The organism is Mucilaginibacter sp. NFR10, assembly GCF_900100445.1.
GTDB lineage: Bacteria > Bacteroidota > Bacteroidia > Sphingobacteriales > Sphingobacteriaceae > Mucilaginibacter > Mucilaginibacter rubeus.
This window is the reverse complement of sequence record NZ_FMTV01000002.1, coordinates 669908-727578: the sequence shown is the minus strand read 5'-3', so window position 1 is coordinate 727578 and position 57671 is coordinate 669908. Positions and strand designations below refer to the sequence as shown.

Annotated in this window: 41 protein-coding genes (1 of these 41 cut by a window edge); 14 read left to right on the top strand and 27 right to left on the bottom strand. The window is 43.6% G+C overall.

Features of this window, described 5'->3' with window-relative positions; all coding sequences use genetic code 11:
- Window positions 1–116 precede the first annotated feature (116 nt).
- The gene (locus BLP33_RS10865; RefSeq protein ID WP_090527498.1) at window positions 117–455 is read left to right on the top strand and encodes a zinc ribbon domain-containing protein YjdM; all 339 of its coding nucleotides are present in this window, start codon (window positions 117–119) and stop codon (window positions 453–455) included.
- A gap of 36 nt (window positions 456–491) precedes the next feature.
- Here BLP33_RS10865 and BLP33_RS10860 read toward each other — a convergent pair whose 3' ends face one another.
- Window positions 492–1400, bottom strand: coding sequence for an AraC family transcriptional regulator (locus BLP33_RS10860; protein WP_090527495.1), 909 nt, complete (start codon window positions 1398–1400; stop codon window positions 492–494).
- Between the two features lie 846 nt (window positions 1401–2246).
- Here BLP33_RS10860 and BLP33_RS10855 point away from each other — a divergent pair.
- The 4 genes from BLP33_RS10855 to BLP33_RS10840 are packed head-to-tail and all read left to right on the top strand — an operon-like array spanning window position 2247 to window position 11367.
- Window positions 2247–5363 (top strand): SusC/RagA family TonB-linked outer membrane protein, encoded by a 3117-nt coding sequence (locus BLP33_RS10855; RefSeq protein WP_090527492.1) that lies wholly within the window; start codon window positions 2247–2249, stop codon window positions 5361–5363.
- A 19-nt stretch (window positions 5364–5382) separates the two neighbouring features.
- Window positions 5383–6948 (top strand): RagB/SusD family nutrient uptake outer membrane protein, encoded by a 1566-nt coding sequence (locus tag BLP33_RS10850; protein ID WP_090527489.1) that lies wholly within the window; start codon window positions 5383–5385, stop codon window positions 6946–6948.
- Between the two features lie 40 nt (window positions 6949–6988).
- On the top strand, window positions 6989–8635 hold the full coding sequence (locus BLP33_RS10845; protein ID WP_254780101.1) for a glycoside hydrolase: 1647 nt from the start codon (window positions 6989–6991) through the stop codon (window positions 8633–8635).
- The gene (locus BLP33_RS10840) at window positions 8632–11367 is read left to right on the top strand and encodes a glycoside hydrolase family 2 TIM barrel-domain containing protein (protein WP_254780100.1); all 2736 of its coding nucleotides are present in this window, start codon (window positions 8632–8634) and stop codon (window positions 11365–11367) included. The genes BLP33_RS10845 and BLP33_RS10840 overlap by 4 nt, the downstream gene beginning before the upstream one ends.
- 75 nt (window positions 11368–11442) lie before the next feature.
- Here BLP33_RS10840 and BLP33_RS10835 read toward each other — a convergent pair whose 3' ends face one another.
- Both BLP33_RS10835 and BLP33_RS10830 read right to left on the bottom strand, forming a co-directional pair.
- Window positions 11443–13881 carry an outer membrane beta-barrel family protein gene (locus BLP33_RS10835; protein ID WP_090527700.1) on the bottom strand — a complete coding sequence of 813 codons (2439 nt, stop codon included), beginning with the start codon at window positions 13879–13881 and terminating at the stop codon, window positions 11443–11445.
- 489 nt (window positions 13882–14370) lie between these two features.
- Window positions 14371–16737, bottom strand: coding sequence for an ABC transporter permease (locus BLP33_RS10830; RefSeq protein ID WP_090527486.1), 2367 nt, complete (start codon window positions 16735–16737; stop codon window positions 14371–14373).
- Between the two features lie 297 nt (window positions 16738–17034).
- On the opposite strand from BLP33_RS10830, the gene BLP33_RS10825 reads away from it, so the two are divergent.
- Window positions 17035–17322 (top strand): hypothetical protein, encoded by a 288-nt coding sequence (locus BLP33_RS10825; RefSeq protein WP_090527483.1) that lies wholly within the window; start codon window positions 17035–17037, stop codon window positions 17320–17322.
- Between the two features lie 97 nt (window positions 17323–17419).
- Here BLP33_RS10825 and BLP33_RS10820 read toward each other — a convergent pair whose 3' ends face one another.
- Genes BLP33_RS10820 through BLP33_RS10810 form a run of 3 tightly spaced genes read right to left on the bottom strand, consistent with a single transcriptional unit; the run spans window position 17420 to window position 22848 of the window.
- Entirely contained in the window at window positions 17420–20611 is a 3192-nt protein-coding gene (locus tag BLP33_RS10820) for an error-prone DNA polymerase (RefSeq protein WP_371328318.1), read from the bottom strand.
- Window positions 20611–22095, bottom strand: coding sequence for a Y-family DNA polymerase (locus BLP33_RS10815; protein WP_254780099.1), 1485 nt, complete (start codon window positions 22093–22095; stop codon window positions 20611–20613). The genes BLP33_RS10820 and BLP33_RS10815 overlap by 1 nt, the downstream gene beginning before the upstream one ends.
- A gap of 18 nt (window positions 22096–22113) precedes the next feature.
- The gene (locus BLP33_RS10810) at window positions 22114–22848 is read right to left on the bottom strand and encodes an ImuA family protein (RefSeq protein ID WP_090527476.1); all 735 of its coding nucleotides are present in this window, start codon (window positions 22846–22848) and stop codon (window positions 22114–22116) included.
- Between the two features lie 79 nt (window positions 22849–22927).
- Here BLP33_RS10810 and BLP33_RS10805 point away from each other — a divergent pair, with 79 nt between their 5' ends.
- Window positions 22928–23209 (top strand): hypothetical protein, encoded by a 282-nt coding sequence (locus tag BLP33_RS10805; protein ID WP_139159971.1) that lies wholly within the window; start codon window positions 22928–22930, stop codon window positions 23207–23209.
- A 2-nt stretch (window positions 23210–23211) separates the two neighbouring features.
- Window positions 23212–23799 carry an alpha-ketoglutarate-dependent dioxygenase AlkB family protein gene (locus BLP33_RS10800; protein ID WP_090527469.1) on the top strand — a complete coding sequence of 196 codons (588 nt, stop codon included), beginning with the start codon at window positions 23212–23214 and terminating at the stop codon, window positions 23797–23799.
- Here the strand turns inward: BLP33_RS10800 and BLP33_RS27850 are convergent.
- Window positions 23796–23915 (bottom strand): KTSC domain-containing protein, encoded by a 120-nt coding sequence (locus tag BLP33_RS27850; protein WP_371328319.1) that lies wholly within the window; start codon window positions 23913–23915, stop codon window positions 23796–23798. The genes BLP33_RS10800 and BLP33_RS27850 overlap by 4 nt on opposite strands.
- Before the next feature lie 153 nt (window positions 23916–24068).
- Here BLP33_RS27850 and BLP33_RS10790 point away from each other — a divergent pair, with 153 nt between their 5' ends.
- Complete coding sequence (locus BLP33_RS10790) at window positions 24069–24647, top strand: Crp/Fnr family transcriptional regulator (RefSeq protein ID WP_090527466.1); 579 nt, start codon at window positions 24069–24071, stop codon at window positions 24645–24647.
- Window positions 24648–24739: 92 nt separating this feature from the next.
- Window positions 24740–25144 carry a VOC family protein gene (locus BLP33_RS10785; RefSeq protein WP_090527463.1) on the top strand — a complete coding sequence of 135 codons (405 nt, stop codon included), beginning with the start codon at window positions 24740–24742 and terminating at the stop codon, window positions 25142–25144.
- 90 nt (window positions 25145–25234) lie between these two features.
- Here BLP33_RS10785 and BLP33_RS10780 read toward each other — a convergent pair whose 3' ends face one another.
- From BLP33_RS10780 to BLP33_RS10720, 13 genes are all read right to left on the bottom strand, one after another.
- Window positions 25235–25933, bottom strand: coding sequence for a LytR/AlgR family response regulator transcription factor (locus BLP33_RS10780; RefSeq protein WP_090527460.1), 699 nt, complete (start codon window positions 25931–25933; stop codon window positions 25235–25237).
- The gene (locus BLP33_RS10775) at window positions 25930–27033 is read right to left on the bottom strand and encodes a sensor histidine kinase (protein WP_090527456.1); all 1104 of its coding nucleotides are present in this window, start codon (window positions 27031–27033) and stop codon (window positions 25930–25932) included. Before BLP33_RS10775 ends, BLP33_RS10780 begins: the two co-directional genes overlap by 4 nt.
- Window positions 27034–27142: 109 nt before the next feature.
- Window positions 27143–27913, bottom strand: coding sequence for a CPBP family intramembrane glutamic endopeptidase (locus BLP33_RS10770; RefSeq protein WP_090527454.1), 771 nt, complete (start codon window positions 27911–27913; stop codon window positions 27143–27145).
- A 4-nt stretch (window positions 27914–27917) separates the two neighbouring features.
- Complete coding sequence (locus BLP33_RS10765; protein WP_090527451.1) at window positions 27918–28736, bottom strand: CPBP family intramembrane glutamic endopeptidase; 819 nt, start codon at window positions 28734–28736, stop codon at window positions 27918–27920.
- A gap of 345 nt (window positions 28737–29081) precedes the next feature.
- Complete coding sequence (locus tag BLP33_RS10760) at window positions 29082–29894, bottom strand: PKD domain-containing protein (RefSeq protein ID WP_175489990.1); 813 nt, start codon at window positions 29892–29894, stop codon at window positions 29082–29084.
- Between the two features lie 27 nt (window positions 29895–29921).
- Window positions 29922–31355 (bottom strand): PA14 domain-containing protein, encoded by a 1434-nt coding sequence (locus BLP33_RS10755; protein ID WP_175489989.1) that lies wholly within the window; start codon window positions 31353–31355, stop codon window positions 29922–29924.
- Window positions 31356–31388: 33 nt separating this feature from the next.
- A complete protein-coding gene (locus tag BLP33_RS10750) occupies window positions 31389–33089 on the bottom strand; it encodes an alkaline phosphatase family protein (protein WP_090527442.1) in 1701 nt (566 codons plus the stop codon).
- A gap of 30 nt (window positions 33090–33119) precedes the next feature.
- Window positions 33120–34730 carry a DUF5008 domain-containing protein gene (locus tag BLP33_RS10745; protein WP_090527440.1) on the bottom strand — a complete coding sequence of 537 codons (1611 nt, stop codon included), beginning with the start codon at window positions 34728–34730 and terminating at the stop codon, window positions 33120–33122.
- A gap of 41 nt (window positions 34731–34771) precedes the next feature.
- Complete coding sequence (locus tag BLP33_RS10740) at window positions 34772–35494, bottom strand: fasciclin domain-containing protein (RefSeq protein ID WP_175489988.1); 723 nt, start codon at window positions 35492–35494, stop codon at window positions 34772–34774.
- A gap of 29 nt (window positions 35495–35523) precedes the next feature.
- Window positions 35524–37047 carry a RagB/SusD family nutrient uptake outer membrane protein gene (locus tag BLP33_RS10735; protein WP_090527432.1) on the bottom strand — a complete coding sequence of 508 codons (1524 nt, stop codon included), beginning with the start codon at window positions 37045–37047 and terminating at the stop codon, window positions 35524–35526.
- 11 nt (window positions 37048–37058) lie between these two features.
- Window positions 37059–40205 carry a SusC/RagA family TonB-linked outer membrane protein gene (locus BLP33_RS10730; protein ID WP_090527429.1) on the bottom strand — a complete coding sequence of 1049 codons (3147 nt, stop codon included), beginning with the start codon at window positions 40203–40205 and terminating at the stop codon, window positions 37059–37061.
- A gap of 20 nt (window positions 40206–40225) precedes the next feature.
- The gene (locus tag BLP33_RS10725) at window positions 40226–41314 is read right to left on the bottom strand and encodes a DUF5007 domain-containing protein (protein ID WP_254780098.1); all 1089 of its coding nucleotides are present in this window, start codon (window positions 41312–41314) and stop codon (window positions 40226–40228) included.
- Window positions 41315–41359: 45 nt separating this feature from the next.
- Entirely contained in the window at window positions 41360–42295 is a 936-nt protein-coding gene (locus tag BLP33_RS10720) for a fasciclin domain-containing protein (RefSeq protein WP_354437217.1), read from the bottom strand.
- A gap of 81 nt (window positions 42296–42376) precedes the next feature.
- Between BLP33_RS10720 and BLP33_RS27845 the strand changes: the two genes are divergently transcribed.
- The gene (locus tag BLP33_RS27845) at window positions 42377–42439 is read left to right on the top strand and encodes a hypothetical protein (protein ID WP_354437216.1); all 63 of its coding nucleotides are present in this window, start codon (window positions 42377–42379) and stop codon (window positions 42437–42439) included.
- 41 nt (window positions 42440–42480) lie between these two features.
- Here the strand turns inward: BLP33_RS27845 and BLP33_RS10715 are convergent, their stop codons facing one another.
- The 7 genes from BLP33_RS10715 to BLP33_RS10685 form a co-directional block, all read right to left on the bottom strand.
- Window positions 42481–43989 carry a RagB/SusD family nutrient uptake outer membrane protein gene (locus tag BLP33_RS10715; protein WP_090527689.1) on the bottom strand — a complete coding sequence of 503 codons (1509 nt, stop codon included), beginning with the start codon at window positions 43987–43989 and terminating at the stop codon, window positions 42481–42483.
- 34 nt (window positions 43990–44023) lie between these two features.
- Window positions 44024–47032, bottom strand: a complete 3009-nt coding sequence (locus tag BLP33_RS10710; RefSeq protein ID WP_090527422.1) for a SusC/RagA family TonB-linked outer membrane protein — start codon at window positions 47030–47032, stop codon at window positions 44024–44026.
- A 1041-nt stretch (window positions 47033–48073) separates the two neighbouring features.
- Window positions 48074–48322: a DUF6755 family protein gene (locus tag BLP33_RS10705; protein ID WP_090527418.1), complete on the bottom strand. Its 249-nt coding sequence runs from the start codon at window positions 48320–48322 to the stop codon at window positions 48074–48076.
- Between the two features lie 34 nt (window positions 48323–48356).
- Window positions 48357–48893 carry a Rieske (2Fe-2S) protein gene (locus BLP33_RS10700; RefSeq protein ID WP_090527415.1) on the bottom strand — a complete coding sequence of 179 codons (537 nt, stop codon included), beginning with the start codon at window positions 48891–48893 and terminating at the stop codon, window positions 48357–48359.
- Between the two features lie 8 nt (window positions 48894–48901).
- A complete protein-coding gene (locus BLP33_RS10695; protein ID WP_090527412.1) occupies window positions 48902–49471 on the bottom strand; it encodes a 4Fe-4S dicluster domain-containing protein in 570 nt (189 codons plus the stop codon).
- Between the two features lie 26 nt (window positions 49472–49497).
- On the bottom strand, window positions 49498–51714 hold the full coding sequence (locus tag BLP33_RS10690) for a molybdopterin oxidoreductase family protein (protein WP_090527409.1): 2217 nt from the start codon (window positions 51712–51714) through the stop codon (window positions 49498–49500).
- A gap of 36 nt (window positions 51715–51750) precedes the next feature.
- The gene (locus BLP33_RS10685) at window positions 51751–52455 is read right to left on the bottom strand and encodes a hypothetical protein (RefSeq protein WP_254780097.1); all 705 of its coding nucleotides are present in this window, start codon (window positions 52453–52455) and stop codon (window positions 51751–51753) included.
- Window positions 52456–53082: 627 nt separating this feature from the next.
- On the opposite strand from BLP33_RS10685, the gene BLP33_RS10680 reads away from it, so the two are divergent.
- The 3 genes from BLP33_RS10680 to BLP33_RS10670 form a co-directional block, all read left to right on the top strand.
- Window positions 53083–54159 (top strand): tellurite resistance/C4-dicarboxylate transporter family protein, encoded by a 1077-nt coding sequence (locus BLP33_RS10680; RefSeq protein ID WP_090527403.1) that lies wholly within the window; start codon window positions 53083–53085, stop codon window positions 54157–54159.
- A gap of 376 nt (window positions 54160–54535) precedes the next feature.
- Entirely contained in the window at window positions 54536–56209 is a 1674-nt protein-coding gene (locus BLP33_RS10675; protein ID WP_090527400.1) for a capsule assembly Wzi family protein, read from the top strand.
- 161 nt (window positions 56210–56370) lie between these two features.
- On the top strand, window positions 56371–57671 hold the 5' portion of the coding sequence (locus tag BLP33_RS10670) for an SLBB domain-containing protein (protein ID WP_090527397.1). It continues 1183 nt past the right edge of the window; only the first 1301 of its 2484 coding nucleotides appear in the window; the start codon lies at window positions 56371–56373; its stop codon lies off the right edge, out of view.

Below are 57671 nucleotides of genomic sequence, written 5' to 3'. Positions count from 1 at the left end.
GTCTGTCTTCCGATTCCTTATTTCAATTGTTTTGCCTGGAAAAAATGTATACAACATGGCCGAATGCAAATCTTTTAAAATTTTATCTTTGCCGATGAAATCAAATACTACAAAAGATGAGTGAACTTGCCCCCTGCCCAATATGTAAATCTCCCTATGCTTATGAAATGGATAACCTGCTCATATGTCCGGAATGCGGACACGAGTGGAACCCGCAAGATAATCCTGTAAGTTCAGATCTGTTTGTGGTGAAGGATAGCAATGGAAATATTCTCCAGAACGGGGATACGGTTGTTACCATAAAGAACCTGCCGGTACGTGGTTCTTCTCAAAGTATAAAAGCCGGGACCAAGGTTAAAAACATCCGTTTGGTTGACAGCGATCATAACATTGATTGTAAGATAGATGGGTTTGGCGCTATGGCATTAAAATCAGAGTTTGTTAAGAAAGCATAATTTTTAAAAAATACAGCCCAAAGCGGGTAAACGTACTTATTTAATGGAAGGAGATCGGCTTTTACGGTATTCTTTTGGGCCGTATCCCATAGTTCTGTTAAACAATCTTGAAAAATAAAGAGGGTCGTCGATGCCAATGCGAAAAGCTATTTCACGTATCCTCAATTCCGTGAACTGCAAGTACTGACAGGCTTTTTGTATTTTAAGATGATTAAAATAATCTATAGGAGAAAATCCTGTGGTTTTCTTAAATAATGCAGAATAATGACTCACCGATAGGTTTACCGAGGCCGCGAGCTCAGCTAAACTTAGGGTCTTATCCAGATTCTTCTGCATAAATAAAATAGATCTGTCCTGCGGCTGGGAGTGTGTGTTTAAATTCGTTTTATAATATTTGTCCCTAAACAAAAAAGAACTTAAATATTGCAGCAACAGTAAATTGACGTAAGTAAGATTTTCTGTACTGTACCCCTGTTCTAAAAATACGTAAAGCTTGTCAAAAAGGGCGATCCGATCACCGTCAAATTCGATGCTGTACCGGAAACTCTGATCCCTTACATAAATTTGCTCTGTTATAGCATCCGCTTGCGGGCCTTTAAAGTGGCACCAGTAAATTGTCCAGGGGCTGGTTTCATTTGTTTCATAAAAGTGCTTAACACCATGAGGAATAACAAAAAAGTCGCCGGGCTTGATCTCATAAGTATGAGTGCCTATCTTAACCATCCCTTTTCCGTCAACGCAGTAAATCAGGATATTTTGCCCCGCACCTGTATATCGCTCCCTGCGATGAAATTTTGCCTTGGGATAGTATCCAATATCCGTTATAAATGCTCCTTGTATAGCCGCATTTCCCTCACAAAACCGCTGTAATATAGTTTTGGGTATCACGATCGCTCGCTGACCTTCAAAACCATCTTTTTTGTAACTTGCTGAATATGTGTTCATTTGATTTATTTAAATCCTATCGCGGGTTACACATGTTTGCGAATGCAGACATGCTGTGTTAAAAGGCGAATAGATACTGTTTTGCCACAGCCGTTATCAATGCCGGATACTGACATTAAAAGTAAAATTTCTGAACGGTTGAATTTCATAAATCCATTAAATTATTATCTTTTAAAATACTGCCCTACCCCATTTTTTTGGATATGGACAGGATTTGATATTCATTGATTTCAATCTGTAATTGTTAGTCGGTCAACATTGGTATTCACAAAAATATTTAATAACAGGGCATTCTATATAGATGAAAAAATTAAAAACATGGACTATATCACTATCGCCGGAACGTTAAAACACTTTACGTTCATTGCGAAAATAAGGTCAGGCTTTTATAAGAAACAAGCCTGATGAGTACCCCTGATTCGGCTATTTATGGCAAACTTTTGTGCTTTTTATCAAACAGGACGAACTGAAATCATTTAACATTTGTTTCATTCCCTTCAATTTTCTCCTTCCTATAATTTAATGCGCCACTACGCATTCATTTTAATCAGCAATGTCACATTCGAAAGGCTCTGACATACCCTATAATTAAATAGTAAAATTATCCATATAGAATAACCAAACTCATGAATGCCCGCCTTCCGTTTTTAACTAAAAGAATAAAATAACGCCATATGGCTCCAAATGGCAGAAAAAAGGCATAGGTTTTTATTATCCAATAAGGAGCAAAACAGCTTAATGCAATAACAATCAGAATATTATCCATGTATTACATCATATCGTCTATACTCAACGATCCGATTGCCATTAGATTTGTCATCCTTAATAACCCAAAATAACCCAATTATGAGAACAAAATTTACACTAACATTAGTGTTATTGTTACCACTTTGCAGCCTGGTTTTCGCCCAAACCAAAGCCTTAAAAGGACGTGTAACAGATAACACGCATCAAACGCTTATTGGCGTAAGCATTTTGCTTAAGGGCACAAAAACCGGTTCTGTAACCGACGCAGCCGGTCAGTTCCAGATCAGAGCAAGCAAAGGTGACATACTGGTATTCTCCTACCTTGGTTTCCAGGCCAAAGAGGTTCCGGTGGATGACAGAGAAACTTATGAGGTAACACTTAACCCTGCCGACAATCAGCTTAATGAGGCCGTGGTAATTGGATACCAAACCATTACCCGCAAAAGCGTAACTACAGCGGTGTCCTCTGTCGGGACTAAAGACATTGCCCCTACCACCACCAGTAATGTTGCAGATGCTATTCAAGGTAAAGTACCCGGCCTGCAGGTATTTCAGGGGGGCGGCAATCCCGGCGCGCAACCGAAGCTGCTGATCAGGGGCTTCTCCACAATCACAGGGTCCAGCGATCCGCTCATTGTTGTTGACGGCGTGATCACCTCATTCGGCGGCCTTAATGACATCAACCCGTCAGATATTGATAAGATCGACGTGCTGAAAGATGCGGCAGCTACTGCTATTTATGGTTCCCGTGGCGGAGCCGGTGTTTTGCTGGTTACCACAAAAAGAGGGAAAGAGAAAACGCAGATCAATTTTAACGGAACTTCGGGCATGAACTATTGGGTGAACCCGAAACTTGCACAGACAGACGAGTTTGTAAGCCATTACCGCCAGATCTATGCTAATAACAACCAGACCCTTCCGGCCAATGGAACGGTGACAGGTGTTAATACTGATTGGTGGAATGAGGCAACCAAAAAAGCTTACACACATAACTATAATGTCAGCGCATCCGGATCAAAAAACGGGCTCACCTTTTACGGAAGCGCCGGGTATTTTGATCAAACCAGCAACTTTGCCGCACAGCGTGGTACTGCTGACTATCAAAAAATCACCACCAGGTTTAACATCGATTACGAAATTTCAAAAGTATTTAAATTTGGTGTTAGCCTTGCACCGCGTATGGAGCGATATGGCGACGGTGGCGGCACAAGCCTGTTCAACATCATGTCTATTGCACCCAACGTAGCGGCAACCAGATCTGCTGCCGAGACGCAAACGGCTGTTAACGCTTATGCAGCAACCAATCCGAGCTGGAGCTTCACTGCCTATAACCCGGTTTACAGCCAGTTTACGCGTTCCAATTTTAATAATATCAATAATCCATTAGCTGCCATGGCCCGTGATTTTAACCAATCACGATTATTCGGCACACAGGGTTCCTCCTATCTTGAAATCAAACCAATTAAAGGCCTGACATTAAGAAGCAGTATTTCCGGCTTTTATAACTCGATAAACCAGACTAATTACCAACCTAAATATTACATCGATCCGCAAGACCGCAGTGATATATCAGGCGCATCCCAAAACTCGGTGATCAACTACCGCTGGCAATTGGATAATACGATCAATTATATTGGTAGTATCAACAAACATCATTACAACGTTTTGATAGGCCAGTCTGCCGATAATTACACGTATAATAACACTTACGTGTACCGCCAGGATATTCCTTATGATGCGGAGCCTTATCACTACATTTCTGCCGGCGCAACGCTTGCCGACGGATCCGGCTCTCATCAACCCGGCGCGGGGCCCTTCGGTAAAATGAGCTCTTACTTTGCCCGCGTATCTTATGATTTTAATGAAACCTATTTCATTGCCGGCTCTTTCCGGGCAGATGGTTCATCAATGTTATCACCCGCCAACCGCTGGGGTTATTTTCCAACCGTTTCAGGTGCTTATGTGATTTCAAACGAGTCATTTATGAAGAACATCAAATGGCTGAACTACCTCAAATTGCGCGGATCATTTGGCCGTGTGGGAGGCAATTTGCCAGGCTCGCCAGGCGCATACGAAAGTACTCTGGGCTTATCAGATTATATCAATGGCGCAAACAGCCGGGTTTATGGTTATGTTCCCTCTAATGTACCAGACCCAAATATCAAATGGGAAACAACACAGGACGTGACCATCGGCTTTGATGCGGACTTCTTCAATAATAAATTATCCATAACTGCTGATAAATACTGGCGCTCGCCTAAAGATATGTTGCTTTACCTCCCGGTACAACCCTCGCTGGGCTATCCGCAGGGATATATCCCAACAGTTTATACTAACGTGGGTACCATGCGTACCAGCGGTTGGGAAGCAGCCATCAATTATAAAGACAAAATCGGTGGTGTTTCTTTCGGTATCGGTCTTACAGTACAGCATTTCATTTCCAAAGCGGTTGACCTGAAGGGACAGATCCTGTATGACGAAATATCCAATGACGTATTTCAGTCTACCCGGAGGACCAAAACCGCTGCAGGTGATATTTTAGGCGGTTATTACGGTTATAAGGTACTCGGTGTTTTCCAAACAGCCCAGGACGTACAGAACTATAAAAGCCCTAACGGCACTGTATTGCAGCCTAATGCGAGGCCCGGCGATTTTATGTACGCGAACGTTAACGGCGATAATACCATTGATTTGAACGACCGGACATCGATCGGAAATCCATATCCTAAATTATCATCGGGCTTAAACCTTCAGGCTTCTTACCATGGCTTTGATTTCCGTATGGAATTTTATGGGTCCTTTGGCAATAAGGTAGCTGATGATTACCTGGTAAGGATGAACCCCATCTACGGGTATAACTTCATCAGCGGTAAAGAAAATAAATTTTGGACAGGTCCGGGCAGCACGAACAGTTATCCTGTGTTGAGTTTGAGTGATCCAAACGGCAATTTCTCTAAAAACTCCAGTTTCTTTATCAAAGATGGCACCTATGTACGCAATAAGTTATTGCAACTGGGTTACACCGTGCCTGAAAAAGCGTTGGGCGGCCGGGCAAAAGTGCGGATTTACGTATCTGCTCAAAACCTCTTCACCATTACCAAATATGACGGATTAAACCCTGAAGTACCATTTGCGGGTGTACTGAGGTATGGCATTGACAACGGACAGAACCCGATCCCCAAATTCTTCAATATCGGATTTAACGCGAATTTTTAAGACTTAGCAGTAAACAACAATGAAACACTTGAAATATATATTGCTCGTACTGGTTATTGCCGGCATGAGCGCTTGCAAAAAGACTTTCCTGGATCAGGAACCTTATGGTAACGCTATACAGGCCAATACTTTTTATAATACAGTTGATGAAGCCAGTGGCGCAACGATTGCTTGCTACAAATACATTGACTTTGACGACTGGTGGCAGACGCAATGGTGGAAGCAAGTAGGCGGCGAGGCCGCCTCCGACAATGAGTGGATCGGTATTAACGGTGGGCAAGGCACGGCGGTACAGGCCGCGCATTACACATTAAATGCCGAAAATGATCGTATTGAGGCACATTGGATCGAAATCTACAAAAGCATTTATATTTTTAATGCTACCATTGAAGGCATTCAGAAATCGCAGATTGACGACCCTACCAAACAGAAGCTTATCGCCGAGATCAAGTTTCTGCGGGCTTTCCAATATTTTGAGCTGGTAAGAAACTGGGGCGGGATTCCGCTGATCTCTAAGACACTGGGCCCTCAGGAAAATACCTACAGCAGGACCAGCGCCGCCGATGTGTACAATTTCATTAAACAAGATCTTAATAGTGCTATTGGCATTTTACCAAATAAATCCCAGTATAGCGCCACAGATAAGTTCCGCGTATCAAAGGGAGCAGCGCAAGCACTGCTGGCCAAGATCGACCTGTATACCGAAGATTGGGCAGGAGCTCAAAATCTGACCAGCCAGATCATCAGCTCTGGTGAATACAACCTGGAAACGTTTTTTGGTAATATATGGCAAACAACTAATCATAACGGACCTGAGTCTATTTTTGAAATACAGTACCAGTATTCTACCCAATATCCAAACCTGGGCAACATTTTTCCTACAACCTCCATGCCTGGGACCGAAGGCGGATGGGGATATTTTACGCCAACCAGCGATCTTGAAAATGCCTTTAAATCTCAGGCAGACAGTGTAAGGTTAAACTGGACGATCATGCGCCAGGGCTTCCCGGTTGCCGGCGATCCGGCCAATACCTCATTCAATGCCAATCCGGCACAATGTAAATCTGCCAGGTACAACCGAAAAGTTTATGTACCTCGCGGTGAAAGAACACCGAACGGCCGCTTTTCAAAAGATCATATTTACCTGAGGCTGGCAGATGTTTACCTGATGAATGCTGAAGCTGCCGCTATGCAGCAGCAGTCGGCCCAGGCTTTACAGTCAATGCGTGCGGTTAGGAACCGCGTTGGCCTCACTACCGATATGACACTTACCGGCTGGAACCTCATCAACGCTGTGCGATTGGAGCGCAGGCTCGAAATGGCCCTGGAAGGAGATCGTTTGTATGACATCAGGCGATGGAAAGATCAAAGCGGACAACCGGTGATCAACAGCATTTTAGGACCGAACGGAAGTTTTGTTAAATACAATACGCAACAAAGCAAAGACCCATATGAAACTAAGAACCTGAACGAACCTCAAAATAAGGGTGCTAATTTTATTGCAGGAACACATAATCTATGGCCTATCCCATCAAAGGAAATTATTGCCTCGAACGGAAAGATTACACAAAACCCGGGATATTAGCAAATAGCCGCCGGCATGCCGGCGGCTTTAAATAACTATTATGAAAATAAATTTGCGATCAGCACTGCTGTTCATGGTAATGCTGGGTGTATCAAACTCATTCAGCTGCGCTAAAAAAACAGGAATTAAAAAAGGAGACGACGGTTGCATCGTTAATGGCGTTAATATATGCAATACCGGCCCGGCCCGCATCACTATCAATTTGGGAAATGAGCAGCAAACGATGCAAAGCTTTGGTGCCTCTGATTGCTGGACAACCAAATTCATCGGAAAGTGGAATGATGTTACCAAAAAGAATCAGATTGCTGATTACCTGTTCAGCATGGAAGCCGACCAGCAGGGCAATCCCAAAGGCATTGGCCTTACGCTTTGGCGCTTCAACATCGGCGCCGGGAGCTATGAACAAGGTTCGGATAGCGGAATACCGGATGAGTTTCGCCGGGAAGAATGCTTTCTGGATGCAAATAATAATTATAACTGGAACAAACAAGCAGGCCAGCAATGGTTCCTGTCGGCAGCGAAAGCACGCGGTGTAAAAGACTTCCTGGCATTTTCTGTTTCGCCACCGGTACAGTTCACGCAAAATAATAAAGCTTATGGTTTGGCTAACAGTCATCTGAACCTGACAGAAAGCAAAAAAAATGCTTTTGCAGATTTTCTGGTTAGCGTTTTAAAGCATTTTAAATCAAGCAGTACCCCTTTTAATTATCTCAGCCCCTTTAATGAACCCCAGTGGAATTGGGGAGAAAATCCATCGCAGGAAGGCACTGGTGCTACCAATGCTGAAATTGCAGACTTTATACGCCTGTTGGGCCCGAAGATGAAAGCTGCCGGCTTAGCTACCACGATCTGTCTTGGTGAAGCCAATCAATGGAATTCGCTGGATGCTAACAACAGCGATGGTCGCGGCGATCAGCTCAATCAGTTCTTTAACAAAAGCTCCGCTAATTATATAGGCGATGTCCCTTCGATGGAGCACTTACTATCAGCACACAGTTATTTTACTACCTGTCCGGGCACCGATTTGATCAGTTACCGGCAACACGCAGCAGATAAGCAAAAGACTATTGACCCAAGTCTCCATCTTTGGCAGTCAGAGTTTGGTATATTAGGCGATATTTGTGGTCAATTGAATGGGTACCCGAAAAATACCGGTATTGATTACGGCTTGTATGTGGCCAAAGTTATTCATCATGACCTTACGGTGGCCAATGTAACTTCATGGCAGTGGTGGCTTGCCGTTGATACTTATAATTATAGTGACGGGCTTGTATACATTAACGACCCATCTGGTGGATATGACCTGAACAGCATGAAAACCAATGGCCTGGTTAGTGATTCAAAACAATTGTGGTGTTTGGGAAATTATTCGCGGTTTATCAGGCCGGGGATGATCCGCATAAATGCAGCATTAAGCGATGTTACCGATCCCGTGCTGGCAACAGGAACACAAATGGTTTCCGCATACAAAGATCCCGCTTCAAAACAATTGGTTATTGTGCTGATAAATATGAGTACCGAAAGCAAACAATACACGGTTGATCCGGGTGGTTCACAATTGGCCGGAAATACATTTGATGTGTACACTACAACAGTTCTCAAAAATCTCAAAAAATCAACAACACCAATAGGCACAATAACACTTGAGCCCCGCTCTGTTACTACTTTAACCGCTCACTATCAATGATGCAGTATTCTTTAAAAAAAACATTTTTCTTGCTCGCGGCACTGGTAGCAAGTTCCACCATTTCGGCGCAGGTTAAACCAATCCCGGTTGCCGGCAAATGGCTGTACAGACTCGATTCGCTTGACAATGGTTTGGATCAGAAATGGCAGCAACAGCAATTTACTAACAGCATATGGCTGCCTGGCACCTTAGATGACGCCGGTATCGGGGCGCCTGTAAAGGTGGATACAACTGTGCTGAGCAAGGACATCATGCTGCATCTGTCCAGAAAACACAGGTATATCGGTGCTGTTTGGTACCAGCGCAGCATTAATTTAACCAGCCGGATGGCCAACGCCCTGCTGTCGCTTGAACGGGTGATCTGGAAAACCGATTGTTGGATAGATGGCAAACCAGCCGGCACACAGGAAAGCCTGATTGCACCACAAGTTTTCAAATTAGGTCCTCTGGCAGCAGGTAAACATGTGATCACCATTCGCGTAGACAATCGCAAACAGCATGATATCAGCGTAAATGACTTTGCCCATGCCTACACCGACGGTACACAGATCATTTGGAACGGCGTTATCGGAAAGATGCAGCTGATCGACATAGGCAAACAAGTTATTAACCAGGTACAGGTATACTCCTCGCTGGCCAATCACAGCGTAAAGGCAGCTATCAGCCTGGGCGGTTCCCATCGTGGCGATACTTATCTGCGGGCTTCCCTCCTTTCCGGAAAAAAGGTCGTTAAACAAACCAGCCCAACCGTTATTCAGCATGATCAGCAGGAAATTAACCTCCAGGTTCCGGCGGTGCAATCATGGGACGAATTTCATCCGCGGCTATACAACCTTCGCACGGAAGTAATTGACAGCAAGGGACGAGTTTTGGATGCCAGGACTCAAAGTTTTGGCTTCAGGGATATTAACGCGACCGGGAACGAACTTCGTATCAATGGTCGTCCGCTTTTTCTGCGCGGTACACTTGAATGCAATATTTTTCCGCTGGAAGGCCATCCACCAATGAATACAGCCGGCTGGCTGAAGGTGTTTAAGACCGCTAAAGCTTACGGGCTGAACCATCTTCGCTTTCATTCATGGTGCCCGCCTGAAGCAGCATTTCAGGTAGCCGACTCGCTGGGTTTTTACCTGCATGTTGAGCTGCCGCTATGGGCACTAACCGTGGGCAAAGACCCAAAAACATTGATTTACCTGGAACAGGAAGCCGAAAATATTATCCGGAATTATGGCAACCATCCTTCATTTTGTTTTTGGAGCATGGGCAATGAACTGGAGGGCGATTTTGGATGGCTGGAGAAGCTGGTGCGTAAGTTAAAGCAGGAAGACAACCGGCATTTATACACCACAACCACCTTCAGCTTTCAAAAAGGGCATGGCAAAAATCCGGATCCTGCCGATGATTATTTTATTACCCAGTACACGGAAAAAGGATGGGTACGGGGACAGGGTATTTTTAACACCAACCCGCCCGATTTTAAGACAGATTACAGTAAAGCGCTGGAAGGGACAACAGTTCCCCTTATTATTCACGAGGTGGGCCAGTATTCTGTTTATCCGGATCTTGAAGAAATAAAAAAATATACTGGGGTTTTGCGGCCAGCTAACTTTGAGGCAGTACGGAACAACCTCCGCAAAAAAGGGATGCTTGGATTGGCTCCTGATTACCTTAAAGCAAGCGGAACACTCGCTGTTCAGCTTTACAAAGAAGAAATTGAACGCGCATTGAAAACCAAGGGTGTTAGCGGGTTTCAATTGCTTGACCTTCATGACTTTCCGGGACAGGGAACAGCACTTGTTGGGATTTTAAATGCTTTCTGGGATAGTAAAAGCTTGATTTCGCCGGCTGATTTTAGCAAATTCTGTGGCCCGGTGGTGCCATTGATCCGTTTTGAAAAGGCGGCTTACAGCAATCGTGAGCGTTTTGCTGCGGCTGCCGAAATTGCCAACTATAGCGACCGGCAAATAAATGGCGAAATTCTTTGGTCGGCAATTTCAGCAGATAAGCACTTTAATCTTCGTGGTTCGCTTGGCCGGCAGTCTATTGCTATTGGCAACGCTTCTGCGGGAAGTTTCTCGATAGATCTCAGCAAAATCGACCGGGCTTGTGAATTACTGATCACTGTAAGCATAGCCAATACCGGTTATACTAATCACTGGAAAATTTGGGTTTACCCAAATAAAAATCCGGAATCTTTTAATAACGTGATCTTTACTACATCCATCGACAGTGCCCTTAGTTATCTGCAAGCGGGGCGAAAAGTGTTGCTTAATCCGGATACTGCCAACGTTAAAGGTATCGACGGCCGTTTCGCTCCTGTTTTCTGGAGCCCGGTCCATTTCCCCGACCAACCAGGCAGTATGGGCCTGCTCATTGACAAGAAAAATAACGCGCTGGCTGATTTCCCTACTGACTTTTATACGGATTGGCAATGGTGGGACCTGGTGACCCGTTCCCGGTCGCTGATACTTGATAAATTGAGAGCTCCTGCAACGCCGATAGTCCGGGTGATCGATAACTTTTTCAGGAACCGTAACCTGGCAACGCTTGTTGAGTTCAAGGTTGGTTCCGGGAGCTTAATTCTTTGTACAATGGATCTTCATAGCCAATCAACGGAACGGGCAGCGGCAAGACAGCTCCGATACAGCTTGTTACATTATGCAGCCGGGAATACATTCCAGCCGGTACAGGAGATCAGTGCGGGCGATCTGCGCAGGTTATTAGATAACTAAAACCGAACCTGGAATATGGAAAGGTTATCAACAAACAGGCGGCCCCTCCGCCTGTTTGTTATTTGTTAAATGCTCTTAGTTCCCCGAAGGCGCTCCCTGAACATCGTCATTACTGATACCCCGTTTGTTTTTCTTAACCGCTTCCTTCAGTTTGCCGAAACGGTAATTAAGGCTGACGGTAAAGCCCCGGAAATAGGCGCGGTTAATATTTGTTTGGGTAAAATCGGGCCCGAATGAACTCCTGATATTATTCCTGTATTTACTGAAAGGGTTATTCACCGTGGCCGAGAACGAAAGTTTATCCTTCACTACATCTTTATTAACTGTAAAGGATACACTGGCGTAAGGATTCGATGTACCCTGGATAGAAAGGTTAGGCCCATTCAGAAACACGTTGGTACTAACCCGCCAGCCCTTCTCTAAATTATAACCGCTGTTTAGTGATGCGCCATACATAAAGCCCTGATTTTTCACCAGTTGGCCATTCACTATGCCCTGCACACGGCCATGCGCAATCCTACCGTTGAATGATGAGCTCCATTTTTTGGTGATGGGGTAATTGATATTGGCGTTAAAGGTGAACAGGCGGGCTTTGCCGGTGTTATCAAAAGTGCTGCGGGTAATATTCGTAGCCGGATCGAAAATCACAACGGGCATGATCAGGTCGTTAAAATAATTATAGCCAAGCATCAGGTTTAAGGATGCCTTTTTCGTTCTGCTATAACCCAACTGGATACTATTGGAAACCGCGGGCCTGAGGTTGGGGTTTCCCGACGATTCGAAGTTTGGGTTCGAGCGATCTACAAAGGGGTTTAGCTGATATATACCCGGACGCTGTATCCTTTGCGAAAACCCGAAGTTCAGCGTACTGGAGTTTTTAAACCGCTTATTAATACTTACCGAAGGCACTATATTAAAGAAATTTTTGTTCAGCTGCGATGAGGTAGAAATAAAATCAGCATCAATCAGCGTCTCCTCTACCCTGGCGCCTGCCTTAAAGCTCCAGTTTTGCAGGGTATAGGTATAGCTGTTGTATGCACCCAGTACATTTTGGTTATTATCGAATTTATTGCTTCGCGATGGGTCGGCCTCGAAATTACCGGTTGACGCATTAAATCCGAGATATTGAAAGTCACTTTTGTTATCACGAATAATTGCTTTCACCCCCATTTCAATATTCAACTTCTTTACAGGCTGAACGTAATCTACCTGGACAGTCTGTTCGGAAGATTCACCTTCATTGTGTTGCAGGTAATCGGGCGTCGTATAGTTCACGCGATTAGATGCCGTCAGCGACGCATCTTGCCTGTTGTTGAATGTATAGTACTGGTACGAAAAGGTGAGCAGCCTTTGCTTATTGCTTTTAAAACCCAGCTGGTAATTTAAACCGACATTCAGGCCCCTGCCGCCTGCCGTATTGTTATTGTACAGGTCGTACCCTTCAACCATGTTGCCGGCTTCGTTCAAAACAGAACTTTGCGTGTTGATGCCGTCCTGGTTATTTCCGTTAATATTGAATTGTCCCGAAATAAGGTTAAGACTGTCAATTTCGTAACTGATGCCAACTTCCGTATAGCCATTTTTGCCATCCCATTTCGCGGTGTTATTCTGGTTAAGGCTCGTAGGGTTGCTCCCGGTGGTAAGCCTCGAAATGGAACTGAGCACTTCGGGCGAATTGGAGATATTCCCGCCAAAATAGCCTGATAGTTCCAGCTTGCCTTGTTTAGACGAAAATGACCCGCCCAATCGTGGGCCGCCTACCGGGAATACATGGCTAAGGTTTAGCGTGCCATTGTACCCGTTACTTATTTTTTTATTGGTCACTATATTAATAATCCCCGCCATTCCCTCGGCATCATACTTCGACGAAGGGTTGGTAATTACCTCGATGCTTTGAATGGTTGACGCAGGCATACTTTTGAGGATATTCTTCGGATCGCGCTCCATCATACTTGATGGTTTACCGTTAACAAATATCCGGTAGCCGCTATTTCCCTTTAAAAGGATGTTATCGTCACCGTCTACTGTTAACAAAGGCACTTTGCGCATCATCTCCAGTACACTGCTGCTTTTACTGTCAGGGTCAGCCTTTAAGTCGTAGATGAGTTTATCAACCTCCTGCTTAATGATAGGCCTGTCGGCCGTAATAGCCACCGTTTTAAGCTGTGTAGTTTGTGTGCCCAGGGCAATGCTCCCCAGATTTATAGAGGGTTTATTATTATCTAAAAAATCAACAGGAAGTGTTTTCGTCTTAAAACCGACACTAACCATCGAGAGAAGATATTGTCCTGATGGCAGCTTTTCAAACCGGAACGTGCCGTCGGTTTTAGTCACCGTGGTGCGGACTAACTGCTTTGCTTCGTTGCGCAGGTTTACGGTTACATAGGCAAGCGGTTGTTTCGATAGTGAATCCGTTGCGATGCCGTTTACCGCGAATAACGCCTGCCCCGCCTGCCCGAAGGCCGGGGCCATAACGATTGAAAATAAGATGAGGAGTAAGAGCTTTAGTTTCATGCTGATGTGATAGGTGAACTGTTTGACCATTAATCTTTTTGAGCCAATCTTAACCAGGCTACAAATCCTATAATACCATGCAATACATAGTACTATAACCATAGGACTACCCCCCGAACGAATTTGTTACACCTATTTGAAATAAAAAATTTTAATAATGCTGTCGGGCTGACGTACCGGCATATATATGCCTGCCTTAAAACGGGTGCATTAGCCAAGTTTTATTAAAAAAAACCAGTAACCTAAGCCCATATTATTCACCGTACCGGCTTAATCGTGGAGATTTCGTTATTGATTGGGATTGCTTATGAAGTTCAGGATCCAACTAACGTTTTGGGCGTAACAGAAGCGATCACTTCTGTTTTATGCATAAAATGCCCCCAAATAGTGTCTAACTTTTTGGGGGCAGTAAATTTAAAACGGGCCCTTCACCGGGCTGTTACTTTGCCTTTTATGGTAATGAGAATGCAACACCCTGTAATGAGGGTGTTATTCTCCTTTCAAACTTTTTACCGGATTTGTTAATGCAGCCTTGATTGCCTGGTAGCTTACTGTCAAAACAGAGATCAGCAATGTCAGCGCGGCGGCGATTACAAATACCCAGATATTAATAGAGATCCGGTAACTATATCCTTTCAACCATTGGAACATTAAATACCAGGCTATTGGCGCCGCAATGCAAAATGAGATTGCGACCAGCTTCAGAAAATCCCTGGAAAGCAGTGTGGTCACACTGGCAACTGATGCGCCAAGCACTTTTCTGATGCCAATTTCTTTGATACGGTTCTGCGCCATGTAAGCCGCCAGGCCAAAAAGTCCGAGACAGGATATAACGATTGTCAATCCGGCAAACAGGCTGGCCAAAGTCCCGATACGCTGCTCATCGCCAAACTTCTTGGCGTACTCCTGGTCAACAAAACTATATTCAAACGGGTAATCCGGGTTGTATTTCTTAAATACAGCTTCGGCGCGGCGCAGGTTTTCTTTTGTCGAATTAGCGTTATTAAGCTTGTAGTGAATGATATTGAACCAGGAACTGGGGCCTTCAATCAGCATATGTTGTACAGGTTCATAAGGCGAACTGATGATAAAGTCTTTGATAACTCCAACAATATGCCATGTTTTGATGTCTTTACCTTCGCCCTGGGTAACTAATTTACCAACAGGATCTTTCAGGTTCATGACCTTCACCGAAGCTTCATTCACCAGCATGGCTGTTGAATCCGTCGGATAGTTTACCGGGTCGATATCCCTGCCTGCAACAAGCTTAAGGCCCATGGTTTTAATAAGGCTTCCGTCCGAAGTGTAAATAATAAAATCAACCTTGTTCTTGGGCTGTGAACCTGGCCAGTTAAAACCCCAGCTATCGCTGTATCGCTGGGTTATAGGCGAATTTGTTCTGGACACCGAAGTCGCGGCGCCACTGGAAAGCAATTCATTTCTGATGGATTGATAGTGCTTCGCGATTTCGCCGGACATAAATGTGTAAACAAGGTTATCTTTTTTATACCCCGTATCCCTGTCCTGGGCGTATTGTAATTGCTGGCGGATAATGATGGTACAAATGATCAATACCACCGCAAAAGTAAACTGAATAACCACCAGCAATTTACGTGGTGTAACCAAAGCATTTGCCGCCTTAAAAGTACCTTTCAGTACAGCTACGGGCTTGAATGAAGACAGGTACAATGCAGGATAGCTTCCCGAAATAACACCGGTAACCAGTATAAATCCAATTGCGGTGAGCCAAAAATAGGGATTGCTATATGGTACATATAGTTGCTTTTGGGTAAGCTGGTTGAAACCCGACATACTGATTTGTACGATGACGATGGCAAAAATACCGGCAATAAGTGCAATCAAAACAGATTCACCTAAAAACTGCCAGATTAACGAGCCCCTTAATGCGCCTACAGTTTTACGGATGCCTACCTCCCTTGCACGCGTCTCGCTCCTGGCCGTACTTAAATTCATGAAATTTATACAAGCAATAACGAGGATCAGTACAGCGATCAGTGAAAATACCCTGACCCGTTCAATTCTCCCACCAACTATCACCCCATCTTTAAACTGCGAATACAGATGCCATTTGGCTGCGGGGTGCAAAAACTGCTGAATATCTTTGGTATCGGAATGGTTCCTGGTAAAGTTCAGCACAGCGGCATCAGCATGAGCTTCCGTTACGCCGGGTTTTAAAAGAACAAACGTTTGAATGGAGTTATTGCCCCAGTATTCATCATCCTGCCCTATCTTTTTTAGATACGACCAGGGAATCAGGTATTCAAAATCAAACCGGGTATTATTCGGGAGGTCTTTCATCACACCCGTCACTTTAAAATAAGCGTTACTATCTATTTTAACTGTTTTGCCGAGCGCATTTTCCTCTCCGAAAAGTTTCTTTGAAAATTTTTCAGTGATAACTATGCTATGAAGGTCATTCAAAGCGGTTTTGGGGTCTCCATTGATTAATGGAAAACTGAACATGGAAAGAAAATCCGGATCAGTAAAATCGCCTGTTGCAGTTAAACGTTTGTCGCCAATGCTAAACAAAAAACTGGCATCAGTTACCCTGGCCACTTTTTCCAGTTGCGGCAACTCCGCTTTCATCACCCTACCCATGATTTTAGGCGTGGTTTCCCAGCTCCATAATTTACCGTCAAATTTAGAGCGGTTATATACAGAGTAAAGACGTTCCCGCTTTTCATGGAACTGATCATAGCTAACCTCATTCTGGATCCACAACAAAATCAGCGCTGCGCTGGCCATGCCTATGGTCAATCCGAGGATATTGATCAGGGAGAATGTTTTTTGGCGTAAGAGGTTGCGCCAGGTAATCTTTAAGTAGTTTTTTAACATATGATCAGGCTTTAATAACCATAAGACGCCGGCATTAAGGTTTTAGTTGCACTGCTTTTCTTTTTTCTGCTAAAGCAAAAATCGCGGTATTGCACAACACCGTAATACATTGTTTATAATGTTTACATCAGAAATTATAAACCGGCCTATGTTTGATTAAATAATACATCCCCTTTAATTTTCCGATTAATTTAGGATATTTACTACTACGCAATAATTAATGCCGGTAAGGAGTTGAACTATGTTTTTATAAAAGTTCTATGTACCAATTACGTTTATTGTAAAAAACTAATACCAATGACAACTTTAACAGAATTTAAAGCATCATTAAATTTAGAACAACCTGTTAACGGACTTTCTGCACAGCTAAAAAGCCTTTGGTTTGATGGTAAAGGCGACTGGCATCAGGCTCATGCACAGGTTGATCATCTGACAGATCAGGCATCGGCCTGGGTCCATGCCTATTTGCACCGTAAAGAAGGTGATATTGGAAATGCTGACTACTGGTATAGCAAAGCGCGGCAGGTGCGCCCCAACCTTTCTTTGGAAGAGGAATGGGAGCAATTGGTATTGCAATTCCTTTGATCGGATAAACCTTACCATATCCCTTTTACAGGCATAGCAAGACAATTATAACTGCCTTTTGAGTTTATTAAAAGCCTTATTAATGATAAGCTCTTCATCAATGAAAATTCCTGCCCTTATGAAAGGCGCTCTTATTGGGGATATTTCGCGGATCAGATGAAGGCATTGAGGTTTCATCCCCCCTGGACAGGCTCAGCAAAGAAGGCTGTTCATCAGATACAGCCGTCAGTTTACCCAATAAAGAATTGAGATTATAACAGCGGCGTACCACCACATGGATCACTTCGCCCTCAACCTGTAAATGCCCATCTACCAGGAGCAGTTGCGACTGAACGATCTCTTTACGGTACTTATCAAAAAACTTACCCCAAACCACAAGATTGGCAAAGCCGGTTTCATCTTTGATAGTTACGAATACCACGCCTTTGGCCGTCCCCGGCCGCTGCCGCACGGTGATCATCCCGGCAACACGAATTTTTTCGCCATTTTTTAACGATTGGATCCGATTGAGCGGTATAACCTGCAGCCGGTTCAAATCTTCCCGCACAAAACTTACCGGGTGCGCTTTAATGGATAAGCCGGTAGAAGCGAAATCCTGTACCACGTGCTCACCCGCGGTTATTAGCGGTAATTCAATTTGCTCACCTGCGCTGGCCGAAGGCAAACTTTCCAGCAATGCCACGGGGCGGTCACCTAAAGCGGCAACTTCCCAAAGCGCCTGCCTGCGGTCGAGGCCGATAGAGCGGAATGCATCCGCATCAGCCAGTTTCTCCAAAGCTGCCTGCGAAATCCCAACATTTGACAAATCGATAATATGTTGATAAGGTGCATTCTCAACCAGGATATTCATTTCTTCTTCTTTTAGCCCTTTCACCAACCGGAAACCCAAGCGTAATATCTTATATTTTCCGGCCTGTTCTTCCAGCGAATGATCCCAGGCCGAATAATTAATATCCACGCCACGAACAAAAACACCATGCCCGCGTGCATCGTCCACGATCTCAGCGGGCTGATAAAAACCCATGGGCTGGCTATTGAGCAAAGCGGCGGCAAAAGCATCCGGATAATAATATTTCAGCCAGGAAGATATATAAACCAGCAGCGCAAAAGAAGCGGCATGACTTTCGGGGAAACCATAACCCTCAAAACCTTGTAACTGCTTAAACACCCGCCTCGAAAAATCTTCCTCATAACCACGCGCCACCATACCCTCCACCATTTTCTTTTCGTACAGGTATAACTTGCCATTCGCTTTAAAAGTCGCCATGCTCCGGCGCAGTTCATCAGCCTCGGCCGGTGTAAAGCCTGCTGCAACAATAGCGATCTCCATCGCTTGTTCCTGAAAAAGCGGAACACCTAACGTCCGGCCTAAAATATCTTCCAGTTCCGTTGATGGATATACTACCTGCTCTTCGCCATTACGCCTGCGCAGGTAAGGATGCACCATATCACCCTGTATGGGACCGGGCCGCACGATAGCCACCTCTATCACGAGGTCATAAAAACATTGGGGCCTCAGCCTTGGCAGCATAGACATTTGCGCCCGGCTCTCAATCTGGAATACCCCAAGTGTATCCGCATGGCCAATCATTTCATAAACTTTGGGATCATCCTGCGGAATATTGGCTAAGGTAAGCTTTCGGCCATAATGTTGTTTTATCAGGTCAAATGCTTTGCGGATCATGGTCAGCATACCCAATCCTAAAACATCCACCTTCAAAATGCCCAACGCTTCCAGGTCATCTTTGTTCCATTCCAGTTGAGTACGGTTCTCCATGCGGGCGTTGAGCACCGGGCACAGGTCGGATAGTTTGTTATCGGTAATAACAAAGCCGCCGGTATGCTGACCCAATTGCCGCGGGAAACCCATCAGCAGTGTCGTCAGCTCCAGTACTTTGTATATCAATGGATCGCCCGGGTTAAGCCCCTGTTCCTGCAAGCGCTTTTCGTCAAAACCTTCTTCACTGAAATCCCATATCGTACCACCGATACGTTTAATCGTATCTTCAGATAAGCCCATCGCTTTGCCCACATCCCGAATTGCTCCTTTATGCCGCTCCTGCGTAACGGTAGCTACAATAGCCGCGTGTTCCCGGCCATAATCCTCATAAATATACTGGATGATTTCCTCGCGGCGTTCATGCTCGAAATCCACATCGATGTCAGGCCATTCCTCGCGTGCATCCGACATAAAACGGGAAAAAAGCAAACGTGACTTCATCGGGTCGACCGCCGTAATGCGCAAACAATAACATACCGTTGAGTTGGCTGCAGAACCCCTGCCCTGGTGCAAGATTTCGAGTTCTTCTGCTTTCCGGGTGTATTTATATACGCGGAGAAAGTAAGGCGCCAGCCTGCGCTTTTCGATAAAGGCCAGTTCAAAATCTATCTGCTTACCTATCTTAGGCGGTATATGCTCACCATAACGTTCATGTGCACCTTCCCACGTGTATTTTTTTAACCTTTCCTGTGGCGTTAATCCGTCAAAGATCTTTTCTTCCGGCTCAATGTATTTTAATTCGTCCAGCGAAAAAGTACAGGCTTCGGCAATAGCAAGCGCATTTTCAATGGCTTCCGGGTATTGCCTGAAGATCCGGTGTATTTCTTCAATAGGTTTCAGGTAGCGTTCCGCATTCTGATGCAGCCGGTACCCTGCGTTATGGATAGTGCATTTCTCCCGGATACAGGTCAATACATCCTGTAGTTCCCTCCTGTTCGGTTCATGATAATGCACATCACCGGCAGCAACCAAAGGTATACCCATACCGGCTAACCTGTGCAGCCGTTTGGCATCATCGCCGCTGTAAGAACGTAGGGCAGCCATGTATAAGGCATTCCCGAAAGCTTGTTTATATTCTGCTACTGCTGTTTTAAACTCATCTGCAAAATCAAACCGCGCGTTGAGCTCATCGGGCGGAATGATGATAAACAGGACGCCTTCCCGGTGTTCATACACATCTGCTTTATATAAATGGCATTCACCTTTTTCAGCGCGCAGATTACCCCTGGTGAGCAAGGCCGAAAGCCGGCCATAAGCAGCAAGATCAGTAGGATAAGCCAGCAGTCCCGGCCCATCCAGTAAGTCCAGGCGACAAGCGGGAATAAATTGTACCGGTAGTTTTTTTGCGGCAATATGCCCCCGGACAATACCGGCCAGGCTATTCCGGTCGGTAACCGCTATGGCCGTATAACCATGAACCACTGCTTGCTCAACCAGTTCCTCCGGGTGAGATCCACCGCGCAGGAAGCTGAAATTGGAGGTACAATATAATTCCGCGTATTTCATCATCAGGCAAAAAATCCGTGTAAATACCATTGGGCACCTCCGCTATCATAATGCCCCGAACGGAACAGCCAATAACGGCCCCCATGCTCATCCTCCACCATATAATAGTCGCGGTGCTCACCTTTGTCCAGCCACCATTCCCGTTCAATACGTTCCGGGCCGTCTGCTTTGTCCACAACATGGCGCTTACCCTTATAGATAAATATTTTTGGCGGATAATCCGGCAATAAAGCCATAACTTCAATGGTTTCCGGTTTGCTGAGCAAGCGTATTGGTCTTGGCTTGTCAGCCCGCCAGCCGGCCAGCGAGATATCTTTGAGTGAAAGAGCGGGCCGGATGGAACGTTCGGGCCAGTAATGCTCGGCAGGCAGGTAGCGCATAATTCTTTCGGGGCCGATCTTTCCGGCAATCCGGTCAAGCAGCTCAGCCAGTGCGGTATCCTGCAAGCCCGGGTCCCCCAGCCATAGCTTTTCCTGCAAGGGGTCGATATCTTCCACTTTTTGTGCTTCCAGCAGAAACAGCTCAATACCCAAAGCAGGTTCAATCTTGCTGATCTGTAAACCAAAGAGCTTGAATAAATGGGAAACACTATGTGAGCCGCGCGTGGTCGTTATCCCCGCTTGTACCATTTTGCCGTCAATCCGGAAACATTTCAGCACGGCCTTACGCACACCTTTTCCTTCAGCTTGCAAGCGGCTACATAGGCCTTGCAATAGTTTTTCAATGCCAATTTCTATGGCTTTATCCGTTCGTACCGGCTCCAGGCAGGGTAGCCGCTCAACATAAGGTACGGGCGGGATAATCGGGGTCAGGTATTCATCAGTAGTACCCAAAGCCTGGGCAAGCCTTAACAAAAAGCCTTCACCAAAACGCCTGCGCAGCACAGTACGCGGCATGATCATAAAATTTTTAACATACCGGAAGCCGAGTTTATACAGTTTGTCCAGTATTTCCGGTTCCAACCGGAGGGCGGCCGGAGAAAGACCGGCAATGGCCTCCGCTTGCCCGCCGCTTTCAATAATGGGCCTGATCTTACCATACCGGGCAATAGCCCAGGCTGCGCCAACAGTATCGGCAATAGCGGCCCGTGCATCGTAGCCCATACCCCTTAATTTAAGTACAATGGTTTTTAAATATCCTTTTTCATCACCCCATAGATGTGCACAGCCGGAAATATCAAGGGTCAAACCATCGGGCAGGTCAATAGCCACAACCGGTGTATAGCGGATACACCATAAACCCAAATGCCGGAGCAGCTTACTTTCCTGACCTAACGGAAAATCAATAACCTGTAAATTGGTGGTAATCGCTTTGGCATCTGCTGCCGGCATTCCTGTACGAACACCTTGTGCTTCGGCTTCGGGATTAGCTGCCCTGACGATCATACGGTTATGTTCGGGCACAACCAGCACAAAGGGCTGATCTTTCAATTCCGGCTGCCGGAGTGTCAGCCAGTCTGTCACCAGGTGACGAAACCAAATAGCCATATACCTGTGCTGCATAACTCACCCCGCTTTCCGTTTAAATGGTTTAGCTGTTTGCTCTTTTTCCACCTGTTTGAATTTACCTTCTGCCCATTCTATGATCCAGGTACCCGGATGCCCGTTACGGACACGTAATAGTTCTACCTCCCAGCGCGGAAAACCAAGACCAGGCAAATCGTCAACAGGCTCGCTCGGCAAAGGGTTCACCTGCCACCGGGCAGCGCAAGCCGTTGAACCGATCTTTTTAACGGCATTACGCAGCACAAACCCGGTAACATGACTTTGCTCAACAGCCAGCTGAAGCCTGCGCGATTGTTTAAAATCCAGCTCCCGTGCTTCTGCCACAACCGCGGCAAGCCCTGCGCATTTCAGCGCTTCTTCCATCACCCATAAGGCTTCCTGGTCTTTGGTCACCCGGATAAAGATCAAACGGCTGGGTTCTATACCAAAGCCGCTTAATGCCGGTGGGAAGATGTTTCCGGTGAGGCTGATCCATAAACAGGCCCCGCCATTTTGCATAAACACGGAGAGCAGGCCGCTAATCAATCCGCTGGAAGCAGTAGCCTGTTCGGTGGTACTGCAAACCAGTTCATGCACTGCACCTAAAGGAAAAACGCCGTTGGGGAAAGCCGTTTCCACTGCCCCCAGGCCTACCAATCCCTGCGTACCTGCAGGCGGCGGCCTATAGCCCTCCCATTGCAAAATATTCTTTTGCAGACTGTTAATCAGCGCTTTTCGGTCGTGTACCGTTTCCATCGTGTTTGTACCAAATAGGGTGTACAAATTTAATGCTAAAAATATTAGTATTTTATATATCTTTGAGAAAAAATTTCAAATGCAGGAATTGTTGGTCAAAACGTATTTAAAAAGCGAGGCTAAAGCCTGGCTTAAATACCGCGATGGTTCACGGGAAGTGGTGAAAATTGTACCGGATACAGCGCAAAAGCACGCTGTACAATGCTATGAGATCTATACGGCTTATGATCAGCCGCCCGTTTACATGGGCCGTATTTTATTTGACGCGAAGGGCTACTGGATATACGACGGCGATGTACTGCAACCAGAAGAACAGGAACAATTGGCCCATTTTATAACAACTTATGTGGAACGGATTTAGTGATGGAACAATTGACATTATTTGCCGAAACCGGGCAAAGTAAAGGATTGCCTAAGGATTTGCTGGAATACCAGCCCGGTTTAATTGATCCGGCAACGGGTGACTGGCTGTTAGAAAAACTGATCAGGGAAACACCCTGGAAACAAACAACGCAAAAACTTTGGGATAAGGAATACCTGACACCGAGGCTCACCTGCTGGTATGGAAACACCGACCGGATCGCAGGAACACTCCCCTGGACACCGGAACTGCAAACTATCCGGGGCATGGTAGAACCTTTAGCGGGTATTACCTTCAATAGCGTATTACTGAACTACTATCGTAATGGAAATGATTCCGTAACCTGGCATAGTGACAAAGAAAGCATTATGGGCAGTCAGCCAATTATTGCTTCGGTAAGCCTGGGGCAGGTGCGCAGTTTTGACATCCGCAATAAAGTTAATCACAAAGAACATTACTCCGTCAGGCTCGGGCATGGTTCATTCCTGCTGATGAAATCAGGATTGCAGGAGTATTGGGAACACCGGATTGCCAAGTCTAACAAATTAATGAAGGCGAGGGTAAACCTCACCTTTCGTTTGGTGATTTAGCCCGTTGATATTTGCTCAAACTCATATTTATTCTTTACGAAAAAGTGCAGATAGCGGCCTTTCACCCGTGAGGATCTCAGTTCCTTATAAACACTTTCAGGAACGTTCTTATACAGGCCGGCTTCAATTTGACGATTATAGCGGTCGCCTTTCTTTCCAAAGATTCTGTAATTTTTATCCCCTATTAAATGTTCAATTAGTTATAGAACCGCGTTTGAGCAGTTTGATATCTTCATCGCACCGGCAAATAAGATTCATATCTTTAGCCAATGAGCCACGATGCTTTCTTCCAAAAAATAAAAACGTACGCTGAACTCTCACCGCAGGCCGAAGCGGCATGGGCGGCTTTGCTCCGCGAAAATACTTATAACAAGGGCGATTATTTTGTTACCGAAGGTCAGGTACCTAAAAAAGTGGCGTTTGTTGTGAATGGATTAATGTATCAATACTACGCTGCCGAAAACGGCGACATGGTGGTTAAATATTTCTTCCCCGAAAACCGGATTGCCGGTTCCATGACAGCAACGCTCACACAGTCGGCGGGTAATTTTACCATAAAAGCCCTTGAGGATACAGATGTGCTCGAATACAATTTTATGGAATTTAAAAAACTCGTTACCATTTATCCCGATATTGCCGCTTTTTATATCCGCTACATGGAACAGCATTGGATAATTGAAAAGGAACCTTATGAAGTGTCGCTGCGATATGAATCGGCTAAAACCAATTATGATAATTTCCTCCGCAAATATCCTGGTTTAGTGAAAAGGCTAAAGAAACAGCACATTGCCGCCTATCTCGGCATTACTCCAACGCAGCTAAGCCGCATATTTTTTGCAAATAAGTGAAGATTTTTCGCTTTTCTCAACATATGTAAATTTTTAAAAAAAATGGTTGCCGCAACTTTGTGCCATCAATAACAATTAAAAAATTTAAAATCATGGCAACAAAAATTTTCATCAACCTGCCTGTTAAAGACCTGGAGCGGTCAAAGGCATTTTTCAGCGGTCTTGGCTACAGCTTTAATCCACAATTTACCGACGACAAGGCGGCCTGCATGGTGGTAAGTGAGCATATTTATGTAATGATGCTTGTAGAAAGCTATTTTAAAACCTTCACCAAAAAAGAAGTAAGCGACGCACACCTGGCAACTGAAGTATTGCTGGCGCTTGATGCAGCCTCGCGCGAGGAAGTGCAGCAAACCATAACAAAAGCAACCGGGCTTGGAGGCTCCATTTATGCCGAACCTCAAGATTACGGCTGGATGTACCAGCACAGCTTTGCAGATCCGGATGGGCACCAATGGGAAATTGTTTATATGGACGCAGCAAATATGCCCAATTGAGGTTGAGGCCTAATCCTCTCTGTGGTAAAATTAGCCACAGAGAGGATTTTTTGAATTTAGCTTAAAATAAGTTTATATAACCAAAATGCTTTATGATAACCGCAATACTTTAAATACCAGCTCCCTATAACTGTTCCCTATCGGAACTTCCGTAGTTCCGAATTCTATTACATTACCTTTAATACTGGTGATCTTGTCCAGATTAATGATATAGGAACGATGTACCCGCATAAATCGTTTAGCCGGCAATCTTTCTTCCAGGATTTTCAGATGCATACCTGCAAGTAGCCGTTTACCGTTACACAGATAAACAGAGCAAAAGTCACGTTCCGCCTGCACATAACTGATCTCATCAAAATTCACTTTTAACAGGCGGGTATCCTGCCTGAGAAAGATATACGGCGGCGGATCCAATTCTGGTTGATGCGAGACCAACCGCTCCTGCGCCCGCCGCACGGCCTGGTTAAACCGCTCAAAAGTGATCGGCTTCATCAGATAGTCCACAGAATTCAGTTCAAAACCTTCGACAGCATAACTGGAATAAGCAGTGGTAAAAATAACCAGCGGCGGATTAGGTAATGAACGAAAGAATTCTATTCCGGTAATTACGGGCATTTTGATGTCCAGGAAAATCAGATCGACAACATGTTCATAAAGCGCCTCATAAGCTTCATTCGCATTGCGGCAGCTTTTTATTAAAGCAATTTCCGGCAGGCGTTCGATATACGTTTCCAATATACTTCTTGCAATGGGCTCATCGTCGACGATAAGGCAGCTCAGTTTTTTCATGTCAGCTCAATAGATAAGATGGCGTTATAAACACCGTCAGCAAAATTATCTTCGTACCAATACTTGCCGGGGTAATACATTTCTAAACGCTTTTTAAGGTTGCCCAACCCTATCCCTCCGTTTTGCTGTACCCGTTCCCGACGGTCTACTACATTGTCAGATGTAAAACGCAAACGGCCATCAGCCACATCCAGAAAGAAATGAATACGGGCTCCCGGTTCATCAGGAGAAAACTTGAACGCGTTTTCAACCAGCGGCATGAGTAAAAGCGGCGGTATTTCATATGTCATGGAATCCACAGCGATGTTTACTATGACCACGGTATCGTTCAGGCGCACTTTTTCCAGCTCTATGTAATTTTGTATCAGCTTGATCTCGCTTTGCAAAGGCATAAATGCTTCATTGGATTCATAAAGCATATAGCGCAGCATCTCAGACAAGCGAGCGACCAATCCGGCAGACCGTTCCTGGTTACCTTGCAGTATCAAGCCGTAAATGTTATTCATCGAATTGAATAAGAAGTGTGGATTGAGCTGCGCTTTCAGAAAGTTAAATTCCAGCTCCAGGTTGTCTTTTGCAAGCTGTAAAGCTTTTAGTTGCGATCGCCAGGCGTTAACCGCCAGCTTCAGGCATAACGGAATACTCAGCGTCAGCAAAAGGCCAAATGGGGTGCCCAGGCTAAGCAGACGCTTCAGCACAATGTTAATGAGGCCGGATTGTACCAGGGCAAAATATTGCGGCTGACCTTTCTGCAAACTGAGCAAGCAGCCGGAACAGGACCTGAGCAAAGCCTGCTCCGCTACCGCCTCGATCAATGTGTAGCCGCATAACAAACCAAAAAAATAGAAAGTAAAGTAAAAATATTGCCTCCGCTGCAATAGCTTCCATAGCGGACCTGTCATCAGATAAAATACAGCCGCGATAAGCAAAGTGCTGTTTAGGTTCAGCAGGAAAACAATACTAAAAGACAAACCGCTGTAAACGTTGAAGGTAATCAGCGTGAGGTATAGCCTAACTATAAGCAGTACAAGCCAGAATAAAAGGTGCACCATTTTGCGGTACCCGGGCCGGGAGGTGTATAGAGCAAAGCTTTGAAACATTGTTATTTAAAGTTGGCTTATCTTTGTCAATTACACAACATAAATCGACAAAGAGGTATTTTAAGGGCAACGAGCAGGGTTGCGGGGCAACAAAAGATCAATTATGTTATCATGATTGAACCGATCGTTTGTAATAATAAGCGATGGCCAAACCGGCAAATAACGCGGCACCGACAAAAACGGACAAGCCTATAACTTCAGATAACGCTTCCCTGCCCGCCGTGATCCTTTGGGTAAAGATGCCAGCATCACCTTTGCCTCCCCAGCACCACTGTCCCATATTCCACGCTGTATGCAGGCCAAGCGGGAGTCCAATTCCTTTACTTTTAAGAGCCGCATAGCCAAATAGCAAGGCCCCGGTTCCTGAGCCAATCAACGCCATCCACCAGTTCATTCCTCCCCAGATGTGCTCAAAAACAAACAAGGCGGCAATAAACAATTGCGCTGAGCCTGCTCCAAAGCGGTCGGCAAGACTACGTAAAGCATAAGACCTGAACACAAGTTCTTCGCGGCAGGAGATCAACGTAAAAAGCAGCATATGCAGACCGATAACATGCGGATCAAAGGCGTTAAATTGAAGCTTCACGTAACCCATAATCATCAGTATGCCCGGTTGCAGGCATGACATCAGCAGCCCGGCGAGAAATCCGGTAATTATACGGCCCGGGCTTCCTTTGTCAGGAATAGTACCTGCTTCAGTTAGCGGTATGGCCCGCAGCCTGCAAAATATGATCACCAATAAAAGGGTAAAAAGCGCGGCGGTTGCCATTGCGATATGCGAGGCATATTTCTCTCCCAAATCTTTAGCCCAAAGATCGGATAAGATAAATACGAATACTGTCAAAACGTAGAACAGTAAAGTTTGCAAGATAACCTTCATGGTGTTAAATGGATTGAGGAGATGAAGTTAAGGGTACCGTGCTTATCCTCATTCTTTGTTTAAGTAACCACAAAACTGCCATTGTACATAAGACAACACCCAAATATGGGCCGATTATGTATAGCGAACTATAATATTTAGGATCACCATCCACCGTGATAATCGTCCTCCCTGCAGCGCCTGCTGTTCGGGGGATCAACGCCTGAGCATAGTTCCATCCTACGTGCAAACCTATTGGCAAAGCTAAGTTGCGGGTATATAGATAAGCCATCCCGAACAAAACCGATCCCAACCCTGTCGTCAACATAGCCATCAAAATAGTTTGCATGTCCATTGTACTGTTTACATGCATCAAACCAAAAGGTATCGCAATGATGAGCTGTGCTTTCCATGCTCCATAGTGACTGTTCAGCGTCTGGAAAGGATATCCGCGAAAAGCAAATTCCTGCACAAACACCGACCACAGGTTTGCCAGAAAGCACATCAGCAGGAATATGATGTCAGGCGACGAGTTGAAATGCCATTGGTCGCCGGTGAGGTAAACGGTTATCATCGCCGTGACGATTAACATTAAAATGCCGCCCACGGTTCCGCATAGTAACTGAAGCCAATTACTGCTACACACCGGAATAAACTTTAGCGTCTTTAGTGTTTTCCCTTCTGCCCATAGCAACAGCCAGCTTATTAGCAATGAGACGGCCATATAAAAGGACAGATCATTTAACGCAGGAACAGCGTCTGCGACGAACCTGGCGGCGGTAAGCAAAACAAAATAAAGAAATACTTTTAGCCATGCCGGGAGATTACAAATGATGGTTTTCATGTTTTTTTTTAGGCAAATAGCATGAAAAGTCACCTATAAGGAAAAAATATCGACCAAGTAGTTCTTTTTTTCGGCAAATGCTACATTCCTGGCAATGAACGACACCTGGATTTTTTTCTAAATTGATTTACCGGCTGGTGATACAATTAGTAAAAGCAACTTAGCATAAGTGCTGATAATTGTCGGATAAGTTATGCTATTACACTTTATATGACCGAATACCTAAGGAATAAGCCCGGATACTACACTCCCGGGCCTTATTCCTTAAAAACTGTTGACCGGGCGAATGAACTTACGTAACATCAGATCGAACATTCCATGGATCATTCTTACAAACAACTAATTTTACGGCTGCTTTTTATTAACCGTCCACTCAGCCATCTGGAAGTCACGACTGCCATTATTAGTCTTAATGCTTATCCTATAAAACTTATAAGCCACATTGTTATTAAAGTGATATAGGATGCGCTGAAAGCGGTTGGCAAAAACTTCGTTGTTCTTGCTGTGCAGGTTTATCCAGCGTATACCGTCCTCAGACCCCTGGAGGATCCATCCTTTCGGGTCACGGGTGGGCGAATCATTTGCAGATGTCATGGTATAGGCTCCTGCAACGGCAGGTGTTTTAAGCTCATATTTCATCACCAGGTCGCCGGAGAACCCCGATTGGAAAAACTTGGTATTCGGATCACCGTCAACCACTTTTAGTGACCCCTCGTTTGCATTTGGGCCGCCCCCATTGTCGCGTGATACAGTCAATGTACCGCCTATGGTAGCAAAGTAACTTTCACCAACCTTGGTGCGGTCAAAATTAGGGTCGGCAACGTTCAATATTATTTCCCGCGCAGCTGAATATCCCTGTGAATTTCTGGCCGTTAATGTTACGTGATATAAGCCATCAAAGGCATACCTATGCTTCGGTGCTTTTTCTGCCGACGTGCTATCGTCGCCGAATTGCCACAGGATATCTTTATAATTGATGGATGTACTGGTGAACTGATAGCTTAAAAAATCAACGCTATCTGTTCGTGCCACTGTGAAACCTGCGATGGGTCTGGGCTCATCCGGTTCGGGTTGGGGCGCAGGCTTATCTTTTTTACACCCGGCAAACAACAGGGCTACTGTTGAAAATACCGAGATAATATGCAATATTTTTTTCATGTCCTTAATTTTCATTGATCAATTGGCTTAAGGGGCGGGGAATAATTGGCTTTGTGGTACTATTCTTCTGCCGTTGATGCCGGCCGATGGAACTTCAAAAGTTAAACGGGCGCGCTGGCCACCCACGTTTTCGCGATGATCTGCTTCTATTTTATAGCGTTTACCGCGTTCCAAGAAAATTTTGGCAGTACGGCTATCCTTATCCCACTCGGTAGTGAAATCATTAATAATGGCCTTGCCGTCTATATATAATCTTGATCCGTCGTCCCATTCGTTCTGCCAGAACACGTATTCACCCCGAACGGGGGCAAGGAACTCGCCAGTCCACCTGGTGGAGAAATTATCATGACTTATACCTGGTATAGCGGCTTGCCAAACCCCGTCATTAGGCCAATCAATAGTAGGTTCTATTTGTACAAGATCGGGCTTTCTGCCATCAAAATCAAGCAATTGATTGTTTGAAAAGTATTCCGCTTTTAAGCCCGTTCCGTTTCCGGTTATGTAAGAGTTATTATCAAGATTAACCTCTGGCTGTACCAAAACGATCAACTTGCTTTTTGTTGGATGCAAGATGTGTTTTGACGGATTAACCAAACTCACCACAAAACCAAAACGTTTATTGGCAACTATATTGGCATCAAAAACAGGCCATCCTATTGATAAGCGCACCACCGCTGTACTGGCGTTGGAATTTACCCTAATCAGGGTATCAATAGAAAATTGATCGGGGTTAAGTGCTATAGTGTTATCAGGCAGCACTTTTTTACTTACCAAAGTTGTAATGGTATCCATGTTTAATTTTACATGAACATTAAACGCGCCGGCCGGTACACCCGCCATGTTTATGGTTAATGGAATGGTGATACCTGCCGGTGATGTTGTATAGTTTTTTTGATAATCAACATCCATAATACCACCGCCATTCAAAAGCGACACATAATGAATATCACTTTCTTTAATAAACTTTTTGGTATCAAGCACCACCAGGATATTTGATTGCGACCCTTTGATTTGATTGCCCTTGCCGGGATCAGTAAGTTTAAATGCAAAAGCTACGTTTTTACCATAATTAGCCTCAATGGCCGATAACCTGACGCTGGCAACGGCAGTGGCGGTATCTGACCCAAATGCTACGTTGATTACGCCGGGATAATCAATTGCACCCGCAGGTAATATTACAGTATTTTTAAGTGTACCATTTGCTATTAGTTTGGTTACCGTATCATTATTAAATGTTATACCAACCTGGAATGCTTTGGTTGCCGGTCCTGATAAGGATATTTTAAATGGAACTTTAACTATTTCGTTACCGGCAGTTGCATCACCAGTATTGGCTCCTGCGCCGGAAACGTTTCTGTCGGTGTTTTGAATTGGCTTCAGCTCATCAAGATCATTTTGCTTGCAGGCTCCCGCTATCAGGACAATTAACCCGATAAACAAGATATATCTGTATTTTTTCATCATCAAATAATTTAGTTTATAATGGTTAGCTTTTTACTGGTCAAGCCAAACGCGGCCGTCAAGCCCCCAGGCCTGCCTGTTAGGTATTCTGAACCAGTTTATTATTTGCGCCGGGATATCTGCCGTTTGCGGAACAAATATGGCCAGTGCCCCTGCCGGCGGCGGGCAGATCAGATCATTAAAATCTTCCCATTGATAAGGGCCTTTTAATTGAAAGTCGCGGGCCTGCGGGCCAATATCCCTGATCTTGTCGCCCTGGCCATCTGTGCCCGGCCAGTATGCTGCCAAAAAGGTATAATAAGGATGACCTTCGCTAATGGATGTTTCGCAGGCATAATTTCCAATCACGGCATCGGGTACGTCGACCTTGAAAAATCTGATGTCGGTTACATACACATCAGGTGTACCATGCCCGTTACCGTTTAAATAGCCCAACTTCAACGGGCTGTGGTTGCTTAAACTTCCCGATGCGGTTATCTCCAATTCATTATTGAAAACCCCGTCGGTGTAGGTTCTGATATATCGCTTGCCTGCGCGTATCTCACATTTAACCGAAAGGTTTTGCCATCTGCCTTTTTGAAGGTCGCCGCCACGGCATTGATGATAATCACCATCCTTAGTGCCCCGGTATTCGAAATACCAGTAGGCGTCTTCGAGGTAAATTACCCAGCCAACTCCCGGGTGACCTGCTGACCACTCCGGTCTTTTACCCAGGATACTTGGCCAAAAGAATTTATCCTCATTCTTCTTAACTTTTAGCTCGATGGTGAACTTGGTAGTATCATCGATGTTAAAGATATCAGCTGTATCTATCTCGGCTCTCACCCCCGTATCTTTCAAACGTACTGTGCGCCCCAAATACCTGTTGCCGGTAAATGGTTTACCTATTACTCTTTGTTTATATTTTGGATTGTAATAGATAGTAAATGTATTGGCGGCGGTGTTACTGAAAACTGTATTATCGTTCTCGTTAGCCGGGATATTAAATTTACCACCACCGCTCGACGCAATCACTACCAGCCAATCTTCATTGGCATAATTTTTCCTTTTTTTCAGGGCATTAACAATCTCACCTACATAACCGTCAAATTTTTCGATAGAAGCTTTGTACTGCGACGATGAATTGTCGAATCCGTATTTGGCACCTGCTTCTTTAATATCATTAAAATGGCCAACTATCAATTGTGCCGTGTCGGTATTCAGGTCATTAACTACAGCCGTTTTAATTTGCTCATCAGTACTATACAACTCGCTTACTGCAGCACCCTGTGTTAACTTATTTTTAAAAATAGCCGAGGAAGAAAAAGAAACGATTTTGGCATTTGGTCTTTCTTCTTTTATCCTTTCAAAAAACACAGGATAAGTTGCCAGATTATTGCCGGCAAAATCATCCGACAAGATCTTGTGCTTTTCTTTTTTTACGCCGGTTAGCATATTGGCCCAGTTGCTTACATCGCGGGTCGAGTCCGGATCGCTCAATGCAACCCAACTGTAAATTGAACTGGGCAGTAATGCTTTAATATTAGGCACATTGGCGCTATTTACTGATGAGCCCCGTGCCCCGTCAACAATCAGGTACAAAACCTTACGTTCGCCGGATGTTGCTTTGGCCGTGTCAGTATAATTTTTATCGGGCAGCGTGCGCACAAAATCCTTATTACATGATATTGTTGCGACAGCCAATGCACAAATAATTGAAAAAATGATCTGTTTGTATTTTTTCCTGTTCTGCATTTCTTTATAGATTATAAGTTCAATTAAAATTTATTCGATGGTAACGCGTATGATATTGCTAACCTGGGTATTATCAAAACGGTCAAAGCCACCAATCAGCAATAATGCCCGCTTACCATCAGTCGATTTGGTTTCAATAATATCAGACAATGTACCTGAAAATGGTCCGGTAGTATTGTAATTCCCGGCCAGTTCACCTTTGGTATTTAGTACCATGAAACCATTGCGGGTAACATTATTATACTTTTTAAAGCTGCCGCTAACTACTACCAGTCCATCATTAAGCTGGCGGGCAAAACCAGGATAGCCTCCCTCAAATGTTTTAGCTACGAAAGTTTGGTCAAGACTACCATCCAGGTTAACCAGCGCCATGCTGACGGCCGGTTTGCCATCGTATGTTCTGAAGATCCCTGTTATCAGGTATTTTTTGGTTACAGGATTGTACGTTAAAGATGAGATGCTATTATCGGTACCTGTCCCGGTTTTAAATGAATCATCAATGGTGCCATTGGGGCTCAAACGAACCAGCCGTCCCGCTGTTTTTTGGTCAAACGTGGTAAAACTTCCAAACAGCACCAGTTTTTCCAGCTGATCAGCGTCGGTATGCATGTACGAGTCAACAGGGCCATTTGCCGAAGGCAGGCCTTTGTTTGTCGCTATGTTAAAACGATAGGTTTTGTCAAGTGTTCCATCCAGGTTAAAACGGGCTATTTGCCGGATTTCCGTACTGTCAAGAATCACCGTATCGCGGGTAAAATCATGATTATGTTCAGTATAAACCCGTCTTACATAATATCTGAAACTCCCTGTTGCCAGTATTTTGTTCTGATGCTTGTATATTTTAGATATATAGTCGTTAGTACCGCCGTTAAACTTCGGAAAATATTTGGTTGTATCTGTTTGGGATGGGCGCCTGTAGGTTTTTACGCCAATGGTATCAATACTGCCATCAACATTTAATGTGGTAATATTACTGATGTTTTCTGTGCGCTGATTGTAGCCGCTAAATCCTCCGGCTATCACATATTTTCCGCCGAGTTCTATTACTCTCGATAATAATCCGTTTGCTGCCTTACCTGTCCGGAACGTACGGTCAAATTCACCATCAGCCGATGTTCTTACAATGCGGTTAAGCGGGGTAATGATCCCTTTATTATCATAATTGGTAAACCAACCCAGCACCAGGTTCCGGCCATCGGCAAGAGGATACACCTGGTTTACATTGCCATTTGCTCCGGCAGTTGCCCGGAAAGAAGGATCGATATTAATTAATCCGGATACCTTAAATAAGGGGCCAAGCACTAACTGATCATCAATGGCAATTGAGGTAATACCGGTGCTTCCAAAAGGGGGCACCTTTACCTTAATAGTTGATTCTGTTACCTCGGTAACCTGACCGGGTTCGCCATTAAACATGAACTTTATTTTGCCTTTATAAGGAATAAGTCCGGTGGCTTTGAATGTTACCTCGGTACCCACCGTCCCATTTGCCGGTGCAGGTATTGCGTCACGGCTAAGGATGACGCCCAACGGCGGCTTTCCTTCCCCATAGGGGTCAGAATAAACTGTTTTATCCTTTTTGCAAGCTGCTATTATGAGCACCAGCAGGATAAACGTGATGATATAGTTAAATCTTCTCATATTCAATTTATTATCATTGAAAGAATATTGTTAATAATGTTTTACTCAGAATGGTGAAGGCCTGCAAAGTATATTTCCTCATAAAAGTCGTACCGGTTAAACCCAAAATAGGCTCCGTCATATTGCAGGGTATGTACTATCCCGTTCGTAGGTTTGATATCAGACGATGAAACCTTATTCCCGAAAACTACGTTTTGCGCATTATTGATGTCATAGATATAACTGATTACCAATGTACGCGAACCAATGTATTTGATGTTATTCGCGTCGTCATATATCACACCAATGTTCACCACATCGCCGCTGTATGAATAATAAAGCGCTCCGGGATACTGATTTTGCAGGTTAAAATCTATTTGCGGATAATCTTTAAGCCGGTTGATTCCCTTGAACATATACCGTTGCAGATATTTTTTCCATATAGCAGAGTCGATGTCCGACAGCTTTTTCACGGTATCACGACCGGCCTCGTACAAAAATTGATTTAAAGAGCCTCTGGTTTTGTAGTCACCTATCGTTCTTTTTATAACATCATCGTCTGGTGCAAAAAAGGTAAAATCACTTTTGCGAAATGTTTCTTCCATACCGGCCAGTTTTACGATCTGGGCAATGGTATCAAACGGTACTGCTTTATCCTGCAGGTATTGAAGCATATCGGCAGGGTAATCGGCCTTAGCTTTACCTCCGTCTTTATAATACTCATCGCGTTTACAGCCGGTAAGCACCAGTAAAAACCCGGCAAAAACAATAATTATATTTTTCATATTTCTTATCATTACTTTTTAGGAATAGGTTAATTACCTCCGTTAACCCAGTACATGTTTAATGACATAAATGGGTTATTGGCCAACGCGTTACTACTAATTGGCCATGTCCAGGCACCGCGGTTAAATTTGTCCAGCGTCAATACGTTATATGACCACTCGCTGTTCATAATCCTGCGGGTACGCACCAGGTCAAAGTAATGGTGCCCCTCGCCCATCAGTTCCCGGGATCTTTCCAGGAAAATAAAATCCTTAAGGTCTTGTCCGCCGCCACCGGTATAGCGCGAAGCTTCGGCCCTGTCCCTCACTTTATTCACCAGTGCAATAGCCTGGTCATCCTGACCAAGTTCGGCCAGTGCTTCTGCGCAGAGCAGTATTTCACCAGCATATCTGAATATCATAAAGGTGTTGTCAGGATTGGCGTCCTCTTCGCCGGTTGCAAATGAATTTTGAGCAAATTTGAGCATCATGAACTTTCCGTTATCGGCGTAGATGTCTGAATTAAACCAGGTTGTAGCGCGCTTGTCAGCCGTACCTGAATATAGTTTTTGCATATACTCGGCCCTGAAATAGGCGAAGCTTATACGGTGCGTATATTCTGGCCTTTTATATGGATAATGCAGAAACATATCGCCAATAGGGGCAACATTGGTGTTTTGATCGCCATAGTTTATACTGCGATAAAACTCAAACAAACTCTCGTCCGACCGGCCTTTGATAACCGTGGCCCATTCATTGATGGGTAACAGCCTGTAAGCATTGCTCTTAATCAATTCCTGCCCAAGGTCTGCAGTCTCCTGGTAGTACTTGGTTGCATTGGGTTTGTCGAAACCGGCATTCCACATGTTCATGTTCATGATAAGCGCGATAACGCTGCCCCTGCTTGCACGTACCCCTTTTAAAGCCGGGTCAGAATAAGTCCAAGGCAAACCGTCCTTATATTTTTTAAGGTCGGCGATGCTTTTGTTTAAAACAGATACCATGTTTTCGCGCGGTAAAGCTGTTGAATGGTAAGCATCGGTATAATAAGGAACGTCGCCATAAAGCCTTACCATAAAGAAGTATGCAAGCCCGCGTATAAAAGCCGCTTCGCCCTCAAACTGTTTTTTTTCGCTGTCTGATACGCCAGGCACACCTGCTTCCAGTTTCGAGATGAGGATGTTGGCACTTTGTATTACCTGGTAATAACCTGTCCAATCGGTAATGCGATAAAAGTTGTAAAAATTCCAGGGCGGGTTGCCGTTGATAAGCCCAAGCAGGTCATTCCGGCCTAACACCTCTACATATGCACGTGCCGGCCCGTTATCTGCCTGAGGTTCAGATAAAACCTCTCCCGAACGATATTCGCCCGTAGCGCCAATAAAATGCGTTTCGTTGATCTTGCCAAAAAATGTTCTTGACATATCATAAATATTGGCCACAACGTCATCTTTCGATTGGTAAAAGTTATTCCCTGTTAGTTTATCAATGGGTTGTACGTTCAGAAACTTTTTACAGGCTGGTAAACACAAGCTTGCTGCCGCTGCTAAAATGTATATAACACTTTTTTTCATGATCTTGAGTTTTATTTACTTGTATTGAGTTCAATATTTAAACCTAAATTATATGTACGCGGTACCGGGTACCCGCTTGATATATCCCGGCCCAGAGAAGTCACGTTCTCGGGGTTGGGGCCATTATATCCCGAAAATGTGACCAGGTTATTGGTTGAGAAATAAACCCTAACGTTATTGAACCCGAACCTTCGTACAAACTTTTTGTCGAACATGTAGGATAGAGTAACCGTGTTGATCTTCAGGTATGAGCCTTCTTCCTGCCACAAATTTTGATCGGAACGAAGTGGCTTTATCTGATTGAACCTCGAAAACGAATAGGGATTAGGATACTTGGATTGATCACCCGGTTTTCGCCATATATCCAGATCGTCCAATGGAACTGCTGCCAGCAGGGCATAAGGATCTTTCATGATCGACAACCTGTCTGATAACGCATTATTTAATATCGTTCTCTTGGCGGTATAGGAGGCATAAATATTTAATCCAAAATTTTTGTAGTTGATATTTGTCGATATACCACCGGTAATTAAAGGTTGTGAATTACCGGTTATCTCATAATCCCGGTCATCGAGGATGTAATCGCCGTTAACATCTTTAAACCTCGGGTCGCCGCCTTTGAAAGCGAGGCCACCGGTTTGATATTTTTTACCGGTTACAGGGTCTACCGGTACATCAGCATCCGTTGAATAAACGCCCTGGTTAATCAGCAGGTAGTTTGACAATGTATTTTTACCTACCCTGAAAACAATGTGCTGATAGTTATTATAATCAAATTTGATGTATTGTCCGTTGTATTCGGCAGGTAACCTCAATAGGTAATCGCGGTTAATGGCGCCGTTAAATGATACCGTCCAGTTAAAATCCTTGGCGGTTAAAGGCCTTACCGTTACCATCAGTTCATATCCATAATCGGCAATGGATACGTCATTACTTGATTTTTTCTGAAAACCTGTACTATTAGGTAAAAACCTATCAAACAACAAGTTATCAACCTTTTTATAATAAGTATCAAAAGTCAGGTCAACTTTACCCTGCAAAATCGTCATGTCAAACCCAAGGTTGTACTGCGTAGTTGTAGTAGGCTTTAATGCCGGGTTAGGCACAAATTCATAATTAATACCAATGGTTGGATTGTTGTTGAAATTACCATTAAGGTTATATAAGCCGTAAATACTTTGCAAACTGCCTGTTGGTACGATATTTTGTCCCCAGGTTAACCTTAAACCTCCTGAAGTGAGCCAATCCCAATTTTTAAACCAGTTTTCCTTGTAGTAATTCCACCTGAAACCGGCTGCAGGATTTTTGGAATACGGATTCTCTAAGCCATTTGAGGATGTACCATCTAAGCGGTATGATAACTCCAGTACATACTTCTTTTTATAATCGTAGTTAAAGGAGCCTGCGAATGAAGCGATGGTGGCATTTTTAAAGTTTGACAATACACCTCCACCTCTTGAGTTATATGGGTCCGACCCTACTGGCCCCTGCAATTGATCATTAGGTATACGGTTTTGCCTGATGATACCGCTTTGGCCGCCTTGTTTATATATTTCATTAAACGTATTAATGAATATGGTGTGGTCGGCGCTGAATGTTTTGGCATAAGTAAGTGCATTACGGTTGTATAATGTGAAATTACGGCCCTCATAATCATATACCTGCGCAAACTGGGCATTTGCAGCTGCGGGCGTGAAGGTTGATTCGGCATCTGAGGTATAATCATAACTGATGCTTGAGGATAGCGCCAATCCCGGTATAAACTCATAACGACCATCAATATTAGTACGGATGTTTCTTGTACTGTTACTGTTTTGGGTTTGTAAAGCAGATGTTACGCCATCTGGTGAAAGATAAAATGAAGGAGGCGGCAGCAGTGTAGATGCCTGACCGTTCGAGGCCACTCCTTGTTGCAGTAAGCCCACACCATTACCCTTAGCCTGGCTTCCCAACGAGCCGAACAATGAACCAAAGAACCTGAATTTGTCATTTGGCTTAAACTCCATATTCATATTCAGGTTATACCTGTCGAAACCGGTGTTTTTGATCACGCCTTTTTCCGAATAAAGCCCCATGTTCACTTTGTAGTTAAAGCGGTCGTTGCCACCGTCTAAGGCTACGTTATGGCTTTGGTTATGTGTTGTGCCATAAAAAATGGACTGCCAGTTTGTTGAGTTATTCCAATATGCGTTCAAACTATCAGCCAGGAAACCGGTTTGCCCCAATTTCCTTAACTCATCAATAATTGTTGCATTGGATAATATCTGCTGAATTTTTGCCCGGCGTTCGGAATTACCACCCAGTGTTGCGCGCAGCTGTGGGACGGCGTTAACGAAGAAGTTGCCCGTATACCTTACCCGGGGTACTTTAGAATTTCCTCGCTTGGTAGTTATGATGATTACGCCATAAGCCCCCCTTGATCCGTACATGGAAGTTGCCTGCGCATCCTTCATGATCTGTATGCTTTGGATATCCTCTACCGGGATCAATGATAACGGGCTTACCCCCGGCCCCTGCGTTTGAAAACCAAACTCAGCAGCCTTATCCGCATCTAAAGGTACCCCATCAATAATATACAGGGGGGATGTAGGTTGCAGGAACGATTCACTGCCACTGCCTGATACACTCAGGGCTGATAAACCACGCACCTGAACGGAGCCCCTGAAACCTGGAGCACCAGTATTGTTCTGAACGTTTAAACCAGCTACTTTTCCTTGCAGCAGGTTTTCGACGTTTGATGCCGGCACATCCTGGATGTCCTTTTGGGTTAAGGTAACCGCAGCGCCTGGTGATGATTCTTTATTCCTGTTTTGGTAGGCCACAATAATTACTTCATTAAGGCCTTTTTTGTCTTCAGTCAGCGTTACAGTTATGTTTTTTTGCCCGGGTTCAAGTTTTACTTTTTCCGTAACAAAACCTACAAACGTAAAAGTAAGTGTGCTGTTAGCCGGTACAGAAACGGTAAACTTTCCCTTATAATCAGTTTGTATCAGGCCTTTACTGCCCATATAGATATTTACACCGGGTAAAATTTTATTGGTAGCTTTTTCAACTACCGTACCGGTAACCGTTATATTTTGTGCTTGTGCATGAACATCTGCACAGAATAAGATCGTGCAAACAGCAAGCACTATATAAAATAGTATGTGTTTTCTCATGGTGATAAGTTTTAATTCGGTTATTCGTCTTCAAACTTTGGATTGTCCTTCAAAAAATGGAACACTATCTCCCAGTCGCCTTTTTTGTATATAGCGAAATCTATCCCGAAGCTTGCCACTACCCTACTGCCACCAAAACCAATTCGCGAATATTTAAATTCGGCATGGTCCCTGGTTCCTCCTGGGGCATATACAGTTGGTATTTCCACTAAAGGAATAGGATAGGCAACATCGTATTGTACATATGTTGCAGTTTTTTGCATGTTAAAGCCATGTACTATTTTATCCCAGGTAGTTTCGTTAAACAGGGCCGGATTCATCTCTACTGAGTCTTTGTTCAGAAACTTGAACCTTAACGAATTTCCCGTACCGCCGGTAAACGGACGGATATAAACCACCACATCCTTTTTTTCGTCATTACTCTGCAGCGGAATGTCGGTTACCTGGCCTATTACCCCGTTTAAAAATGGCCTGATGTAGTTTCGGCTGGCCGGATTATAAGGCGTTTTGGGATGAGGCGCAGGCAGGCCGGAGTAAATGTTAAAGTCGTCAGAAGGTTCATAAGGGCGCTCGCGGAAAGGGCGTACCTGCAGGTCGCGAATTATAGTACTGCCACCCGTGTTGGTTATCTTTATGTCAAAATAGCGCGTATCCTGCGGAAAATTGGTACTATCAGACGGCCTGGGCTTGATCAGCTCATTATTGGAAGAAGCCCACATAATAAACTCGCCCGATGAGCGCACTTCAAATAAGGGGTGATCTTCCAGCTTGCGTTTTGCCTCTATCTCGGCCAGGCTCTTTTCAAGCCCGTTATAGGGCGCTGTCCATACATAGGTTGGTCTTTTTTGAAAAAGATCTGTAACAGGCTTACCGTCGCCAAAACGCGCGTTGATGATCTCAAACTTTAACGGCTGGGTTGAGTTATCTCCATTAAACCCGCCCATCAAAGTGGTTCGGCCTAAAATCGGTTCAAAAACTTTATTGCTGTAGTTTACATTCGAACTCAGATAATCTTTTTCATCGGGAATGCTATACATCTTCTTGCAACTACTGAGCGCGACTGCAGCAAATAGCAGAGCTACAGATCCCATTTTTATGAATGTTTGCATCTCTTTTCGTTTTTTTAATGTATTGATATTTTGATCTTCCATGCCTTATTTTACTTTATTGATGGTCCATTCGGCCAGTTGGAAAAGGCCCCCGTCACGCAGCTCGGAAATATCCACCCGGTAGAACTTATAAGCGGTGGTGTTAGGGCACCTGAAAACTTTGGTCTGGTATCGTTCTTCGAAGAAGAAGTTACTCCGGCGATCTAACTCCGTCCAGGTTTTGCCGTCATTTGAGCCTTCATAAGTCCAGGCCCTGGGGTCGCGTTCAGGTGCATCATTGGCAGATGTGAGCGTATACACCCCTGATACGGCAGGCTCATTTAGCTCAAACTGCATCCATAACCGTCCCTGAAGTTCGGCCAGGAACTTGGTGTGATCATCGCCGTCAATTACTTTTTTAGAGCCTTCGCCATTATCCGGACCGCCATTGTTATCTCTCAAAACGGTAAGCTTGCCACCTATCAGGGTCATTAGGTTTGGCGGTGGCGGAACAAAGGTTAATCGGGATACAAATTCATCAAAACCGAAAATGTGATCGGGACTTACCACATGAACAATACCATTTTTGGTGCTGATATTATTGGAGCCGGTAGTAGTGGTTGACCAGTTTCTGATAAACTTGCTGCGTTTGGTATTGCTAAACTCTATAAGATCCGGGCCGCCACCGGTAAGGCCGGAAGCTGATATTTTGGAAACCTTGCCATGCATAGGATATCCGAAACGTACGCTGAAAAGATCAAGCCCGTCCTGCAGCAGCAGGGAATCAGTTGTACGTTTACCCCTGATAATATAATATGAAACCATGGTGTCCAACTGCACGCCATCAATTTTTGCCAAAAACAGCGGATCTTTGTCGCTTTGCCTTCTTAATGTATTCAGGTTATTAATTGCCAGCTGAAAACTTGGATTAGTAACCGCAAAAAGGGTAACATTGCTGTCCATGAGCGTTTGCTGAAGTCCCATCCGGTTGACTACCGCCAATAATGAATCATATACACCGGGTTTGCTTTTTAAATACTCATAAGTATTACCCGCAAATTTTGAGTTGGTGCCTGTAGCGTCATGGTAGCCGCCATCCTTTTTGCAGGCAGTTTGCAACAGGGCTGCAATCAACACCGGCGTTAAGGCACTCATATATTTTTTTAACTTTTTCATATATGGTCAGTTTATTTCCAGAATGGGTTTTGGGTTAACAGATTGTTTTGAGCGATGAGCTTACGCGAAACAGGCCAGTATATCCCCTGCGAATTGATGAGTTTCATGAATGCCGGGTTGTTTTGCTTGATTTTATTATAGCGTACCAGGTCATACCAGCGATGTCCCTCTCCCATCAATTCGCGATGGCGCTCCTTAAATATCAAATCAATAATGTCCTGGTCGCTGTCTATCGTAAGATCTCCCATCCCCCGGCGGGTCATGATATTAAAAACTTCATTTTCGGCCCCGTTCACATCCCCTAAAACAGCCAATGCCTCGGCCCGGAGTAATACGATATCCTCTATCCTTGTAAAGATCAAAGCACTGGTGAAGTATCGGAAGTTAGGATCAGAAACGCCCCCCAGTATCACTTTTATTTTGCTAAAAATGGGGTACTTGCCATTGATATTGGTGAAGTATCTTTCGGTACGGGGCTGACCAAGCGTATCTATACTAAAGCGCTCATCCTTGGGCATGTCAAATATTTTCAGGATAGTATCCTTAGGCATGTAGATATCCGGCACTTTTTTATTCACCACGGGTTCGGCCAGGGTTAACTCTTCCAGGTGGCCTGTTACCGATCCGTCAATATGCCCCCAGTCAGAGTTAAAACCAAACATCTGGCTGGTGTTTTTATTGAAAAAGAACCCGTTTGATTTGGTCAGATCTTCTGTGCTTTGAAAATTGATGCCGCTTTTACCATAATTATCTTCAACAAACTTGGTATAGGTAGCTACATCGGTATAGTTACCTTGCCAGGCAGCCAAATGAGCCAGGACCGCATAGGCTGAGTTCTTCGTGGCTAAAGCACCTCCCCAGCGGGTAGCATCTTCATTATAATAATTGCCGGGCTGCTGCACATCGTTGTTACTGTATACAAACGGCAGATCGGCTGCGGCCTTAAGCATTTCCTGCTGCGCCCATACTAATATTTTGCTGCCACTTTCGCGGGGTTGATTTTCAAACTTGCCATCGTGGGATGAGGTAATGAATGGTACATCTCCCCAAATCCTTACCATATAGAAATAGGTAAAGGCCCTTAAAAAACGTACCTGGGCAACATCAACTATCAAATAGTTTTCTGTATAGCGCTTATCGGCAGCTTTTACATCGCCAATACGTTCAAGGAAGATATTCGCAGCATTAATTATGGCGTAAAATCTTGTCCAGTCGCTCAAGGCCTCAACAGTTGGATATGAGGCGTTGAGCTGATTACCTGCAATTGCTTTCAGGTCCTGCCGGTTCGGACTAATAAATTCGCCTGTACGTACATCGCCATAAAGCCAGTGACCATCGTTGTCAGATAAGGCTGCTCGGGTAAGTGCATACACTCCTAATAAGCCTGCACGTGCATCTTCAAGCTTATTCCACATGTTTTTTTCGCCCACAACCCTTGTTGAATCAATATCCAGTGTTTTATTGCAGCTTGTTATTGCCGCAGTAAACAGGATCAGGACGATACATAATGTCTTTTTCATTTTTACAACATGATTTTTGTGATCGTTTTTCATATCATAATTCCATTTTTACACCCAGGGTATATGTTCGTGGTATAGGCAGGCCGTAACCGGTATCATAGCCATCATAATTCACCAATTCAGGGTCCTGACCGGTATAAGGGGTTATGGTGAACACATTATTTGCCGTGGCATATACATAAAACCTGGTTAGCTTGATTTTCTTTAAGCGCATTGCTTTGGTTAGGTCATACCCAATGGAAACAGTTCTTAATTTCAGGAATGAAGCATTTTCAAGAAAAAGGTCCTGATCAACACGATATGGGATAACGGTACTCCATGGGTTATACAATGGATATTTGTTGTAGTCGCCTCGTTTTTCCCAGAAGGTGATCTCCTTAACAGAGTTTACATCGCTGTTACCTTCCCGGTTAATAAAATCAAAGCGGTTGGCCATTTCCTGGTGTATAAGGTCGCGCCCCAGGTTGAAATAGAGATTGACATTTAAATTCCAGTTGCCATATCTGAAATTATTATCATATCCACCTGAAATTTTTGGTAAAGCATGTCCCTTTAATACTTTATCGTTATTATCAATTACGTTGTCGCCATTGATATCACGCCATCTGGGATCGCCGGCATGCAGGGCGATGCCATTGTACTTAAGTGGCTGCCCATTTACAACTGGTATTTCGCTTTCCGATTTATAAATGCCATCATTTACCAGTAACCAATACCGATCAACCGGGCTGCCTACTTTTAAAAGCCTGTTATCAATAATGATCTGATTTAAGCCCCTTGGTAATGCTTTGAGCTTATTGATATTATGATTTAGATTCAAAGAAGATGTCCATCCAAATTTTGTGTTCCGGATGATATTGGCAGATACAGATACATCTATACCGGTATTGTTTACAGCCATACCGCTCTCAATCGACTGCTTATACCCATACTCCGCAAAAGCGGGAATACCTATCAGCAAATTCTTTTCCTGTTTCAGGTACCAATCAACCGAAAGGTGCAGGCGGTTATTAAGGAAACCGGCATCTGTGCCAATATTCAGTTGATTGGAGTATGACCAAGGTATTCCGTAACCGATCCAACCGGTAGAATAAGGCCTGGTAAGCACACCAAACGCATTATAGCCAGGCACGGTTAAGTTACCGGTATACCCTACCGATGCTGTATATTGAGGACCCTGTGCATAATTATCAAAAGCATTGAGGCGACCGATCCTACCCGCGCTTGCACGTAAAATAAGATCGTTTATAATAGTACTATTGCTCAGCACCTCTTTTTTGATATTCCAGGCCGCAGATAATACCGGCGAATAGAACCAACGGCTGGTAGGTTGAGCGTTTGATGATCCATCTGCGCGTACTGTTGCCGAGAGGAAGTATTTTTCTTTGAATGAATAATCGGTCTTGGCATAAAACGAAACCAGGTTATGCTTGATCTTATCCAGAAAACGGAATGTTAACTCGCGCGGAAAGGCTGTTGGGTTGAGATAATTATCGTTGTCAGATCCGTCTGGGTTTTTTGGGTTCGAATCCAGCAGATCTATCTTAATATAGTCATTTACACCTTTGTAGGCATAGGCGTTGCTATATTTATAAATGTCCCATTGGGTTGATTGACCAAGCTCAAAATGGAAATCGTTTACTTTATTTACTGTCAGATCATAGGTTGCCCTGTTATCTGCCATTATCCTTTGGCTAAAACCAAAGTAATTGGAAGCATAGCTGTTGCCCTGCAAAAGGGTACGCGCATAAAATACATCGCGGTAGCCTTCATTATAATCTAAATTGAAGGTGGTTACGAATTTAAATTTCCCGAGATCGATGCCTATTTTGGCATAGCCATCAACAATATTTGTTTTGTTGTTATCAAAGCCTTTTTTGTATTGCGCCAGGTAATCGGCATAATACTCTTTGTTTGGTGGTAGCGGGGCGCTCAGATCGGGGAAATAATTGATCTGGGCAAATCTGTCGCGTAGATATCTGTTTCGTTGCCGCTCAATCCGGTTGGCGTTTACCATAGCCGAAAAAAGAAGCCATTTGATAGGTTTCATATTAATGTTGAACATGGCGCTATATCGGTTTAGCACTGTCCCATCAGCAACACCATTATTCTTCAGATCCCCCAATGAGAAACGGAAGTTAGCACGATCTGTACCCCCGGAAATACCGAAGTTAATACCATAAACTGAAGCATTACGATAGTAAAGATCGCTCCAGTCTGATTTCCCGCTATAAACATTGTTTAATGAATCGCTTAGGTAGATGGGATAGTTCTCATCATCAGAGTATCTGCCATTGGTAGTATAAAGGTCGTAAAAACGCTGTCTGAAAGCATTTTCATACCTACCGTTTATAGTGGTTACATGCGGCCGCTGTGCCAAACCTATATACGAATCAAAAGTGATGCTTTTGGCAGCGATAGGAGTTTTAGAGGTTAATACAATAACTCCATTAACAGCGCGGGGCCCATAAACCGCCGTGGCCGACAGATCTTTTAACACTTCAACCGAGGCTATATTATTCATATCAATACCAGCAAATGGGTTGGTGGCTGTTCCCATCCTGTTATAGTTATATAGCTGTATATCATATGCAAACGGGTGTTCTGTTACAAGCGGAATACCATCCAGTACAACCAGTGGCTGCGATTGGTAAACATCCCTTGGAGAAAGAAGCGGCATGGGCGCCCCTCTCATAAACATATTTTGAACGGTACCGGGTTCGCCCGAAGGTTCCTGTATATACAGCCCTGCAAATTGCCCTTTTAACAATTGCTGCAGGGAAACAGCCGGGAATTTGGATAGATCATAAGGCTTTTTGGTAACACTATCTGCCAGCTTATTATAAAGGGTATGCTTTATAATAATATTTATGCTGTCTTTTAATAATGAATCTTTTGCCGTTGTATCCTTACGGATATAGGTTTTATAAAAAACAGAACGTTTTACTTTGCTTTTTTTACCCTCATTCCCCTTAGCTAAGCCTGTAAGTGCATTTGTGGTTATTGCTGCGAAAACCACAAAGCACAGCCATAAGTATCGCATAATGAATGGATCTTTTAGATTGTAAAATAATTTTTGATTTAACGGGCCATGTGCTTTTATGCCTGCAAACGAGTTATGCAGATGACATGCACCTTTAGATTAAGTAGAATGTAATTCTTTTTCCATAGCGCTGATTTACAAGCGAAAAGAACAGAAATCAAAAATAACCGGCAGGAATATTTTTGATAGCGGCGCATAGTTATACACCCCCGGGTTTGCCATCAAAAATGACCATACCCAAGCGTTCTTTTCACTTTTGGTGATTAGGTTAATTAATAAAATTTTTGATACCTAAAATCTCAACAAGAGATTTTTTCGAAGGATCAAGCCTGTCAGATGATGGGCTTCTGAAAGATGTGGTACAGGTAAATCATGTTTTTCATGTCAGTGATATTGGTTAATTTAATGATTACATAAATCTCAAAACAAGCAGTTCAGGTAGCTTAAACGATTAAGTAATAAAGTATTTTTCACAATTGGTTTTAACAAATATAATTAAGAAAAACGTTTTACCAAGTAATATCAAAAAAATAATAAACTTTTATTATTTCAAATAGTAACAATCGATCCCTATTGAAAAAATGACAAAAAAAGTAACAAAAATTTTAAGTTTTTTTACAAACTATCAATAATGCAGCCGGTAAAATCCTGATAAAATGTTAAAAAATCATGCTCCAACCAATTAAAATCAGCCATAAAATGTAAGAATTACATTTTTAGTTAGGTACTGCAACCCACACTTCATATTCTGGCCCGCGGCAATCGGTCTTTTCCTTTCTTTATTTCCATGTTGCTTGTTCACTTTCTGCGAGTTAAGTCCATCAGTATATAAGCTGCACACCGCTTCCCGGCGTCGCCATCATTCACCTTTGGAAATATTAAAACGCGGGGAAATTAGGCCGGACAGACGGACATCCACCGGTAAACCAATCATGTATATATTGATAAGATTGAAAAATTTATAGCCGCCGGAATAGCATACCGAAAAATTAAATAAAAACCGGGCAAAAGATAAAATTATTGTAATGGGGTTATAGCATCTTATTTTGTTACTCTTGGGCCCGAAGGCAAAAAATACAACCAGCCAAAACCGATTAAGAAAAGAATTGATGAGGCGATAAAAGATGGGAAGGCTATATCTGTATTTTTTTCCAATGCGTTATTTAGCGCGGTGTACAATAGCCATACCTGGATACTCACATTTAATATCAGGATCATGATCAATGCCAGCATGAGTGTGTTGGTTTTATTAGGATGTGCCTGATTTTGGGCTTCGCGGAAATTACTCATAACTTAATTATAATGTTTGTAAAGGTTAATGACCTTATGATCTGGATTGACGATTCGGATCTGGTTTGTCGTTATCAGGTTTAAAATCTTTGACGTATACTTCTTCCCCTTTAATCACTACAGTTAAACGGGGTAACGGCCGGGGCGGTGGGCCGGCAAGCACTTCGCCGGTAAAAGCGTCGAACAAACCATTATGACAAGGGCATTCAATTTTTCCACTGCCGGGTTTATAAAAAACCGCGCAGGATAAATGGGTGCATTTTTGTTCGTAAGCCCTAAACTCATCATTTTCCATACGAATAAGGATATAAGGAATAGTACTGCCATTGATCACAAACGAGCGGGTCCCCCCTACCGGAAGCTCGTGCTTCTTACAAACAAAGTGTTCACCCACGATTTTATCCGGTGGAAAAAAATTAGCTTTTATGGCAACATACCCGCTTCCAACGGCCAACCCACCAGATACGAGGCATAAAAATTTTGCAAAATCACGTCGGCTTACCTGGGTAGATTCAAGCTGATAGACCGGAAAATCTTCTTTCCAGTGATTATCCTTTTTATCTGTGGCCATAAATAATGTCAGTCTATAATTAATGAAGTACTTCCTTTGGGCATCATGATGTTTACTTTGGTGCTCACACTTTCTTTTCCGAAAATAAAATTGTTAACAGGTGTACTGTTTGGGCGCATCTTTGCAATTTCTTCCCTTGTACCATAATACAGTGCCTGTGTTGGGCAAACGGTGGCACACATCGGTTTTTTTCCGGCGCTGGTTCTGTCGTAACACATATTACATTTCATCATCAGGTCATAAGCCTCATCTTTTTTAGGGACGCCGAAAGGGCATGCCATTACGCAGTTTGAACAGCCTATACACCGTGCTGTATTGGCGGTGTGCACTACGCCAAACTCATCTTTCGTTATAGCATCTGCCGGACAAACGTTAGCGCAAACAGGATCGTCACAATGCATACAAACCTGTACGGTGGTTTGTACGGTAACGGCGCGATCAATATAATTAACATGGATCATAGATTCGTGGCCGTTTGTTTCACACTCTGAACAAGCCATTTCACAAGCTTTGCATCCAATACATCTTTGCATATCTACAAAGAATTCCTGTTCTGTTCTGTAATTGGTTACGGGCATATCTTATAATTTCGGGTTACAATTTATTAAATACTCGCATACGCGCCTGACGCCGTTGATGGCGGCGATATAACACCCAAAGGCTTCAGGTTACAGGCACAAACTTTAAACTCCGGGATTTTTGATACCGGATCAAGTGTTGCCGGGGTAAACTGATTTGCCGACTTTTTGCCAGGCCAATGGTAAGGCAAAAAAACAGTGTCGGTGCGGATAGTCTCTACAATATTGGCAGGAAACTCATCTGTGCCTCGACGGGTAGATACCTGCACCAGTTCATTTTGTTTAATTCCATATTTCCGGGCAAGTTCCGGGTGTATTTCTAATTTAGGTTCAGGATACAAATCAACCAGTTTACCTATCCTGCGGGTTTGCGTTCCGCTCAGGTATTGAGATACAACCCTGCCGGTTGTTAATATTATCGGGTATTCTTCATCTGTAATTTCACCGGGATCCCGGTAAGTCACCGGGTTAAAGTGGGCTTTGCCGTCGGGAGTCGCAAATTTTTTATCTTCCCATAAGCGCGGTGTACCCGGATGATCCAAAGTAGGGCAAGGCCAGAAAACGCCCATTGTGTCTTCAATTTTTTGGTAAGTAATACCATAATAATCCGCAGTGCCGCCTTTTGAAGCAACCCTTAACTCATTGAATAACTCTTCGCTGTTACGATAAGTGAATTTATCTTCGGCACCAAGTCTTTTTGCCAATTCCAATATGATGGATGTATCGCTGCGTGCATGTCCCGGCGGGTTCACGGCTTTTCGGATCCGAACTACACGGCCTTCGGCGGTAGTAACCGTTCCTTCCTCTTCTTCCTGTAACGATCCCGCCAGAATAATATCAGCATGACGGGCGGTTTCATTCATAAAAAAATCAATGCAAACATAAAACTCCAGTTTCTCCAGCGCTTCGCGCACATAATTATTATTAGGCAGAGAAACCAACGGATTAAAACAAATAGATAGCAGCCCTTTTACTTCGCCCCGGTGAATGGCCTCAATAAGTTCGTAGGCGGTGTAACCTTTGCCGGGCATATCTTTTTCATCAATCCCCCAAACCCCGGCTATATACTTTCGGTGTTCAGGATTGGTAATATCACGATTTCCCGGCAGCTGATCACATTTGTGACCATGCTCTCTCCCCCCCTGTCCGTTTCCCTGGCCTGTAATAGTACCATAGCCGCAATATGGCTTACCAATACGGCCGGTTGCCAGGACAATATTGATACAGCCAAGCACATTATCTACACCTTTTGAATGATGTTCAATACCTCTGGCGTGTAACAAAAAGCTTGTTTTTGCTTTGCCCCACCATTGTGCTGCCAGTTCAATTTTCGCTTTTTCAATACCGGTAATTTCTTCGGCCCATTCCAGCGTGTAATCCTTAACAGCTGCCAATGCCTTATCAAAATCTGTGGTATGGTTGTCAATAAAATCATGATCGAGCATATCATGATCGGCCAGGTATTTAAGTATTGCGCCGTACAAAGCGGAGTCGGTTCCGGGCCTGACCGGTAAATGCAGATCGGCGGTCCTGGCCAGTGGAATTACCCTGGGGTCAACCACGATTAATTTTGCCCCATGGTCCCGCGCACGCCAAACCCAGTGTGTTAAAGTCGGAAAGGTTTCGCTGATGTTAGCGCCCGCTACAATAATCACTTCCGCCTTCTCCAAGTCGGCATACGTATTTGAGGTACGGTCGAGTCCGAAAGCTTTTTTATTTCCGGCTCCCGCGCTAACCATACATAAACGACCATTATAATCTAAATTGGCGGTTTTTAATGCTACCCGCGCAAACTTGCCCATCAGGTAGCTTTTTTCATTGGTAAGCGAAACTCCCGACAGCACAGAAAAAGCGTTCTTTCCGTATTTTTCCTGTATCCGTTTTATTTCGGCCACGGTTTTATCCATCGCTTCATCCCACGAAACCGGAGTAAAGCCTACGCCTTCATTGCGTTGCAAGGGCTGTAAAATCCTGTCTGGATGATTGTTCTGCATATATCGTTGTACGCCTTTTGGGCATAAACGTCCCTGGTTAAAAGGAAACTCCTCCCAGGGATCAAAACCAACCACTTTATCATTTTTAACCAATAGCTTTATACCACACTGCATTCCGCAGAAACAGCAGTGTGTTTTTACCGCTTTATCCGGCTCATCACGGCCGGCAAAACCTTCGCGGGGAGGATAATTTAAATGCGGGCCAAACTGTTCTATAAGCTTTTCGGGCGAAACTGGTAAATGGGCCATAAATTTGTACTCTATGTTAAATTACTACTGCGTCAATTAACCGAAAAGGTTACCTCCATTTTGCTGCCTGGCCTTAAGATGAGCCATTGCCAACCTTGAGCGCTTCCCCTCGGGGCTCAGATCAAGGTGCGATGTACCATCCTCAAGTGTAAAGTCAAAGCCTAATTCTTTGGTTACAATTTTCAAGTCGTTTATATGCAACTGGGTAGCAAATTCCTTGTGGGTATGAGGGCATACCGCCATGCCCCTTTTTATGCCTTCCTTTTTGTAAATATGAGCGCCTATTTGGGCCGGCCGTTGTATAATATGAAAAAACTTACCAAACGGAATCCAGATAAGAAACATAATAACTGTTATAGCATGGGTTACGGCCATATAATCATATGCAATGCCTTTCATATATTCATAACCATAGCTCAAGCCCAGGCCGGTAACAGCGATAGCTAAAAGCAGTATTAACGGCAGCAAATCACCCTCAAAAGTTTGCGTGGCAACTAAACCGGCATTAGTGAGGCGACGACGCATAAATATCAATACGCCGGCAATAACTAACCACGAGCACCAGTAAAGGGCCTTAAAAATCACAAAAGCCACAAATGAACCAAGTGCAAATTCAAACATTTTGAATCCGAAGAAATGGGCTTCATACATGTGCACACTTGAGGGGTTTATACTCGTGGCGGGGTTCATGGTAAAATTTATCCAGCCAAAGGTTAACGGAAAAGTAACGCAGAAAGCCATTGTGCAACCTGTTGCCATTAAAAAATGGCCTATCCACCGGCTCCGTCCGCGGGGATAAATAAACTTTTGGAAGCCAATATTTTGTATAAACTCTTTTGCAAATGAAATAACATGTAAAAATATCTTCCCTGTAAAAAAAAACTGAAAGGTGCGCTTAAAATACATCCAGGTAGGTGGCCGTTGCAACCATACGGTATATCGGTAAACTATTCCGAAAAAAGCGAACACAGTTCCGAATAAATAAATAATTAATGCGGGGTCGAAATTTTGAAGCTTACGTGAGCCATAAAAAACGAACGAGATTAACAATAAGGAAACTCCTGTAGCTATAAATAGGGCCTTTTTATTAAGAGACATATCCATCTGCTAATTGTATTACGAAGTATGATAATTGCCGGTTTCACTAAGCCGGATTAGATTTTCACCAAAAATATACAGCTATTTCTGATGCGGGTTTTCCAGGTTTCTGTTTGTTATTATAATATGCCGTGGCTATTATAAAACATTTAAAAATACAAAAAAAACAGTTTCTTGTATCGGTTTTAATTACATTAGACTATATTCTTCAATAATTACCTTTTATTAATGCCTCTTTATCTCCTGTTATCATAAACTTATTACGAAAATATGGAAGTTCAGCATACAGCACTACCACCTAAACCAGGCGAACCGATTACGGGCCATTCACTCCAAACTTTTTTTCCGGGTTACTTTGCTTTGGTAATGGCAACCGGGATAGTTTCGGTTGGTGCCTTTTTATATAATATGAAACAGGTTGCCAACATCTTGTTATGTGCTAACGTTATTTTTTATATTGTGCTTTGGGCTGTGCTCATATTCCGGGCAATTAAATACCCTACAGATGTATGGAAAGATATAAGCAGTTCCTCGCGTGGAGTTACTTTTTTAACCATTGTTGCCGCGAATAATGTTTTAGGGAACCAGTTTGGCTTAATGACCTCCTATAAAGATGTAGCCATTTTTTTATGGGAATTTGGCATCGTACTCTGGGTGATGATTACTTACACCTTTTTTATTGTGATCACCGCCAAAGAACCTAAACAAGGAGTGGAAGCGAGTTTAAGCGGTGCCTGGCTGCTCATTGTCGTAGCCACCGAATCTGTAGCTGTGCTGGGGGCTATTATTGCCGGTGAAATGGTTCATAAGGATGTTATTATTTTTATATCGTTTTGCGCTTTCCTCATTGGTGCAATGCACTATATGGTATTTATATCGTTAATTATATACCGCTGGCTTTTTATAAGCATGAAAGCGGAATTGCTAACCCCTCCATATTGGATAAATATGGGTGCCGTAGCCATCACCACGCTGGCGGGTTCTCGTTTATTGATGTATTCACATAATCATGAATGGATAAGCGGCATTAGCTATTTTTTACCCGGGCTCACGGTTTTTTTCTGGGCGTTTGCCACCTGGTGGATCCCGATCCTGTTTTTACTACCTATATGGCGGCATATCATACAAAAGGTTCCTGTGAAATATGATCCCCAATATTGGTCGCTCGTTTTTCCGGCCGGTATGTACGCCGTCGCTACCTTTAATTTTTCCAAGGCGCTTGATCTCCCGTTTATCCTGCCCATTTCCAATATCTTTATTTATTTTTCAATTACAGCATGGGTGATTGTTTTTGCAGGAATGTTAAGAGAGTTCATCCGTTTTTTGTATTCAGAAAAGAGCCTTTAAATATTTCAAAAACTTAAGTATAAAGGCATTGCTTTATTCTAAACTCAAAAGCAACGGAAAGGTAAACAATCAATAATAGTTAAAATCTGTTTTGGAAAAAGCGGCTAAGATTGTCCGGAGTTTTTTATTTAAAGGTCATTGTAATGTTTTGGCATAATTAACCGTATTGGTAATCAAATTGTATTTTTTTTATTAAACTTTAAAAAAGGTTTTGAAATTTCAAAAAAAAGCCGATAATTGCCATCGAAATATCAGAAAACCCGAGCTATTGATTAAAGATTCGCATCTGGATACGATGCACCGGTCAATATTAACAGAAAGATATTTTAATATTACCATTTGGTTAATTTATTAGTTTCCTAAACCTTTCTTTTTGATGAGCATCCGTATAACTATCCGATCCTTATATATTGTAATTTTACTATCCTTCACTGCTGCGTTAAAAGGCTATAGTCAAACCATACCAGTTGGAAGCTATGCTGAGGAGCTATTACGCAGGGATCAGGTAGCAGGAAATACAAACAGTACATCATCACTTGTTATCAGGCCATTAGCTTCAACTATTGCTGATCCTGCGCTTCAGCCATTAATTTCGAGCCATGAGTATATAAAATTCAATTTCATGGGCATGCCATCGTGTTTACGCATCCTTCCGTTTAACTGGTTAAATGAATACAACGTGAACCGTCCCTTTGGCTACAATAATTCCTCATTGTATCCCAATGCAGGCTATCAAAGCATGCTTAGTGGCGGCTTTTGGTTAAAAGCCGGAATTCTCAACGTACAGATAAAACCTGAGCTGGTTTACGCGCAAAATAAAAACTTTTCAACTTTTGCAGATATACAGGCCCGAAACAATTCGCCGGCACTCATAGGTGCTTATTTTGGCCAAATCAATGGTATTGATGCACCCGAACGATTTGGTACATCTTCTTTAAAACATCTTTATCCCGGGCAATCAAAAATCACTTTGACGTATAAAAGCATTGAAGCCGGCGTATCTACAGAAAACTTGTGGTGGGGACCAGGAATAAGAAATTCAATCATGATGAGCAATTCGGCCCCTGGCTTTTTCCATTGGACCTTCAATTCAACCAAACCGGTTAAAACACTGGTTGGCTCATTTGAGTGGCAGATCATAGGAGGCAACCTAAAACAATCGGGCTTTGCACCAGACGATGTAAGCAAACTTATATACGGCAGCAATTTATATAGCCCCAAACCTAAAGTTACAAGGTATATTTCGGCCTACAGCGTTAACTGGCAGCCTAAATGGCTAAAGGGCTTATACCTTGGCCTTTCTGCTTATGACTATCTTGACAAAGACTCTCTTTATCATAATAAAAACATTATCCGTAAAGTAATTCCGGTTATTACCGGCTCTTCACTTAAGGCGAATGACATCAACAACGGACAAAACGGCGACCAACAGGATTTTGCTTACGCGCTCAACATCAGGCAGCTGCTACCTTTATACAAAGCTGAAATTTACTTTGAATGGGCTCGTAACGACCGCACCGGAAGTATTTCTGACTTTTTACAGGAACCTGAGCATTCATCAGCATATACCTTTGGCGGACGCAAACTGTTTGAACTTAGCCGGGGCGGCTTTATACAAATTAAATCGGAAATAACACAGTTGCAAAGAGCGCCAACCTATTTGCTGCGCGACGAACCTTCATGGTATATCCATTCGCAAAGCCCGAGAGACGGTTATACCAATTATGGCAGATACATAGGTGCTGGAATCGGGCCGGGTGGAAACAGTTTTATTTTTGATATAAGTTACCTCAAAAATTACAACTCATACGGCCTTATGCTGGAAAGACAGTTACATAACAACGATCTGTATTACCAGGCTTTTACTGAAGCCAGAGTAAGCAATCTTCACTGGGTAGATCTTGCAGGTACATTTTATGCTAATCATAAATTTAAAAACTACCTGCTCTCGGCCGAAGCTACGCCTGTTTACACATTGAACTATGAATACAGAAATGGTTCGAGCTTTAATTTACATGCCAGGATTAACTTTACTTATTTTTTTAATTAATGAACAATTTTAGCCCATTTTTTTAGTTTATCGATCAACGCACCAGTTATACTACAAATTAAAAAAATCACTTTACCCCCTGAAATGGGAAATTGGTTTACTTTTGCAGAAAATATTATCATTTATTGGAGTGCTATTTTATACTCTGATGACTTTCACACATGAACAGACTTCGCTTTCTTATATTTTTAATTGCTGTACTCAGTTTCGGAGCAGTTACTAATATTACCGCCCAAACCAACTTACAAAACATTTCCTCAATTAATGTCGACGATATTTCAGATCAGCAACTGATTCAGCTGTTACAGCAAGCTCAAAAATCAGGATTAACCGACGCTGAGTTACTACGGCAAGCTCAAAGCCGGGGAATGTCAGCCCCACAGGTTCAAAAGTTAGAACTTCGTATAAAAAAATTAAGGACCAAAAGCAACGAATCATCCAATACCAGACCCGATTCGACACTTACACAGCAAGGAAGGCAACTTAATTATAAACCAGATACTACTGATACCCTTTACACCAATAAAGATTTATTTGAAAGCTTAAAGCCCAAAATTTTTGGCGCCGATATTTTTAAAAATAAAAACAGTTCATTTGAACCCAACCTTAAACTGGCTACCCCTTTAAATTATATTGTTGGGCCTAATGACCAGCTTAACATAAATGTTTACGGCAGCTCGTTGGTGAACTGGAAACTGGAAGTATCCCCCGAAGGAAATATAAACATTCCGGGGGTTGGCATTTTAAATGTTGGAAGTAAAACTATTGAACAAGCTACGGCCTTGATAAAAAGCAGGCTTGCAGCTAACAACTATGCGGTTGGCCGCGGTACAAGCGTACAGGTTACCCTCGGTAATATCCGGAGTATCCAGGTAATTATCATAGGGCAGGTAGCTAAACCAGGCACTTATACCCTGCCCTCTCTCGCTACCGTTTTTAATGCATTATATATGGCAGGCGGCCCCAACGATAATGGTAGTTTAAGGCAGATAGAGGTGATCAGGAATAACCGCATTATCAGGCACCTGGATGTTTATGATTTTTTGTTAAAAGGCGATCAGAAAAACAACATTACCCTACAAGATCAGGACATTGTACGCGTACCAACGTACCGGACCAGGGTGCAGCTTGTTGGTGAGATTAAAATACCTGCCTTGTTTGAAGTTTTGCCGGGAGAAAGCCTGGATAACATTATAACTTATGCCGGTGGTTTTACTGACAGCGCATATACTGCCAGGATCAAAGTATCGCAGGTAAGTGATCAGCAGCGCAAAATAACGGATGTGTTGGAAGCCGATTATAAAAACTACATTCCGTTAAGGGGCGATAAGTATACTATTGAACCTATTATATACCGGTTTGAAAACCGGGTGGTAATAAAAGGAGCTGTTTTCCGGCCTGGCGATTATGAACTGCAAAGTGGGCTAACACTGCTGCAATTAATTGACAAAGCCGCGGGATT

Coding starts and splice junctions, on each gene's coding strand:
- BLP33_RS10865 (WP_090527498.1), top strand. CDS start 117: ATGAGTGAACTTGCCCCCTGCCCAATATGTAAATCTCCCTATGCTTAT.
- BLP33_RS10860 (WP_090527495.1), bottom strand. CDS start 1,400: ATGAACACATATTCAGCAAGTTACAAAAAAGATGGTTTTGAAGGTCAG.
- BLP33_RS10855 (WP_090527492.1), top strand. CDS start 2,247: ATGAGAACAAAATTTACACTAACATTAGTGTTATTGTTACCACTTTGC.
- BLP33_RS10850 (WP_090527489.1), top strand. CDS start 5,383: ATGAAACACTTGAAATATATATTGCTCGTACTGGTTATTGCCGGCATG.
- BLP33_RS10845 (WP_254780101.1), top strand. CDS start 6,989: ATGAAAATAAATTTGCGATCAGCACTGCTGTTCATGGTAATGCTGGGT.
- BLP33_RS10840 (WP_254780100.1), top strand. CDS start 8,632: ATGATGCAGTATTCTTTAAAAAAAACATTTTTCTTGCTCGCGGCACTG.
- BLP33_RS10835 (WP_090527700.1), bottom strand. CDS start 13,881: ATGAAACTAAAGCTCTTACTCCTCATCTTATTTTCAATCGTTATGGCC.
- BLP33_RS10830 (WP_090527486.1), bottom strand. CDS start 16,737: ATGTTAAAAAACTACTTAAAGATTACCTGGCGCAACCTCTTACGCCAA.
- BLP33_RS10825 (WP_090527483.1), top strand. CDS start 17,035: ATGACAACTTTAACAGAATTTAAAGCATCATTAAATTTAGAACAACCT.
- BLP33_RS10820 (WP_371328318.1), bottom strand. CDS start 20,611: ATGATGAAATACGCGGAATTATATTGTACCTCCAATTTCAGCTTCCTG.
- BLP33_RS10815 (WP_254780099.1), bottom strand. CDS start 22,095: ATGGCTATTTGGTTTCGTCACCTGGTGACAGACTGGCTGACACTCCGG.
- BLP33_RS10810 (WP_090527476.1), bottom strand. CDS start 22,848: ATGGAAACGGTACACGACCGAAAAGCGCTGATTAACAGTCTGCAAAAG.
- BLP33_RS10805 (WP_139159971.1), top strand. CDS start 22,928: ATGCAGGAATTGTTGGTCAAAACGTATTTAAAAAGCGAGGCTAAAGCC.
- BLP33_RS10800 (WP_090527469.1), top strand. CDS start 23,212: ATGGAACAATTGACATTATTTGCCGAAACCGGGCAAAGTAAAGGATTG.
- BLP33_RS10790 (WP_090527466.1), top strand. CDS start 24,069: ATGAGCCACGATGCTTTCTTCCAAAAAATAAAAACGTACGCTGAACTC.
- BLP33_RS10785 (WP_090527463.1), top strand. CDS start 24,740: ATGGCAACAAAAATTTTCATCAACCTGCCTGTTAAAGACCTGGAGCGG.
- BLP33_RS10780 (WP_090527460.1), bottom strand. CDS start 25,933: ATGAAAAAACTGAGCTGCCTTATCGTCGACGATGAGCCCATTGCAAGA.
- BLP33_RS10775 (WP_090527456.1), bottom strand. CDS start 27,033: ATGTTTCAAAGCTTTGCTCTATACACCTCCCGGCCCGGGTACCGCAAA.
- BLP33_RS10770 (WP_090527454.1), bottom strand. CDS start 27,913: ATGAAGGTTATCTTGCAAACTTTACTGTTCTACGTTTTGACAGTATTC.
- BLP33_RS10765 (WP_090527451.1), bottom strand. CDS start 28,736: ATGAAAACCATCATTTGTAATCTCCCGGCATGGCTAAAAGTATTTCTT.
- BLP33_RS10760 (WP_175489990.1), bottom strand. CDS start 29,894: ATGAAAAAAATATTGCATATTATCTCGGTATTTTCAACAGTAGCCCTG.
- BLP33_RS10755 (WP_175489989.1), bottom strand. CDS start 31,355: ATGAAAAAATACAGATATATCTTGTTTATCGGGTTAATTGTCCTGATA.
- BLP33_RS10750 (WP_090527442.1), bottom strand. CDS start 33,089: ATGCAGAACAGGAAAAAATACAAACAGATCATTTTTTCAATTATTTGT.
- BLP33_RS10745 (WP_090527440.1), bottom strand. CDS start 34,730: ATGAGAAGATTTAACTATATCATCACGTTTATCCTGCTGGTGCTCATA.
- BLP33_RS10740 (WP_175489988.1), bottom strand. CDS start 35,494: ATGAAAAATATAATTATTGTTTTTGCCGGGTTTTTACTGGTGCTTACC.
- BLP33_RS10735 (WP_090527432.1), bottom strand. CDS start 37,047: ATGAAAAAAAGTGTTATATACATTTTAGCAGCGGCAGCAAGCTTGTGT.
- BLP33_RS10730 (WP_090527429.1), bottom strand. CDS start 40,205: ATGAGAAAACACATACTATTTTATATAGTGCTTGCTGTTTGCACGATC.
- BLP33_RS10725 (WP_254780098.1), bottom strand. CDS start 41,314: ATGCAAACATTCATAAAAATGGGATCTGTAGCTCTGCTATTTGCTGCA.
- BLP33_RS10715 (WP_090527689.1), bottom strand. CDS start 43,989: ATGAAAAAGACATTATGTATCGTCCTGATCCTGTTTACTGCGGCAATA.
- BLP33_RS10710 (WP_090527422.1), bottom strand. CDS start 47,032: ATGCGATACTTATGGCTGTGCTTTGTGGTTTTCGCAGCAATAACCACA.
- BLP33_RS10705 (WP_090527418.1), bottom strand. CDS start 48,322: ATGAGTAATTTCCGCGAAGCCCAAAATCAGGCACATCCTAATAAAACC.
- BLP33_RS10700 (WP_090527415.1), bottom strand. CDS start 48,893: ATGGCCACAGATAAAAAGGATAATCACTGGAAAGAAGATTTTCCGGTC.
- BLP33_RS10695 (WP_090527412.1), bottom strand. CDS start 49,471: ATGCCCGTAACCAATTACAGAACAGAACAGGAATTCTTTGTAGATATG.
- BLP33_RS10690 (WP_090527409.1), bottom strand. CDS start 51,714: ATGGCCCATTTACCAGTTTCGCCCGAAAAGCTTATAGAACAGTTTGGC.
- BLP33_RS10685 (WP_254780097.1), bottom strand. CDS start 52,455: ATGGCTTTCTGCGTTACTTTTCCGTTAACCTTTGGCTGGATAAATTTT.
- BLP33_RS10680 (WP_090527403.1), top strand. CDS start 53,083: ATGGAAGTTCAGCATACAGCACTACCACCTAAACCAGGCGAACCGATT.
- BLP33_RS10675 (WP_090527400.1), top strand. CDS start 54,536: ATGAGCATCCGTATAACTATCCGATCCTTATATATTGTAATTTTACTA.